The organism is Streptomyces sp. A01 (assembly GCF_059026195.1).
Map to the genome: position 1 here is coordinate 1 of NZ_JBWLKN010000004.1, position 56049 is coordinate 56049.

General features: G+C 71.7%; 51 protein-coding genes, 7 tRNA genes and 2 pseudogenes (1 of these 60 only partly in view). 39 read left to right on the forward strand and 21 right to left on the reverse strand.

Annotated features, from left to right (window positions below):
• The 4 genes from AC5P1B_RS06175 to AC5P1B_RS06190 form a co-directional block, all read right to left on the reverse strand.
• Positions 1-338 (reverse strand): DUF5933 domain-containing protein (locus AC5P1B_RS06175; protein ID WP_493885466.1); only part of this gene is annotated, 338 nt, incomplete at its 3' end.
• Positions 339-577: 239 nt separating this feature from the next.
• Positions 578-1267, reverse strand: coding sequence for a haloacid dehalogenase type II (locus tag AC5P1B_RS06180; protein WP_493885468.1), 690 nt, complete (start codon positions 1265-1267; stop codon positions 578-580).
• A 129-nt stretch (positions 1268-1396) separates the two neighbouring features.
• A complete protein-coding gene (locus tag AC5P1B_RS06185) occupies positions 1397-1561 on the reverse strand; it encodes a hypothetical protein (protein WP_493885470.1) in 165 nt (54 codons plus the stop codon).
• Between the two features lie 17 nt (positions 1562-1578).
• The gene (locus tag AC5P1B_RS06190; RefSeq protein WP_493885471.1) at positions 1579-2247 is read right to left on the reverse strand and encodes a lysophospholipid acyltransferase family protein; all 669 of its coding nucleotides are present in this window, start codon (positions 2245-2247) and stop codon (positions 1579-1581) included.
• 258 nt (positions 2248-2505) lie between these two features.
• On the opposite strand from AC5P1B_RS06190, the gene AC5P1B_RS06195 reads away from it, so the two are divergent.
• The 3 genes and pseudogenes from AC5P1B_RS06195 to AC5P1B_RS06205 form a co-directional block, all read left to right on the forward strand.
• Positions 2506-3651, forward strand: a complete 1146-nt coding sequence (locus tag AC5P1B_RS06195; protein ID WP_493885473.1) for a glycerophosphodiester phosphodiesterase — start codon at positions 2506-2508, stop codon at positions 3649-3651.
• A gap of 311 nt (positions 3652-3962) precedes the next feature.
• The gene (locus AC5P1B_RS06200) at positions 3963-4472 is read left to right on the forward strand and encodes an RNA polymerase sigma factor (protein ID WP_493885796.1); all 510 of its coding nucleotides are present in this window, start codon (positions 3963-3965) and stop codon (positions 4470-4472) included.
• Positions 4473-4578: 106 nt separating this feature from the next.
• A pseudogene (locus AC5P1B_RS06205) lies at positions 4579-5094 on the forward strand (GNAT family N-acetyltransferase); the annotation flags it as partial.
• A gap of 77 nt (positions 5095-5171) precedes the next feature.
• Here AC5P1B_RS06205 and AC5P1B_RS06210 read toward each other — a convergent pair.
• The gene (locus tag AC5P1B_RS06210) at positions 5172-5639 is read right to left on the reverse strand and encodes a hypothetical protein (protein WP_493885475.1); all 468 of its coding nucleotides are present in this window, start codon (positions 5637-5639) and stop codon (positions 5172-5174) included.
• Entirely contained in the window at positions 5632-6000 is a 369-nt protein-coding gene (locus tag AC5P1B_RS06215) for a hypothetical protein (protein ID WP_493885797.1), read from the reverse strand. Before AC5P1B_RS06215 ends, AC5P1B_RS06210 begins: the two co-directional genes overlap by 8 nt.
• 129 nt (positions 6001-6129) lie before the next feature.
• On the opposite strand from AC5P1B_RS06215, the gene AC5P1B_RS06220 reads away from it, so the two are divergent.
• The 9 genes from AC5P1B_RS06220 to AC5P1B_RS06260 all read left to right on the forward strand — a co-directional run bounded on the left by AC5P1B_RS06220 (position 6130) and on the right by AC5P1B_RS06260 (position 21420).
• Positions 6130-6777: an HAD-IA family hydrolase gene (locus AC5P1B_RS06220; RefSeq protein ID WP_493885477.1), complete on the forward strand. Its 648-nt coding sequence runs from the start codon at positions 6130-6132 to the stop codon at positions 6775-6777.
• A gap of 386 nt (positions 6778-7163) precedes the next feature.
• A complete protein-coding gene (locus AC5P1B_RS06225; protein WP_493885479.1) occupies positions 7164-8267 on the forward strand; it encodes a methionine ABC transporter ATP-binding protein in 1104 nt (367 codons plus the stop codon).
• Positions 8264-9109 (forward strand): methionine ABC transporter permease, encoded by an 846-nt coding sequence (locus AC5P1B_RS06230; protein ID WP_493885481.1) that lies wholly within the window; start codon positions 8264-8266, stop codon positions 9107-9109. The genes AC5P1B_RS06225 and AC5P1B_RS06230 overlap by 4 nt, the downstream gene beginning before the upstream one ends.
• A gap of 145 nt (positions 9110-9254) precedes the next feature.
• Positions 9255-10103, forward strand: a complete 849-nt coding sequence (locus AC5P1B_RS06235; protein ID WP_493885483.1) for a MetQ/NlpA family ABC transporter substrate-binding protein — start codon at positions 9255-9257, stop codon at positions 10101-10103.
• A 144-nt stretch (positions 10104-10247) separates the two neighbouring features.
• Positions 10248-10883: a GNAT family N-acetyltransferase gene (locus tag AC5P1B_RS06240; RefSeq protein ID WP_493885485.1), complete on the forward strand. Its 636-nt coding sequence runs from the start codon at positions 10248-10250 to the stop codon at positions 10881-10883.
• A 292-nt stretch (positions 10884-11175) separates the two neighbouring features.
• A complete protein-coding gene (gene cbiE / locus AC5P1B_RS06245) occupies positions 11176-12408 on the forward strand; it encodes a precorrin-6y C5,15-methyltransferase (decarboxylating) subunit CbiE (protein WP_493885487.1) in 1233 nt (410 codons plus the stop codon).
• Between the two features lie 221 nt (positions 12409-12629).
• The gene (gene cobT / locus AC5P1B_RS06250; RefSeq protein WP_493885489.1) at positions 12630-18689 is read left to right on the forward strand and encodes a nicotinate-nucleotide--dimethylbenzimidazole phosphoribosyltransferase; all 6060 of its coding nucleotides are present in this window, start codon (positions 12630-12632) and stop codon (positions 18687-18689) included.
• A 430-nt stretch (positions 18690-19119) separates the two neighbouring features.
• Positions 19120-20385: a uroporphyrinogen-III C-methyltransferase gene (cobA, locus tag AC5P1B_RS06255; RefSeq protein ID WP_493885491.1), complete on the forward strand. Its 1266-nt coding sequence runs from the start codon at positions 19120-19122 to the stop codon at positions 20383-20385.
• 216 nt (positions 20386-20601) lie between these two features.
• Positions 20602-21420, forward strand: a complete 819-nt coding sequence (locus tag AC5P1B_RS06260; protein WP_493885493.1) for a TrmH family RNA methyltransferase — start codon at positions 20602-20604, stop codon at positions 21418-21420.
• Between the two features lie 87 nt (positions 21421-21507).
• On the opposite strand, the gene AC5P1B_RS06265 is transcribed toward AC5P1B_RS06260, so the two are convergent.
• The gene (locus tag AC5P1B_RS06265; RefSeq protein WP_493885495.1) at positions 21508-23040 is read right to left on the reverse strand and encodes a serine/threonine-protein kinase; all 1533 of its coding nucleotides are present in this window, start codon (positions 23038-23040) and stop codon (positions 21508-21510) included.
• A 757-nt stretch (positions 23041-23797) separates the two neighbouring features.
• Here AC5P1B_RS06265 and AC5P1B_RS06270 point away from each other — a divergent pair.
• Positions 23798-24007 (forward strand): hypothetical protein, encoded by a 210-nt coding sequence (locus tag AC5P1B_RS06270; RefSeq protein WP_493885497.1) that lies wholly within the window; start codon positions 23798-23800, stop codon positions 24005-24007.
• 461 nt (positions 24008-24468) lie between these two features.
• Here AC5P1B_RS06270 and AC5P1B_RS06275 read toward each other — a convergent pair whose 3' ends face one another.
• The 3 genes from AC5P1B_RS06275 to AC5P1B_RS06285 form a co-directional block, all read right to left on the reverse strand.
• Positions 24469-25059 (reverse strand): hypothetical protein, encoded by a 591-nt coding sequence (locus AC5P1B_RS06275; protein WP_493885820.1) that lies wholly within the window; start codon positions 25057-25059, stop codon positions 24469-24471.
• A complete protein-coding gene (locus AC5P1B_RS06280) occupies positions 25056-25469 on the reverse strand; it encodes a hypothetical protein (RefSeq protein ID WP_493885499.1) in 414 nt (137 codons plus the stop codon). The genes AC5P1B_RS06275 and AC5P1B_RS06280 overlap by 4 nt, the downstream gene beginning before the upstream one ends.
• 134 nt (positions 25470-25603) lie before the next feature.
• Entirely contained in the window at positions 25604-26818 is a 1215-nt protein-coding gene (locus tag AC5P1B_RS06285; RefSeq protein ID WP_493885501.1) for a helix-turn-helix domain-containing protein, read from the reverse strand.
• Between the two features lie 294 nt (positions 26819-27112).
• Here AC5P1B_RS06285 and AC5P1B_RS06290 point away from each other — a divergent pair, with 294 nt between their 5' ends.
• Positions 27113-28309, forward strand: a complete 1197-nt coding sequence (locus AC5P1B_RS06290) for an aminoglycoside phosphotransferase/kinase family protein (protein WP_493885502.1) — start codon at positions 27113-27115, stop codon at positions 28307-28309.
• Positions 28310-28374: 65 nt separating this feature from the next.
• On the forward strand, positions 28375-28719 hold the full coding sequence (locus tag AC5P1B_RS06295; protein ID WP_493885504.1) for a TFIIB-type zinc ribbon-containing protein: 345 nt from the start codon (positions 28375-28377) through the stop codon (positions 28717-28719).
• A 123-nt stretch (positions 28720-28842) separates the two neighbouring features.
• On the opposite strand, the gene AC5P1B_RS06300 is transcribed toward AC5P1B_RS06295, so the two are convergent.
• From AC5P1B_RS06300 to AC5P1B_RS06320, 5 genes are all read right to left on the reverse strand, one after another.
• Positions 28843-28914, reverse strand: a tRNA-Val gene (locus AC5P1B_RS06300).
• A gap of 21 nt (positions 28915-28935) precedes the next feature.
• Positions 28936-29007: transfer RNA gene (locus AC5P1B_RS06305), tRNA-Val, on the reverse strand.
• Positions 29008-29069: 62 nt separating this feature from the next.
• A tRNA-Val gene (locus AC5P1B_RS06310) sits at positions 29070-29141 on the reverse strand.
• A gap of 1 nt (position 29142) precedes the next feature.
• A tRNA-Cys gene (locus tag AC5P1B_RS06315) sits at positions 29143-29213 on the reverse strand.
• Between the two features lie 29 nt (positions 29214-29242).
• Positions 29243-29315: transfer RNA gene (locus tag AC5P1B_RS06320), tRNA-Gly, on the reverse strand.
• A gap of 148 nt (positions 29316-29463) precedes the next feature.
• On the opposite strand from AC5P1B_RS06320, the gene AC5P1B_RS06325 reads away from it, so the two are divergent.
• From AC5P1B_RS06325 to AC5P1B_RS06335, 3 genes are all read left to right on the forward strand, one after another.
• Complete coding sequence (locus AC5P1B_RS06325) at positions 29464-30552, forward strand: chorismate-binding protein (RefSeq protein ID WP_493885506.1); 1089 nt, start codon at positions 29464-29466, stop codon at positions 30550-30552.
• Entirely contained in the window at positions 30549-31388 is an 840-nt protein-coding gene (locus tag AC5P1B_RS06330; RefSeq protein WP_493885508.1) for an aminotransferase class IV, read from the forward strand. Before AC5P1B_RS06325 ends, AC5P1B_RS06330 begins: the two co-directional genes overlap by 4 nt.
• 113 nt (positions 31389-31501) lie before the next feature.
• The gene (locus AC5P1B_RS06335; RefSeq protein WP_493885510.1) at positions 31502-32338 is read left to right on the forward strand and encodes a GNAT family N-acetyltransferase; all 837 of its coding nucleotides are present in this window, start codon (positions 31502-31504) and stop codon (positions 32336-32338) included.
• A 69-nt stretch (positions 32339-32407) separates the two neighbouring features.
• Here AC5P1B_RS06335 and AC5P1B_RS06340 read toward each other — a convergent pair whose 3' ends face one another.
• Positions 32408-32950, reverse strand: coding sequence for a DsbA family protein (locus tag AC5P1B_RS06340; RefSeq protein WP_493885512.1), 543 nt, complete (start codon positions 32948-32950; stop codon positions 32408-32410).
• Positions 32951-33167: 217 nt separating this feature from the next.
• Between AC5P1B_RS06340 and AC5P1B_RS06345 the strand changes: the two genes are divergently transcribed.
• Together AC5P1B_RS06345 and AC5P1B_RS06350 are read left to right on the forward strand one after the other, a co-directional pair.
• The gene (locus AC5P1B_RS06345; protein WP_493885514.1) at positions 33168-33614 is read left to right on the forward strand and encodes a hypothetical protein; all 447 of its coding nucleotides are present in this window, start codon (positions 33168-33170) and stop codon (positions 33612-33614) included.
• 68 nt (positions 33615-33682) lie between these two features.
• Positions 33683-33838 (forward strand): hypothetical protein, encoded by a 156-nt coding sequence (locus tag AC5P1B_RS06350; RefSeq protein ID WP_493885516.1) that lies wholly within the window; start codon positions 33683-33685, stop codon positions 33836-33838.
• A 38-nt stretch (positions 33839-33876) separates the two neighbouring features.
• Here the strand turns inward: AC5P1B_RS06350 and AC5P1B_RS06355 are convergent, their stop codons facing one another.
• A complete protein-coding gene (locus tag AC5P1B_RS06355; RefSeq protein ID WP_493885518.1) occupies positions 33877-34434 on the reverse strand; it encodes a CGNR zinc finger domain-containing protein in 558 nt (185 codons plus the stop codon).
• Positions 34435-34673: 239 nt separating this feature from the next.
• Entirely contained in the window at positions 34674-35087 is a 414-nt protein-coding gene (locus AC5P1B_RS06360) for an SsgA family sporulation/cell division regulator (RefSeq protein ID WP_003959770.1), read from the reverse strand.
• Positions 35088-35276: 189 nt separating this feature from the next.
• Here AC5P1B_RS06360 and AC5P1B_RS06365 point away from each other — a divergent pair, with 189 nt between their 5' ends.
• The 4 genes from AC5P1B_RS06365 to AC5P1B_RS06380 all read left to right on the forward strand — a co-directional run bounded on the left by AC5P1B_RS06365 (position 35277) and on the right by AC5P1B_RS06380 (position 36660).
• Positions 35277-35729 carry a TIGR02611 family protein gene (locus tag AC5P1B_RS06365; RefSeq protein WP_493885520.1) on the forward strand — a complete coding sequence of 151 codons (453 nt, stop codon included), beginning with the start codon at positions 35277-35279 and terminating at the stop codon, positions 35727-35729.
• Positions 35730-35782: 53 nt separating this feature from the next.
• Positions 35783-35854: transfer RNA gene (locus AC5P1B_RS06370), tRNA-Val, on the forward strand.
• A gap of 187 nt (positions 35855-36041) precedes the next feature.
• Positions 36042-36527: an SRPBCC family protein gene (locus AC5P1B_RS06375; RefSeq protein ID WP_493885522.1), complete on the forward strand. Its 486-nt coding sequence runs from the start codon at positions 36042-36044 to the stop codon at positions 36525-36527.
• A 61-nt stretch (positions 36528-36588) separates the two neighbouring features.
• Positions 36589-36660 (forward strand) — tRNA-Val (locus AC5P1B_RS06380).
• 340 nt (positions 36661-37000) lie between these two features.
• Here AC5P1B_RS06380 and AC5P1B_RS06385 read toward each other — a convergent pair.
• Positions 37001-37726, reverse strand: coding sequence for an exonuclease domain-containing protein (locus tag AC5P1B_RS06385; protein WP_493885524.1), 726 nt, complete (start codon positions 37724-37726; stop codon positions 37001-37003).
• A gap of 187 nt (positions 37727-37913) precedes the next feature.
• On the opposite strand from AC5P1B_RS06385, the pseudogene AC5P1B_RS06390 reads away from it, so the two are divergent.
• The 4 genes and pseudogenes from AC5P1B_RS06390 to AC5P1B_RS06405 form a co-directional block, all read left to right on the forward strand.
• Positions 37914-38075, forward strand: a pseudogene (locus AC5P1B_RS06390) (DUF4365 domain-containing protein); the annotation flags it as partial.
• Between the two features lie 29 nt (positions 38076-38104).
• Entirely contained in the window at positions 38105-39286 is a 1182-nt protein-coding gene (locus AC5P1B_RS06395) for a hypothetical protein (RefSeq protein ID WP_493885526.1), read from the forward strand.
• 148 nt (positions 39287-39434) lie between these two features.
• Entirely contained in the window at positions 39435-41417 is a 1983-nt protein-coding gene (gene thrS, locus AC5P1B_RS06400) for a threonine--tRNA ligase (RefSeq protein ID WP_493885528.1), read from the forward strand.
• A gap of 92 nt (positions 41418-41509) precedes the next feature.
• Positions 41510-42070, forward strand: coding sequence for an HIT family protein (locus tag AC5P1B_RS06405; RefSeq protein WP_493885530.1), 561 nt, complete (start codon positions 41510-41512; stop codon positions 42068-42070).
• Between the two features lie 110 nt (positions 42071-42180).
• Here the strand turns inward: AC5P1B_RS06405 and AC5P1B_RS06410 are convergent, their stop codons facing one another.
• Both AC5P1B_RS06410 and AC5P1B_RS06415 read right to left on the reverse strand, forming a co-directional pair.
• Complete coding sequence (locus AC5P1B_RS06410) at positions 42181-43836, reverse strand: AbeC-like domain-containing protein (protein WP_493885532.1); 1656 nt, start codon at positions 43834-43836, stop codon at positions 42181-42183.
• Between the two features lie 166 nt (positions 43837-44002).
• Positions 44003-46201, reverse strand: coding sequence for an elongation factor G-like protein EF-G2 (locus tag AC5P1B_RS06415; RefSeq protein WP_493885534.1), 2199 nt, complete (start codon positions 46199-46201; stop codon positions 44003-44005).
• A 311-nt stretch (positions 46202-46512) separates the two neighbouring features.
• Between AC5P1B_RS06415 and pgsA the strand changes: the two genes are divergently transcribed.
• From pgsA to yajC, 11 genes are all read left to right on the forward strand, one after another.
• Positions 46513-47202 (forward strand): phosphatidylinositol phosphate synthase, encoded by a 690-nt coding sequence (gene pgsA / locus AC5P1B_RS06420; protein ID WP_493885535.1) that lies wholly within the window; start codon positions 46513-46515, stop codon positions 47200-47202.
• Positions 47199-48128 carry a phosphatidylinositol mannoside acyltransferase gene (locus tag AC5P1B_RS06425; RefSeq protein ID WP_493885537.1) on the forward strand — a complete coding sequence of 310 codons (930 nt, stop codon included), beginning with the start codon at positions 47199-47201 and terminating at the stop codon, positions 48126-48128. The genes pgsA and AC5P1B_RS06425 overlap by 4 nt, the downstream gene beginning before the upstream one ends.
• Positions 48125-49312 carry a glycosyltransferase family 4 protein gene (locus tag AC5P1B_RS06430; RefSeq protein ID WP_493885539.1) on the forward strand — a complete coding sequence of 396 codons (1188 nt, stop codon included), beginning with the start codon at positions 48125-48127 and terminating at the stop codon, positions 49310-49312. The genes AC5P1B_RS06425 and AC5P1B_RS06430 overlap by 4 nt, the downstream gene beginning before the upstream one ends.
• Before the next feature lie 274 nt (positions 49313-49586).
• Positions 49587-50126 carry a hypothetical protein gene (locus AC5P1B_RS06435; RefSeq protein ID WP_493885541.1) on the forward strand — a complete coding sequence of 180 codons (540 nt, stop codon included), beginning with the start codon at positions 49587-49589 and terminating at the stop codon, positions 50124-50126.
• Between the two features lie 259 nt (positions 50127-50385).
• Positions 50386-51315, forward strand: coding sequence for a pyridoxal 5'-phosphate synthase lyase subunit PdxS (gene pdxS, locus AC5P1B_RS06440; RefSeq protein ID WP_493885543.1), 930 nt, complete (start codon positions 50386-50388; stop codon positions 51313-51315).
• A gap of 138 nt (positions 51316-51453) precedes the next feature.
• Positions 51454-52059 carry a pyridoxal 5'-phosphate synthase glutaminase subunit PdxT gene (pdxT, locus tag AC5P1B_RS06445; protein ID WP_493885545.1) on the forward strand — a complete coding sequence of 202 codons (606 nt, stop codon included), beginning with the start codon at positions 51454-51456 and terminating at the stop codon, positions 52057-52059.
• Positions 52060-52189: 130 nt separating this feature from the next.
• On the forward strand, positions 52190-52942 hold the full coding sequence (locus tag AC5P1B_RS06450; protein ID WP_493885547.1) for a YebC/PmpR family DNA-binding transcriptional regulator: 753 nt from the start codon (positions 52190-52192) through the stop codon (positions 52940-52942).
• Between the two features lie 228 nt (positions 52943-53170).
• The gene (ruvC, locus tag AC5P1B_RS06455; protein ID WP_493885549.1) at positions 53171-53743 is read left to right on the forward strand and encodes a crossover junction endodeoxyribonuclease RuvC; all 573 of its coding nucleotides are present in this window, start codon (positions 53171-53173) and stop codon (positions 53741-53743) included.
• On the forward strand, positions 53740-54366 hold the full coding sequence (gene ruvA / locus AC5P1B_RS06460) for a Holliday junction branch migration protein RuvA (RefSeq protein ID WP_493885551.1): 627 nt from the start codon (positions 53740-53742) through the stop codon (positions 54364-54366). The genes ruvC and ruvA overlap by 4 nt, the downstream gene beginning before the upstream one ends.
• 32 nt (positions 54367-54398) lie before the next feature.
• The gene (gene ruvB, locus AC5P1B_RS06465) at positions 54399-55499 is read left to right on the forward strand and encodes a Holliday junction branch migration DNA helicase RuvB (RefSeq protein ID WP_493885553.1); all 1101 of its coding nucleotides are present in this window, start codon (positions 54399-54401) and stop codon (positions 55497-55499) included.
• 163 nt (positions 55500-55662) lie between these two features.
• Positions 55663-56049: the 5' portion of a preprotein translocase subunit YajC gene (yajC, locus tag AC5P1B_RS06470; protein WP_493885555.1), read on the forward strand. The gene runs 153 nt beyond the window's last position; the window shows 387 of its 540 coding nt (coding positions 1-387); its start codon is at positions 55663-55665; the stop codon falls past the right edge of the window.

Sequence of the window (56049 nt, forward strand, 5' to 3'; positions counted from 1 at the left end):
GCGCCGTTGCCGAAGGTCAACCTGGCGTCGACCGCCCACCGCACCAGCAAGAAGACGACGTCGATGCCGACCGCGGCTCCCACCGCGATGAACCGTTGCCGCCAGGTGAGCACCACCATCATCAATGCCATACCGGCGTACAACAGCGGACCCGATTTGGGGGCGAATACCACCTCTCGCGCCTGATTGGTGATCGGCCCCGGCAGACCGTACCGGCGCGCGGCGATCTCCAGCACGATGAGGAATCCGAGGGCCACCACACCCACCGCGGTCCACAGCATCACCTGTGGTTGACGCCATGCGGCGAATACAGATCTGTAGTTTATTCGCGAAAGCATTCGCGATGCTCTAGATATCAATTGTTCGGCCGATTTGGTAGATTTTGGTTAAATAGCTCACTCTTCGCGCTAGATAGTTTCCCGATCAGGGCGATCGTCGTGAGTTAGATCATGCTATCCGACCGGTGCGGGTGGGTTTCGCTCGTTGCGGGTAGTGCGAAGATCAGCCGATCCTGCGCTTCATGGTCCAGTGTCTCGGGATGACCATGAGGGGCGGCTCTTTGCGTTGTCAGTCCTGGTCAGGCATTGCCGAGTTGACCGGCCAGATCGGCCAGGCCGTCGGCGTACAGGTCGAACCGGTCCGAGGGGGCGGGCGGGTCGCCGACGGGGCGGGCGACGTAGGCGGTGCGCAAGCCGAGGCGCTGAGCTCCGCGCAGGTCCCAGGCGTGGGCGGCGACCATCAGCAGCCGCTCCGGCGGTCGTCCGGAGACGGTGACGGCCAGTTGGTAGACCGCTGGGTCCGGCTTGTAGGTCCGGACGTCTTCAGTAGACAGGGCCTGGTGCCAGCGCAGTCCGGCGTGGGCGTTGATTTCCAGCAGCGCCGTCCGGCTCGCGTTGGAGAGTCCGATCAGCGGGAACCGTTCGGCGAGTCGGGCGAGTCCTGCCGCGGTGTCGGGCCATGGCGGGAGCCGGCGACCTGACAGGGCCAGCGCCGCTACGGCGGCCGGGTCGTCGACTCCGGCGGCCTCGGCGACGAGCCGGGCGGCTTCCCGGTCGAGGTCGTCACTGGTGAGGTAGGGCCGGACGCCGTCGAGAATGCGACGCTGCTCGCGGTCGATGTGCTGCTGCCACAGCGACAAGAGCTGCTCGGTCCTGGGAGCGTCGAGCGACGGGTCGAGTTCACCGATTCCGGCGCGGATACCGGCGGGTTCGTCGACAAGCGTGCCGAGTACGTCGAACACCATGGCATCGATCTCTGGCTCTGGCATGGGAGAGGTCTCCTGGGTGAAGCGGTGGCGTGAGAGCGGCTGTCAGCCGAACACGGCGGGAAGCCACTCTGATTCCCGACCCGCATACGAGAACCGCACGCTCTGGGCCGCTCCGTAGAGGGCGCCGGGTCACTGCGCGCCCCCACCGCCGGTGTCACCGCCGAAGACCCCGAAGCGCCGGTAGCCGAGAGTTTCGGTCATGAGCTCGTGCCAGCCCTCGGCGACACCCCGGCGCGTGAACGGACCTTGCGGCAGCTCCGAGTAGCGGAAACCGGGCAGCGAGGGGGTGACCACATCGGAAGATCCAGACGCTACGCGGCGCGGGCCTTCGTCGCGTAGATGTCCACGTACTCCTGGCCGGAGAGCCGCATCACGTCGCTCATGACCTCGTCGGTCACGGCGCGCAGCACATAGCGGTCGCGGTCCATGCCCTCGTAGCGGGAGAAGTCCAGCGGCTCGCCGAAGCGGACGGTCACCGGGCTGCGGTGCAGGCGGCCCTTGCCGTCGGGCTGCACCTTGTCCGTGCCGATCATCGCGAACGGGACGACGGTGGCACCGGTCATCAGCGTCAGCCGGGCGATGCCGGTGCGGCCCCGGTAGAGACGGCCGTCGGGGGAGCGGGTGCCCTCGGGGTAGATCGCGAAGACGTTGCCCTCATCGAGGACCCGGCGGCCGGTCATCAGCGCGGCGACACCGCCGTGCCCGCCGTCCCGGTCCACCGGGATCATGCCGCTGGTGGTGAAGAACCAGGCCATGAGCCGACCCTTGACGCCCTTGCCCTTGACGTACTCGTCCTTGCCGATGAAGTACACGCGGCGCCGGACGACGAGGCCGAGGAACAGGGAGTCGATGAACGTGACGTGGTTTCCGGCGAGGATCACCGGCCCGTCTCCCGGAATGTTCTCCGCTCCCTCCACCTTCGGGCGGAACAGGACGCGCATGAGCACTCCGAGAATCGCCTTCAGCACGATGCGGGACAACGGACCCTCCGGTCGGTGGTGGTCGGGTACAGCGCGTGGTGCGCCGTGCGGACTCCGAGGCCCGCCGCTGGCTCACCTGGCTCACCTCATAAGCCGCGCAGGTGAGGACGATACTCGCGGGTCCGCCTGGTGCGCACACCGGGCCACGCGCCGGTACGCAAGGTTGACGGCTGTTTGCGCCGCGTTCGAGCGGATGCCTCCCGTACGAAAGCTGTACGCGCTTACGATCAGCCCGACCTACGAGGATGAGGAGTGCGCATGGAGCAGGAGCAGCGACCGGGGCGACGGACCCTTCTGGGGGCCGCGGCGGCCCTTGGAGCGGGCGCGATGGTGCTGGGCGGGACGGGCGCGGCGACGGCCGCCGGGAGCGGCACCCGGCGGCAGGGCCGGGACGAACTGCCGGTGCCCACCGTCGTGGCCCACCGGGGCGCCAGTGGCTACCGCCCCGAGCACACCCTGGGCTCCTACCAGCTCGCCCTCGACATGGGCGCGCACGTCATCGAGCAGGACGTGGTCCCCACCAAGGACGGCCACCTCGTCTGCCGTCACGAGAACGACATCACGGGCACCACCGATGTCGCGGCGCACCCCGAGTTCGCCGACCGCAAGACGACCAAGTCGGTCGACGGCGCCAAGCTCACCGGCTGGTTCACCGAGGACTTCACGCTCGCCGAGCTGAAGACCCTGCGCGCCAAGGAGCGAATAGCCGGGACCCGGCAGCGCAACACGCTCTACGACGGCCGCTGGCAGGTGCCCACCCTCGAAGAGGTGCTGAAGTGGGCCGACCGCGAGGGCGAGCGGCGCGGCCGCCGGGTCTGGCTGCACATCGAGACCAAGCACCCCAGCTACTTCCGCGAGCTCGGCCTCCCGCTGGAGCAGCGGCTGGCGAAGCTGCTGCGCGCGTACGGGCGCCACAAGCAGAACTCGCCGAACTTCGTGCAGTCCTTCGAGCCGAGCAGCATCAAGCGCCTCGCCGAGCTGGTCAGCTGCCCCGGAGTGGTCTTGCTGTCCACCGCCTCCTCGCGCCCCTGGGACTTCGTCGAGGCGGGCGACCCGCGCACGGTCGCCGACCTCGTCACCCCCAAGGGTCTGGCGTGGCTGGCCGACTTCGCGCGCGGCATCGGCCCGGACCTCTCGCTCATCATTCCGCGCGGCGCCGGCGGCAAGCTCGGTACGCCCACCACGCTGGTGAAGGACGCGCACGCGGCCGACCTCATCGTGCACCCGTACACCCTGCGCAACGAGAACACCTTCCTGCCGCTGGACTTCCGCAAGGGCACGGACCCCAACGCGTACGGTGACGCCTTCGGCGCCTTCAAGGTCTACTTCGAGCAGGGCATCGACGGGATCTTCTCGGACAACCCCGACACGGCGCTGCTCGCCCGCGCCGACTTCGTCAGGTAACCGGCTTCGTCAGGTAGTCGAACCCGTAAGCCGCCACCGGCCGGGGCCCGCCCGTGTGGGCGGGCCCCGGCCGCGTCAAGGGCCCGCGCCGCCCGGCCCCGGTCGGGTGGCAGCCGTCCGCTTCGGCAACCGCACGCCGAAGCGGCGGGGTCCTGGCATGCATGAATCCCCCCAGTGCGGACCTCCCTCCGCCCAGCGCGGCCCCGCCCGGCGCCGCTTTCCCCGGCACCGGCCCGCCCGGCGTGCGCCGCTCCGGTACCGCCGTCTCCGGTGCCGCCCTCTCCCGTACCGCTCTCTCCGGTGAGCCGCTGATGGACGCGCTGCGCCCGCTGCTCGCCGCCGAGGCGGCGGCCGAGGCGCACGGCGCGGGCCTGGACCCCGCCGACCTCGAACAAGGGGTGTGGCTGCGGCTGCTGGAACGCGACCCCGCGGGCGGCCCGCCCGCCGAGCCCGCCGCCTGGCTGCTGACCGCTGTCCGGGCCGAGGCCAGGGGCGCCCGGCACAGGGCGCTGCGCGAAGTCCCGTACGACGAGGCTGACAGCGAACCCGCCGGCCCCACCGCCCTGGGCGCCGAGCGGATGCTCCTTGACGCGGAGGACGGGCGCAGGTTGCGCGCGGCGGTTCGGCGGCTGCCCGGCAACTGCCCCCGGCTGCTCAACGCGCTGATGTCCCGATCGGACCCGACGTACCGTGAAATCGCGGGTGAGTTGGGAATCTCACAGGGCAGTCTGGGGCCGGTACGTTCCCGTTGCCTTGGATGCCTGCGCAGAATGCTCACGGCGGAGGTTGCGGCTCCTGAACCCTGGGGAAGGGAGCGATAGACAACCGGCGCCACGGAGACGACGTTCATCCCACGGCGGCTCCTGTCAGGGCACCCCCGTCCCGCCGCGCCGTCACCCTCACCGCGGCTGGACGCACACTCAGAGGAGGCATGCGCACATGGGCATGAGCGTGACCATCTCTCCGGCGACCGAACAGGACGCCGAGCAGATCCTCAAGCTCCAGTACCTCTGCTACCAGAGCGAGGCCGAGCTGTACGGCGACTACTCCATCGAGCCGCTGACCCAGTCCCTCGACGACCTCCGTGCCGAGCTGGGCAAGGGCTGCGTGTTCGTGGCCCGGCTCGGCGAGGAGGTCGTCGGATCGGTGCGCGGCACCGTGGACGAGGACGGCACGGCTTCTCTCGCCAAGCTGATCGTCCATCCCCGCATGCAGCGTCACGGCCTCGGCGGGCGGCTGCTCGCCGCGATCGAGGAGCGGCTGGCGGCGGACCGGGCGGCGAAGCGGTACCGGTTGTTCACCGGTCACCGCAGCGAGGGCAACCTGCGGCTGTACCGCAAGTGCGGTTACGCCCCCGTCGGTACGGAGGAGATCAGCCGCAGGATGAGTGTGATCACGCTGGAGAAGACGGCGACAGCCGAGGCCTACGTGACCAGCGCCTGACGCGCCGGGCACCTCCCGGGCGGGCCGGAAGCGCCTGCCCGCCCGGGGCGCACCCCTGGCGGCCCGCCGGGCGGGCGCTACCTCTGGCGGGCCCGGCGCAGCCAGAGCAGACCGGCGACGGGGAGCACGACGGGGAGGAAGAGGTAGCCCTTCCCGTAGTCCGACCACACCGTCTGGTCGGGGAAGGCGGACGACTCCACCAGGGTCCAGGTGCCGACGATGAGGACTCCGGCGAGTTCGGCGGCGCAGCACACCATGGCGGCGCGGCGGGCCCCGGCGCCGCCGCGCACCAGCGAGACGGTGATGAACGCGTAGACGAGCGCGGCGACCGCCGAGAGCAGATAGGCCAGCGGGGCCTCGCCGTACTGGGCCGAGAGCTGATAGATGGAGCGGGAGGCCGCCGCCACGGTGAAGACGCCGTAGACGAGGACCAGCAGCCTGCCGGGGCCCTCGCCGATGTTCCAGGCGCGGCGCTCACCCGGCGCGGGTTCCGGTGTCCCGGCAGGTTCAGGCGTCCCGCGCTCGGGAACCGTGGGCTCAGACATGGCCGCCTCCCCAGATGTCCCACAGCCGTACCTCAAGAACCGCGAGGACCACGGCGCCCGCGGCGACGGTCACCGAGCCCCACCGGGTCCGTTCCGTCAGCGACATGAACCCGGCCACCGGCACGGCGCAGGCCGCGCCGATCAGATACGACACGAAGATCGTCGAGCTCTCGTCCGGCTTGTCGCCCTGCGCCAGCCGCACGATTCCCACCACGAGTTGGGCGAGCACGAGCAGGCTCACCACGGCCATGCCCAGGAAATGCCAGTCCTTGGTCGCCTGGTCACGGTAGGCGGCGTGGCCGCACCATCCGGCCAGGGCCAGGGCGGTCAGACTGACCGTCCACGTCAGCGCGTCGTACACCGGCACCTCCGCAGGGCATTCCGCGTGGCGTGACGGCGCACACAGGGATCGACAGGCATGAGACGACTCTAAACGGCGCCCAACCCCGCCTTACGCGGGGCCCCGGGCCGGAACGTACGCTGGCTGACCATGAAGATCTCCGCGGACGCCCTCCTCTTCGACAACGACGGGACCCTGGTCTCCTCCCTGGAGTCCGTCCACCGGTGCTGGACGCGCTGGGCCGGGGAGTACGGCGTGCCGCCGGAGGACTTCGCACGCGTCGAACTCCACGGCCGCCCGGCCGTGGACATCATCGGCGACCTGCTGCCCGCCGCCCGCATACCCGAGGCGCTGGCGCGCATCGAGCAGCTTGAGGTCGAGGACGTGGCGGGCGGAGTGACCCTGCTCCCCGGCACCGCCGAGCTGCTGGCCTCCCTGCCCGCCGACCGGTGGGCCGTCGTCACCTCGGCGGGCCGGCGGCTGGCCGAGGCCCGGCTCGCCGAGGTCGGCATCCACGCCAAGCAGCTGATCACCGCCGACGACATCACGCGCGGCAAGCCCGACCCGCAGCCCTTCCTGCTCGCCGCCGAACGGCTCGGCGCCGACCCCGCCCGCTGCGTCGTCTTCGAGGACGCGCCCGCCGGGCTCGCCGCGGGACGCGCGGCCGGGATGCGGACCGTGGCGTTGACCACAACGGCTCCGGCCGAAGGACTGGTGGCGGACATCGTGGTCGCCGACCTGTCGAAGGTGTCGGCGCAGGCCACAGACGACGGAGTGCGGATCACGGTGGGGGAGTGACCCCACGGGCCGTCTTGTCCACGGGTCGGTCGGAGGAGTCCGCTATGCGGACTGTCTTGATCGACCCGTACGCCTGTCTGGTTTACTTGCGCCCATGACCACGACGAGCAGCCGCACCCTTGCGACCGAGGCGATGATGACGCCCGGTGCTCGTTGTATGTGTCGAATGTGTGACCGCTGAGGGCCCCTGCCGGAGCCTCGCGCCCCGAAGCGAGACCACGCCGCTGTCCGTACACCGTTGTACGGGCTTCGCCGTGCGCGCCCCGCGTCACCGGAAGCCGAAGCCGGGCCACGCGCCCCCCGGATTCCTCCCTGCCGCGTTCCGCAATGTATGCCCCGTGCCGGCACCATCCCCGCCGCGCACTCGACAGTGACGGAAACCCCCTGTGATCACCACGACGGGCCTGACAAAGGTCTACCGCTCACGAGGCCGCGAGGTCACCGCCCTCGACGGCGTCGATCTGCATGTACGTGAGGGCGAGGTCTACGGCGTCATCGGCCAGAGCGGCGCCGGGAAGTCCACCCTCATCCGCTGCGTGAACCTCCTGGAGCGCCCCAGCTCGGGAACGGTCACGGTGGCCGGACAGGACCTCACGGCCCTCGCGGGCCGTGGCCAGCGCGCGAGCTCGGCGCTCCGCCAGGCCCGCAGCCGCATCGGCATGGTCTTCCAGCACTTCAACCTGCTCTCCTCACGCACCGTGCAGGCGAACGTCGAACTGCCGCTGGAAATCCTCGGCGTCTCCGGCAAGGAACGCGCCCGCAAGGCCCTGGAACTGCTCGACCTCGTCGGCCTCGCCGACAAGGCCCGGGCCTACCCGGCGCAGCTCTCCGGTGGCCAGAAGCAGCGCGTCGGCATCGCCCGCGCCCTCGCGGGCGACCCCAAGGTGCTGCTGTCGGACGAGGCGACCTCCGCCCTCGACCCCGAGACCACGCGTTCGATCCTCCAGCTGCTGCGCGACCTCAACCAGCAGCTCGGCCTGACCGTGCTGCTGATCACGCACGAGATGGACGTCGTCAAGACCGTCTGCGACTCGGCGGCGCTGATGAAGAACGGCCGGGTCATGGAGTCGGGCACCGTCGCCGAACTGCTCGCGACGCCCGGCTCCGAGCTGGCCCGCGAACTCTTCCCGGTCGGCGGCGAGCCCTCCGGCCCCGACCGCACCGTCGTGGACGTCACCTTCCACGGGGAGGCCGCCACCCAGCCGGTGATCTCCCAGCTGTCCCGTACGTACAACGTCGACATCTCCATCCTCGGTGCCGCGATGGACACCGTCGGCGGACGGCAGGTCGGCCGGATGCGGATCGAACTGCCCGGCCGGTTCGAGGAGAACGTGGTGCCGATCGGCTTCCTGCGCGAGCAGGGGCTTCAGGTCGAGGTGGCGGAACCCGCGGCCGGGCCGGGTGGTCCAGGCGGTACGGACGCTGCGGACGCTGCGGATGTCACGGGTTCCGCGCCCGTCGGCGCGCTGGTCGAGGAAGGTGCCAAGTGACCTGGTCCGAGATGGGGCCCGAGCTGTACAAGGCCGGTCTCGACACCCTTTACATGGTGTGGTGGTCCATGGTCTACGCCGTGCTGGGCGGGCTGCCACTGGGAGTGCTGCTGGTCCTCACCGACCGGGGCGGCCAGCTGCAGAACCTCGTGGTGAACAAGGTCGTCGGCGCGGTCGTCAACATCGGCCGCTCGCTGCCCTTCATCATCCTGATCGTCGCGCTGATCCCGTTCAGCCGCTTCGTCGTGGGCACCTCCATCGGCCCCACGGCGGCGGTCGTCGCCCTCGCCATCGGCGCCATCCCGTTCTTCGCCCGGCTGGTGGAGACGGCGGTACGCGAGGTGGACGGCGGCCTCGTCGAAGCCGTCCAGTCGATGGGCGGCGGCACGTGGACCATCGTCTTCAAGGTGCTGCTGCCGCAGGCGCTGCCCTCCCTCATCGCGGCCCTGACCACCACCGTCATCACCCTCATCAGCTACTCGGCGATGGCGGGCGCGGTCGGCGGCGGCGGCCTCGGCAACCTGGCCATCGTGAACGGCTACCAGCGGTCCGACGACCGGCTGATGCTCGTGACCGTCGTGCTGCTCATCGTCGTCGTCACCGTCGTCCAGCTCATCGGCGACCTGGTCGTACGGCAGCTGGCCCGCCGCTCTGGCTCCGGCTCGGCAGCCCGCGGGCGGCTGCGCCTGCCCAGGCAGCGCGAGGCCGGTGCCGCGACCGGGGCCCGGGACGCGGCCGGTCCGGCCGCCGCGGCCGCGAACGCGGAGCCCGCCGAGCGCGCCGAACTGGTCAAGACCGCGAGCCCGGCCAAGGCCACGAGTCCGGCCGAACCGGCCGACTAGCCGCCGGACCCGACGAGCGGACCGCCATCTCAGCCCCCTCCCCAGCGGGCCGACCCACCGGACCCTCCTCCAGTCCTCACGAGCCCGGACCCTTCGCCGGGCGCACCAGTCGTGAGATCGAGTACGTCAAGAAAGGGCACTCTTCGTGCGCAACTCCACCAAGTTCACCGTCACGGCCGCGACCGCCGCCGCGCTGGCCATCGCTCTCAGCGCGTGCAGCGCGCCCTCCGACTCCGACGGCGACAGCGGCGACAAGGACTCCGCCCTCATCGTCGCCGCCAGCCCCACCCCGCACGGGGACATCCTGAAGTTCGTCAAGGACAAGCTGGCGAAGAAGGCGGGCCTGAAGCTGGAGGTGAAGGAGTTCAACGACTACAACCTCCCCAACACCGCCACCGACAACGGTGAGGTCGGCGCCAACTTCTTCCAGCACAAGCCGTTCCTGGACGAGTTCAACAAGAAGAACGACACCCATATCGTTCCGGTCGTCAACGTCCAGATCGAGCCGCTCGGCCTCTACTCCAAGAAGGTCGACAAGCTCGCCGACCTGAAGTCCGGCGACTCCATCGCGATCCCCAACGACGCCACCAACGAGGGCCGCGCGCTCAAGCTGCTCGCCGACAACGGCCTGATCGAGCTGAAGCCCGGCGTCGGCAGCGAGGCCACCCTCAAGGACGTCAAGGACAAGAAGGGCCTGGACTTCAAGGAGCTTGAGGCCCCGCAGATCCCGGCCCGTCTCGCCGACGTGGACGCGGCGGTCATCAACGGCAACTTCGCCATCGGCGCCGGCCTCAAGCCGTCGAAGAACGCGATCGCGCTGGAGAAGGCGGAGGACAACCCGTACGCGAACTTCCTCGCCGTCAAGAAGGGCAAGGAGAGCGACCCGCGGGTGAAGAAGCTGGCGAAGCTGCTCAACTCGCCCGAGGTCAAGAAGTTCATCAACGACAAGTACGACGGCGCCGTCATCCCGGCGTTCGGCGCCGTGCGGGGCTGACCTTCCCCGCCCCGCGCCACCGCGGCCCCGCGTGCCCCCAGGGTGTACGCGGGGCCGTCGCGCATGGCACACGCACCGCTGCATGCTGCATGCTTGTGCACTCACGGCCCCGGGCACGACACCCTCCCCGCGTTGGAGCAGCGCATGACATCCACCTTTCCGGACATCTCCATCAGCACGGACCGGTTGGTGCTGCGACCCTTCGACGAGGCCGACGCCACCGCTCTCGCCGAGATGATGAACGACGAACTCGTCACCGCGTGGACCGCCCTGCCGCAGCCAAGGACCGCCGCCGAAGCCCGTGACTGGGTCATCCGCAGGGCCCCCGCCGCCCGGCTCTCCGGCCGCGGCATGATCCTCGCCGTCCACGAGTTCCTCACCCAGCGCCTGGTCGGGACCATCCACCTCGACCGCACCGACTGGCGAGCGCTGAGCACGGAGATCACCTACGTCACCGCCCCGTGGGCGCGCGGCGAGGGCTACGCCTGCGAATCCGTGGTCGCCGTCGCCCAATGGCTCTTCAGCGACCAGCGGTTCGAGCGCCTGGAACTGCGGACCGCCGCCGACAACACCGCCGCCCAGCAGGTGGCGCAGAAGATCGGCTGCATCAGCGAGGGCGTGCTGCGCAACGCGTGGATAGCCCGGAGCCGCACCGAGGACGGCGGGTGGACCGAGATGCGCACTGACCTGATCGTGTGGAGTCTGCTTCCCGAGGACCTTGAGGGCAACGGCGACCGGATGGCGGAGGCGGGCGGCTACGCGTATCCCGACTGGCGCTGAGCGAGGCAGCCGCACAGCGGTCCGGCCCGGCGCACGCGCGTGGCGCGCACACGGCGCGTACGCACGGGCACATGCGCGTGGCGCGGGCGCACGGCGCGTCCGCCCGGTGGGTGATGCCGCCGCCCGGTGGATGGTGGCCGCGCGTTCAGCGGGCTTCACGTGCCGAGATGGAACGTTTCGCCCTGGACGTGGCGGCGCGGCACACCCGCATCGCCCGCGCCGGTCCCGTCGCCCCGGCGAGGTAGTCTCGAAGCGTCCGTGACCTGTTGACGAGCCCAGGAGAGACCCTTAGATGGCCGACCGCGTCACGGTGATCGGATGGGACGGCTCCCCGCTGACGGACGCGGCCCGCTCCGCCGTCGGCGCCGCCACCCTGGTCGCCGGAGCGGCGCACCATCTGGCCCTCCCCGAGGTGCCGCCCGGCGCCGAGCGGATCAGGCTCGGCAGCGTCGGACTCGCCGCCCGCAGGATCGCGCAGCACCGGGGTTCCGCCGTGGTGTTCGCCGACGGCGACCCCGGCTTCTTCGGCGTCGTACGAGCCCTCCGCGCCCCCGAGCACGGCCTGGAGGTGGAGGTCGTGCCCGCGGTCTCCGCCGTCGCCGCCGCCTTCGCCCGGGCCGGAATGCCGTGGGACGACGCGCAGGTCGTCGTCGCCCACAGCCGCGACCTGCGCCGTGTGATCAATGTCTGCCGTGCCTACCCGAAGGTGGCCGTCCTCACCTCACCCGGCGCCGGTCCCGCGGAACTCGCCCTGCTCCTCGGTTCCGTGCACCGTACGTTCGTCATCTGCGAGGCGCTCGGCACCGAACAGGAGGAAACGACGGTCCTCACCTCGGACAAGGTCGCCGACCACACCTGGCGCGACCCCAACGTCGTCATCGTCATCGGCGGCTCAGGCCCCGCCACCGCCCCGTCGAACGGGCACGGCGGCAGCTGGATCGCCGGTCGCGAGCCCGGCTACCCGCCCGCCATCCGCGGCTGGGCGCTGCCCGGCTCCACCTACGGGGCCGCCACCGAACTCGGCGAGGGCGAGGCCACCTGGCTGCGCGCCGCCCAACTCGCACGCCTGGGCCCGCGCGTCGGCGACCTCGTCTGGGACATCGGGTCGGGGAGCGGCGGGGCGGCGGTCGAGGCGGCCCGGTTCGGGGCGGCCGTCATCGCCGTTGACCAGGATGCGGACGCCTGCGGGCGGGTCACCGCCGTGGCCCGGCGTTTCCATGTGCAACTCCAGGTGGTGCACGGCGTGGCGCCGCAGGTTCTTGAGGACCTGCCGGAGCCCGACGTGGTGCGCGTCGGCGGCGGCGGAGCCGCGGTCGTCACCGCCTGCGCCGCACGGCGACCGGAACGTATCGTCGCCCACGCCGCCACCCGTGACCAGGCGGAAGCCATCAGCAAGGCGCTGTCGGAGGCCGGTTACGGTGTCGAATGCGCGCTGGTGCAATCGATGGAAATGGACGCCCGAGCGTGGTCGGAACGTGACCGCGCGGTCGCCTTCCTGCTCTGCGGCCATCGACCCCACCCGTGACCCCCGCGAAGGCGACGGGAGGTAGGCTGGCGGACCGTTGTACCGTGCCCGGCCCCTGACGTTCTCCCGTCAATGGCCGGAGCGCACCCCCCTCTTGAGGGGGACCGCTGCGGGACCGCGGTACGCAAGGACGGGGGACGTGCCACGTGCCGCACAGCGCGGACGCTCGTTCTTGCTACAGGGCGGTTGGAAGGAGCATTACCGATGGGCGAGGGGTACGCATGACCGACACCGGCCAGATCCCGGGCGAGGGACTGCCGGGGAACGCAGGCGCACAGCCCGGACGGCCGCACCACGCGGACGCTCACGCCCCTGCCGACACCGGCCCCGCCAGCCAGCGGGCAGCCGTCACCTACCCCCTGCACGCCGAAGAACCGGGCGTACGTGAGGACCCCGCGGACCAAGGCGCGCACGGTGAGGACGATGATCTGCTCCTGATGCCCAGCGCGCAAGGGGCGTGGACGGAACAGCAGGCGCTGTATCACCAGCAGCAGCGGTCAGTGTCGCCCGGTGCCCAGCCGCCCTCCGGTCACACACCCGGTGGGTACGCGCCCGCTGGGCAGGTGCTCGCGGGCCAGGACAACCGCTCGCAGGGGAACCCCATGTATGAGAACGGCGCGCACGAGCACGGCGGCCGGGACACCGGCTCGGTGGAGTACGGAGAGGTACGCGTACCGCAGCCGCCCTCCCAGCCGCTGCCACAGGACCAGCGGCCCGGCGCGGGCCAGCCCGCCCCCGCGCGACGACCGCTGCACATGGGTCCGCCGGTGCCGGACCAGACCGGTGGCGTCGTACGGTCGCTCGCCGACCGCGGCCCGGCCTCGGGCACGCCCGGCGCCCCGCTGCCGCACGGGAGCATGCCGACGAACGCCCCCGAGTACTTCGACGAGCAGGCTGGTATCGACCCACCGCTGGCAGGCCCGCGACTCGCCGCCCCGTGGCAGCCCCAGCCGCAGTCCCAGCAGCCTCAGCCGGGGGCGCGGACCCCTGACGCCTCCGAAGCGCAGCCTTTCCTTGGTGCGCCCGCCCCGTCCGGTGCCATCGACGGCGTTACGGAAACGGCCGGTTCTCCGGCGCACGGCGCGGCCGGTGTCAGCGCTCAGGGACAGCCAGGCGGCCTGCCCGCCCTTGACGCCCAGCAGCCGCAGCAGAGCGCGGGAGCCGGCCAGGCGAGTCGTGCACAACCGCAAACGCAGGTGCAGGCGCAGGCGGAGCCCGGTGGCCAGCAGGCGCAACCACTCCCCGCCGCGGCGGCACCCAGGCCCAGAGCGGTCCGGTACGCCGCGCCCAGAGTTGTGGGCCGTCCGCCGGTCCCCAACGAGGCGAGCCGGCCCGCGGCCGTCGCGACCAGACCCCCCCAGCCCGCACGGGGCTCCGCCCCGGCGAACGGGTCCGGGCCGATGCCTGGCGCCGCGCCGATGCCCGGGGCAGCGCCGACCGATGGCGCGGGAAGCCCGGACGGCGCCGGAGGCGTGGGTGGCGACGGCGCGGCGGACAACGCGCCCGGACCGAACGGTGTGACCCAGGAGCCGGAAGCGGCGGGCACCGCCGAGCCGACCCCATCGTCCGCGTCGGCCGCTGCCCCAGAACTGAACGGCCAGCCGACCGCCGCCCCTGGCGGAGTACCGGTGACCGCGTTCGTACCGGCCCAGGCCGTGGGCGAGCAGTCGCCGCGGCCCGTCGCACCGGCCGCGCCGCAGCCCGGCGCGCAGCCGGTGCCCCCTGCCGAGCCCGTGCGGAGAGGCGAGGGCGTCGCGTGGCCCCAGCCCGGTGACCAGCAGCAACCGCAGCAGGTCCAGGCTGTGGCGCCGGGGAACCACGTCCCCGACACGGAGGGCACATCGGCGCCCGCCCCCGGGACGTCGATAGTCGCCGATGCTTCCACGGCCACGACCAGTGCCCAGGAAGACACGTCCGCCGAACTGCTGACCGAGACACCGCAAGCGGCGGCGGCCCCGCTCGCGCCGGAGACGAGCGAGGCGGCTCCGGACGCGTCGGCCACGCCTGCCCCGGCGACTCCCACAGCCCCCACCACGTCGGTAACCGGGCCCGCGCAGGCCGGTTCCGCCGTTCCTCCGGGCACGCCTGGCGCCGCTGCGGCTGGTCCGGACGGTGCGGCTGGTGTGGATGCTTCAGCTGGTTCAGACGTTTCGGTGCGCGTGCCGCAGGCTGAGGTGGCCGGTTCGTCCGCGACGCCCGCTGCGGACGGCGCCGCGGCCGACGCCACTGAGGAGACCGCCGGTTCGCAGGAGACTGCCGCTGCCGCGCAGCCCGTGGCGCAGCCGGCTGGGACTGCTGAGAAGCCGACGGCGGAAGGCGAGCCGTCGCAGGACGCGGCAGTCGGCGCCGAGGCCGCGGAAGCTCCCGCCGCGCGGGACGAGTCCCCGGCCAACCAGTCGGCGGGGACCCGGCGACGGCAGCGGAGCACGGACGCGGCTGAGCCCAGCCCCAGCCCGGCCGACGCCGCAGCGGTGGCGTCCGGTACGGGGCGACGGCGCCGTACCACCGCCGGTACGGCGGGCGCGGACCACGCGCCCGCCGGTCAGCCGCAGCCTGGGACGGACGCGTTGCCGACCGCGAACGCCCCCGCAGCCGATCAGCACGCCGCCGCTGGAGCCGCCGTTGCCGTAGCCGACGCTGCCGCGAACGAGGGTGCTGAGCCTGGCGGCTCGGTCCGTACGGCTATGGACAGCGCCGGGACGCCCGGTCACGCCGAGGGCGCTGACGCGGAAGCGACCGCTGACGGGCGGCCTTCCGTCGCCGGTTCGCCGTCCGCCCCTGCCGGTGCTGACAGCCAGCCTCAGGGCCCAGCCGCTCCAGGCGAGGCCGCCACTGGCAACGAAGCCGTCGGTGGCGAGGCGGTCGCCAACAAGCCCGATGCCGACAAGCCCGATGCCGACAAGCCCGTTGCCAACGAGCTCGTTGGCAACGGATCTGACGATGACGCGGCCGAAGGCGAGGGACCGGACGCCGGTACGGCTTCGGACGTCGCCGCAGAGGTCGAGGGTGCCCCGGCTGACCCGGCCCCCGCTGACCCGGACGTGGAGACGGCGGGGGAGACGGCAGGAGACACGACGGGTACGGGTCGGCGTCGGCGTTCCGGTGGCGACGCGGCCAAGGCGGGCCGGACGCCCGCTGGCCAGTCCCAGACCGAGGCGACCGGGCAGTCCGACGCGGAAGGCGCGCAGGCGGCTTCGCAGGCCGCAGCGGCAGCTCAGCCCGAGGTGAGCGCCGAAGCGACCGCTGGCCAGGAGGCCGTAGCCGGTACCGAGTCGCCGCAGGCCGCCGCCCAGCCGAGCACGGAGACGGCCGCAGCGGCAGTCGCCGCCGACACGCAGCCACCGGCCGCGCCGCCACAGGCCCCGCAAGACGAGAGCCCCCAGGGCGCGACGTCCGAGGGCACCGCCCCGGAGGGCGAGACCGCCGAGGAAGCCGGGGCCGCGGCGAACGCGACCACCGCACCGACGCAGCCGGCCCCGGCGGTCGGCCAGCCCGCGCCCGACGCCGACAGCGCGACCCAGCCGGGAGCCGAGCCGACGGCTGCCGGTGCCGCCCAGCCGGAAGAGGCGGAGCAGGCAGCGGAAGCCGGGGACGCGGCCGAGTCGGCTGAGCCGTCCCAGGGCGCCGACGCGCCCGCGTCGCCGCAGCCGGAGACCACCGCCTCGGCCACGGAGGCTCAGGCGCCGGGTCAGCCGAAGCCCGCAGCGGCGCAGGTAGCGGCGCCCGCTACCGGTACCGGAGCCGAGCAGAAGAACCAGGGCACCGGGATCGCCGCGAGCGCCAGGCCCGCACAGGAGCGGAAGGCGGCGGCCGGGGCGCCGGATGACCAGGCGTCCGCTCCCGTAGCAGAGGCTCCCGTATCCGAGGCTGCCGTAACGGAGGCTTCCGCCACGGAAGCACCGGCCGCCGCGTCCCAGGAAGAGGGCGCGCAGGCGGAGGGCGCACCGGGCCCAGCCGGTACGGACGTGGCTCAGCCCGCCGGCGGGGCACCGGCCGCCGCCGTGGACGGGCAGCCGGCCACGGACGCGCCGGAAGCCGACAGCACATCATCTGACCAGGTCGTATCCCAGGCCGCCAACGAGTCACCGGCCACGGACGGATCACCTGCCATGCATGAAGCCCACGCCACGGACGTCCCGCAAGAAGACGGCGCGGCATCCGGAGGCCAAGCTGTGGCTGCCCAGAGCTCCACAGCCGACGCCGTAGCGGCCCCCAGCGCCGACGCGGTCACCCCCACGCACCCGGAACCGACGCCGGAACCAGCCTCCGAAACGCCCGTGGCCTCGGCCCCGTCCATCACGGTCCCAGCCCCCAAGCCGAGCCCCGAAGCGACGAGCACCGTGGCCACGCCGCAGGACACTGACGCGCCGCAGGACACGGCAGTGCCGCAGGACACGGACGGCACGCAGAGTGCGGACGCCACTGCCACCACTGCCGCCACCGACACCACGGACGGCACGGGCGACACAGCCGGCGCGGACGGTTCGTACGACCCCGACGCCGCCGAGTTGCTGACCGAGGCCGACATCATCGTCGGCCCCGAGCGGCCCGCCGCCGAGGGGTACGCCGAGGCCGAACGCGCCGCCGTCCACCGGGTGATGCGTGAGCGGCGGGACATCCGCAACGGTTTCCGCACCGATCCCATTCCGCACGAGGTGCTGCTCCGCGTGCTGGAGGCGGCGCACACCGCGCCGAGCGTCGGTCACTCCCAGCCGTGGGACTTCGTCGTCATCCGGTCCGCCGAGACCCGGCGGACGATGCACGAACTGGCCGTCCGGCAGCGCGAGGCGTACGCGAAGTCGCTTCCGAAGGCGCGCGCCAAGCAGTTCAAGGAACTCAAGATCGAGGCGATCCTCGACACCCCCGTCAACATCGTGGTCACCGCCGACCCCACCCGGGGCGGCCGCCACACGCTCGGTCGCCACACTCAGCCGCAGATGGCGCCGTACTCCTCCGCGCTCGCCGTGGAGAACCTGTGGCTCGCCGCCCGCGCCGAGGGCCTGGGCGTCGGCTGGGTGAGCTTCTTCGACGAGCGTGAGATGGTGCGCGCCCTCGGCCTTCCGGAGCACCTGGAGATCGTCGCGTACCTGTGCGTCGGTTTCGTGGACGAGTTCCCGGCCGAGCCCGAGCTGATGCAGGCGGGCTGGGCCAAGCGCCGCCCGCTGTCGTGGGTCGTCCACGAGGAGACGTACGGCCGCCGCGCGCTGCCCGGCGAGGAGCCGCACGACCTGCTCCAGGAGACACTGCGCGGCATCCGTCCGCTGGACGCGAAGGCGCTCGGCGAGGCGTGGGAGCGGCAGAAGCGGATGACCAAGCCGTCGGGCGCGCTCGGCATGCTGGAGATCATCTCCGCGCAGCTGTGCGGCCTGTCCCGGAAGTGCCCGCCGCCGATCCCCGAGCCCGCGGCCGTGGCGGTCTTCGCGGGTGACCACGGGGTGCACGCCCAGGGCGTCACGTCGTGGCCGCAGGAGGTCACGGCGCAGATGGTGGCCAACTTCCTGGGCGGGGGCGCGGTGTGCAACGCGTTCGCCAACCAGGTGGGCGCCGAGGTCTGCGTGGTCGACGTCGGCGTCGCCGCCGAACTGCCGAGCACCCCGGGTCTGTTGCCCCGCAAGGTGCTCCCGGGCACCGCCGACTTCACCCAGGGGCCGGCCATGTCCCGTGAGGATGTGCTGCGCGCCATCGATGTGGGCATCGAGACGGCACGCGATCTCGTCGCCGCGGGCAACAAGGCGCTGCTGACCGGTGAGATGGGCATCGCCAACACCACCGTGTCGGCCGCCCTGATCTGCGTGTACACAGGAGCCGACCCGGCCGAGGTCACAGGCCGTGGCACCGGCGTCAACGACGAGACGCTGGCCCGCAAGGTGGACGTCGTACGCCGGGGCATCGAACTGCACCAGCCGGACGCGGCGGACCCGATCGGGGTGCTCGCCGCGGTCGGCGGTCTTGAGCACGCCGCGCTGGTCGGCTTCCTGCTCGGCGGCGCCTCGCTCCGTACGCCCGTGATCCTGGACGGCGTGAGCGCGGGCGCGGCGGCCCTGGTCGCCAGGGCCATCGCACCGGAGGCGCTGGCCGCGTGCATCGCGGGACACCGCAGCGCGGAGCCCGGCCACGTCGCCGCGCTCACGAAGCTGGGCCTGCGTGCCCTGATCGACCTCGATCTGCGGCTCGGGGAGGGCACCGGGGCGCTGCTCGCGCTGCCGGTGGTGCAGAGCGCGGCTCGCGCGATGCACGAGGTCGCCACGTTCGACTCGGCGGGCGTCACCCAGAAGAGCTGACGCCAGGTGCGGAGGCCCGGGCTCCGGGCCTCCGCACCCCCGCGTGGCCGTACCCGCTGTCCGCGCGGCCCGCGCGCGACGCGCACCGGCCCGGGGGAGGGGGAGCCAGTCCCCTCCGAGGCCCCGAGGCCACAGCTCGCCGCGCGCGACCGCTTCACATGTCTTCACATGTCGCCCCCCAGCTTGATCCGGCACGGTGCCGCTTTGCCCCGTTCCGCCCCTCTCCACCCGTTCCACCCGGCCCGCCCGCTCCAGTAGCACCCCAGTCCGCCCCCGGCCCCGTATCCGATCCGTGTCCGATCCGCCGGGCTCCGCCCACGCGCGGGGACGCGCCTCCCCGTAAGGTGTCCGCAGGGGCTGTCCGCCCCACTCTGATCAGCCGCTCCAGCGCCGAAGCGGCGTCCCCCGCCGTACGAGGAGCCGCACCGCCATGTCCGAGAACTCCGCCTACCCCGTCGGGCTGCGTCTGACCGGCCGGCGCGTCGTCGTCCTCGGCGGCGGCCAGGTCGCACAGCGCCGACTCCCGGCGCTCATCGCGGCGGGCGCGGACATCACTCTCGTATCGACGTCGGCGACCCCCTCCGTCGAGGCCATGGCCGACACCGGCGAGATCCGCTGGGAGCGCCGCCGCTACCAGGACGGCGACCTCGCCGACGCCTGGTACGCGCTCATCGCCACCGACGACCCTGCCGCGAACACCGCCGCCTCCGCCGAGGCCGAGGCCCGCCGCGTGTGGTGCGTACGCAGCGACGACGCCGAGGCGGCCACCGCCTGGACCCCGGCGACGGGGCGCAGCGAGGGAGTGACCGTCGCCGTCCTCACCGGCCGTGACCCGCGCCGCTCCGCCGCCGTGCGCGACGCGATCGTCGAGGGCCTGCGCGATGGCACCCTGGCCGCCCCGCACCACCGCACGCGTCCGCATCACTCGGTGCCCGGGGGGACCCCGATGCCCGGCGTCGCGCTCGTCGGCGGCGGCCCCGGAGACCCGGACCTGATCACGGTGCGTGGCCGTCGGCTGCTGGCCGAGGCGGATGTGGTGATCGCCGACCGGCTCGGCCCGCGCGACCTGCTGGACGAACTCCCGCCGCACGTCGAGGTCATCGATGCCGCGAAGATCCCGTACGGCAGGTTCATGGCCCAGGAGGCCATCAACCAGGCACTGATCGAGCACGCCAAGGCGGGCAAGGCGGTCGTACGTCTCAAGGGCGGCGACCCGTTCGTGTTCGGGCGTGGCATGGAGGAGGCGGAGGCACTGGCGGAGGCGGGCATTCCGTGCACGGTGGTGCCCGGCATCTCCAGCTCCATCAGCGTCCCCGGCGCGGCGGGCATACCGGTCACGCACCGCGGTGTGGCGCATGAGTTCACGGTCGTCAGCGGGCACGTGGCCCCCGAGGACCCCCGCTCACTCGTCGACTGGGCGGCGCTCGCCCGCCTGCGCGGCACCCTGGTGCTGATGATGGCGGTCGAGCGGATCGGCGACATCGCCGCCGCTCTGGTCGCCCACGGCCGCTCCGCCGACACGCCCGTGGCCATCGTCCAGGAGGGCACCACCGCCGCGCAGCGCCGTGTCGACGCCACGCTCGGCACCGTGGCGGAACGGGCGGCGGCCGAGGGCGTACGGCCTCCGGCGGTCATCGTCATCGGCGAGGTCGTCACCGTAGGACCGGCGCGACCCGAGACGTCCGGCGAGCAGTGACCGGGTCCCGTAACCGCGCCCCCGTGCCGCCGGCGTAGCCCCGAAGACAGGGGTTACGGGCCACAGGGCAGGCGCCCCCCCGCACAGCGACCAGCACGCGCCAGGGCGCCCAGAACATACGAGAACGTACGGGAACGTACGCGCTAGTACGTAGGCAGCAGAACGCTCAGGACCCAGCACGCACCCGGTCCAGGACAAGAAGGCAGCTATCACCTCGTGGCCGAACTCATCACCATCGACGATCCTGACGACCCCCGGCTCGGCGACTACACCGGGCTGACCGACGTCGAGCTGCGCCGCAGGCGCGAACCGGCCGAGGGCCTGTTCATCGCCGAAGGCGAGAAGGTCATCCGGCGGGCCAGGCAGGCGGGCTACGCGATGCGCTCGATGCTGCTCTCGGCGAAATGGGTCGACGTGATGCGCGACGTGATCGACGAGGTCCCGGCGCCCGTGTACGCCGTCGATCCGGCGCTGGCCGAGCGGGTCACCGGCTACCACGTGCACCGCGGCGCCCTGGCCTCCATGGCGCGCAAGCCGCTGCCGTCGGCCGGTGACGTGCTCCGCACGGCCCACCGCATCGTCGTCCTCGAAGCCGTCAACGACCACACCAACATCGGGGCCGTGTTCCGCAGCGCGGCGGCTCTCGGCATGGACGCGGTCCTGCTCTCCCCGGACTGCGCCGACCCGCTGTACCGACGCTCCGTCAAGGTGTCGATGGGCGCGGTGTTCGCCGTGCCGTACGCCCGGCTGGCGAGCTGGCCGCGCGACCTGGCCGAGGTGCGCGAGGCGGGGTTCACCCTGCTCGCGCTCACCCCGGACGAGCAGGCGACGTCGATCGATGAGGCGGCACCGCACCGCCTGGACCGGGCGGCGCTGATGCTGGGCGCCGAGGGCGACGGCCTGACCCGGCACGCGCTGGCCGCCGCCGACACCTGGGTGCGCATCCCGATGGCGCACGGTGTGGACTCGCTGAACGTCGGCGCGGCGGCCGCTGTCGCCTTCTACGCCGTGGCCACGGGCCGTCCCGGCGCCTGACCCGCCCCTCCGCTCACCCGCGCTACGGGGCGCGCGCCGGGGAGGCGAGCGGAAGCCGTCACGGTCCGACGGCACCCGACGGTACCGCTACCGGGCCGGAGCGCCACCGTCCGCGCCAGGCCCCGCCGTAACGGCTCCGCTGCCGTCACCGCCGGCAGCGCCGGTACCGCTGTGGGCGCTGTCGCCGCCGTCGTACGGTGACGACGGAGCGGGGCTGACGGCGCCGAGCCCGTTCGCCGGGCCTTGACAGCCCTGGGCTGCGGCGATGCCGAGAGCGACCAGCAGCGTCACCACAACAAAAACGATAAGTCGCTGCCGCATCATGCGGCGGTTCGCCCCGGCGGACCGCCGTCCTGTGGGGGTGTTACGCCCGGAAGGCCGCGAGTCGCCGCGCGAGCGGGGGCGCATGGGAGTGCGGCCGCCCGGCCCCCGGCCCGTAGCACGCTGTCCGCTGCCGCCGTTCCCCGTACGCGCCGCGCCGCCGCTTCCCGTGCGCGCCGCGGAACCACCCCCTGTACGGGCCGCGGGGCCGCCTCCAGGGCGAGCCGGGGAGCCGGTGCGCGCGCCGCCCGCGCCCTGTCCGGTGCGTGCGCCCTGCCCGGTGCGCGCGCCGGAGCCGCGTGAGGCGGGGCCGCGCGGCGCGTCACCGCGCGCCGAAGGCCCACGGGGCGCCGGGGCGGCGCCGAAGCGCTGTTCCGTGTGCTGCTGCGCGTACTCCTCGGCGGCCCGGCCGCTGGGCCGCTCGCCGCGCTGACGCGCGCCCTCTGTCGGCTGGGCCGCTCGGGCACCGGGCAGACCGTGTGCCTCGCGGGCGGCGATCTCCTTGAGCCGCAGCGACAGTTGCAGGGTACTCGGCCGGTCCTCGGGGTCCTTCGCGAGGCAGGCGTGCAGCAGGGGCGCGAGCGCGTCGGGCACACCGAGCAGTTGCGGCTCCTCGTGCACCACGCGGTACAGCATCACCTCCGAACTTCCCTGCCCGAAGGGGGAGTCAGCGGTGGAGGAGTAGGCCAGCGTCGCGCCCAGTGCGAAGACATCCGTCGCCGGGGTCACCGCGGCGCCCCGCACCTGCTCGGGGGCGAGGAATCCGGGGGAGCCGACCGCCGTGCCGACGTGGGTGAGCGTGCTCGCTCCGGTCGCCCAGGCGATGCCGAAGTCGATGATGCGCGGGCCCTTGGGAGAGAGCAGGATGTTCGACGGCTTCAGGTCCCGGTGCACGACGCCCGCGTCATGCACGGCCAGCAGGCCCTCGGACAGGGCCGCACCGATCGAGGCCACCTGGGCGGCGGGCAACGGCCCGTCCTCGCCGACCTTGTCGTGCAGTGAGGGCCCCGGCACGTACTGCGTGGCGAACCACGGCCGCTCGGCTTCCAGGTCGGCGGCCACCAGCCGCGCCGTACAGCCCCCGCGAATGCGCCGGGCGGCCGACACCTCACGCGCGAACCGGGACCGGAACTCCTGGTCCTCGGCCAGGTCAGGGCGGATCACCTTCAGCGCGACCCGCTGCCCGCGCCGGTCGGAACCCAGGTAGACCACGCCCATGCCGCCCGCGCCCAGCCGCCGGTGGAGCCGGAACGAGCCGACGACACGCGGGTCCTCGCGCCGGAGCCGCATCATCGCCATGTCCGTCCCCTACCTCCGGTGGGGAGGCCCCACTCCGCTGCCCGTCTGACGAGCCACAGCTTACGGATTGACGGGCGGGTGTGCTGATAGGCCGCGCATGCGTCGGCAGACGGATTGTCAGCACCGGTCGTCGCGCCGCGAAACGAAGTCGCGCGCGGCGGGCCGCACCGCACCGCCGAAGCGCGGTTTCCCAAGGTGGCGCCTTCACAGGGTGATTGGGCGCATCGGGGGAGATCACGCGGGCACCGGGGCCGACTCGGCGGACGGTGTACGCGCGCACGGCGGGGCGGCGGGCGGGGCGGGGTGCCGGGCGCGCGGGGCGGTGTGCGGGGAAGGGGGCGAAGTGAGCGATGTCACCCGGGGGTGTCGCCGGCGCCCCTGGGCTGGTCACCTTCCCGTGGCACCAGGCGAAGCCCGTGGGGCCGGTGCCACCGGGGGGCAGCGACGGGCCCGCGCCGTGCGCCGCACGGCCGGTGCCGCAGCCCTGGACTGGTCGGCCGCGCCCTCCCGGCACCGGCGCCCCGGAGCCCCGTCTCAGGGAAGACCCCCAGTCCCGGGGCCAGGTCTCCAACCAGGGGAGTACTGCGTACCCCCCTGGGTCATCCTCCGGGAGGCCCGGAAGTCGGTACGAGGGCATGACGTCCGGCACCCCCGACGAACCTAAAGTTGAAGTCAAGCGGCGAGCGCAGCACTCGTCCCCCGAGGTCAGACGCTCGCCGCTGCATACATACAGATCAGACACGACAGAGGAGGGACGATGGCGGTCATCGCAGGACGCACGGTCATCCGAGCGCAGGGGCACCGTGTCGCCGAAGCGTTCGGCGCCCCGCGCTCCGGCACCCGCCGCCATCCCCTGGTGGCCGCAGCCATGGTGCTGCCGATCGCCGCCCTCCTCGCCGTCGTGTTCGGCGGCTGGGAAGCCGTCGTCACACAAGCGTCGTCCGTGGCCGGAATGCTGGAGCGCTAGTCGCTCCGGGCCCGGGAGAGCGGCCCGGGCCGGGGACTTCCGGCCATAAAACCCCGTGGGGACGGGGGTGCGGCGGACGGCACGAATGCCCGGACAGCCGGGGAGCTGTGGCGGTAAACACTCGCCACAGGATCACCCGCCTGACCTGCGAAAGCAGGTTCGGCGGTGGCTGTCCAGGCAGATTGGGGCCTTGTGCTCTCCATGGGGATGGAGAGCACAGGGCCCCTTGTGCTTTCAGTCGCCGGGTGTTGAAACGTTCATAGGTGAATCCGCCTTGCGATACGCAGCGCGCCCCCGGCGGTGTCCTTGAGTTCTAGTGGTCGTTGCAACACCCCAGTTCAGGGGATGCGATGGACTTCGAGATCCGGGAGGACCGGACTGGGAGAGGGCGCCGGCTGACGCGTGAGCGGGAGGCATACTTCCAGCTCATGCGCCAGGGCTACAGCAGCGGGGGCGACGCTTCACCGGCCGGGTTCCTGAGTGATCAGGCCCGCTGTACGCGCGCACGCCGGGTGAGCGTTGAGGCGGCGGGGCGGTGGCTCGCCGGGGTGGCATGGGCGGATCGCGGTTACCGCTTCGTCGTGTTCCACGGCCCGGTCACAGACCTTGCACTGAAGCGCTAAGGCGTCGAGCCCGTGTACGGACATGACGGCGGGAGCCAGCACGCTGGAGAGCAGGTAGGGGCTGATGAGGTAGCGGCCCGACCAGGTGTCGGGCATGCGCCAGTGCGGGCCCCACCCCGTGCGTCGGTGGGCAGGGGGAACGCCCACGTAATGGACGCTGGTCCCCTCAGTCAGCAGCGTGACGTGTCGATGAAGGCGGTCCCATTCCACGAACGGTGCCAGGGGAGCGACGCGAGGAGGCATCAGCCAGTAGACCGATTCGGTGTTCGGATCGATGATCGACGCGGCGTTGCCCTCACCGTCGAGGATCTGTAACGCCCACTCGGCAACGGCCGTACAGGTGCGTGCGGCGTCCCACTGGTGGCCTGCGGGGATCATCATCACGTCGTCACACGGCGGCGGGAACCAGTCGAGAAGCATGGTCGTCATGAGGCCGACTTGTTCCGGTTCTTCTGCCGCACCGCGCTGACGGCGTCGAGCAACCGGTCGATGTCGGTCAACAGCCTCTCCGGGCTGGGCTTCACGCGCCAAAACGTCGTGTGCTCGCGCCCCATACCGGGGACGAACATCATGGTGCCGTCATCGCCGGACAGCTCGACCTCTGGCGGTAGTTGGCGCCCATCGGCGGAGCGACGTTCGATCAGCCAGCACAGATGCCGGGCCAACTCGTCATCGATGACCGCGCCGGACTCTTCCCCCAGTTCCGCCAAGACGCGCTTGCCGCGCCACGTGGCCATGGTGATGGCGTGCCAGCCGTGTTTGCCGATGGATGTCCAGTTCACGCCCCTGCCGTCGGGAATCCAGTCGTACGGGGCGGCGGGGGTGGCTTCGGTGGGCATGGCACGGCCTCCAGCGTCATCGGCGATCGCTCGGTGATGGTGACGCTAGGTGCCCACGTGGCTACGTGACAGGTCTTGCGCTGACCACCTCGGTGATCCCCTGCGTAGCGGGTGGGACGTGGTGTCCTACCTCGCTACAGAGTGGGATCGACCCCGAGACGAGCCGCCAATGCGCGCAGGTGCCCGTTGCGCCGCCGCTCACGTTTCAACATCTCCCGCACCGTCGCCGCTGCGTGCATCTGGTACGTGATCCATTCAGGTTGCGCCTCCTCGACAGAGAGAAGTGTTTCGAGGGCACTCTCTGAGTCCCCCACCTGGTATTGAGCTTGGGCCACATCCAGGTGGTGAGACGCGGCATGCACCGGGCGAGAAATGGAGTCCGGTGCCACACGTGTCGCTATGGCGAGGGCTTCATCGGGTCGGCTTTCCTCGCCAGCCAGCGCGACATTGACCATTTGCGTACGCACGTCATGCAAGCCGAAAGCGGTCCCGTAGGCGCGCACGGGCCCAGAACGAGTGGCCGCAGATTCGGCCAGGTTCAGAAGGTCATCTGCTCGGTCGCGTCTATTCAGGCGGGCCGCCGGAGTCGCCGCCGCTAGGAGTAGATTTCCGTATACGGCGAATTGGTTCTTCGTGCCTTTGCTGAACGAGGGCTCAAGTGTGTTCGCTTTGCGCTCGGCGATCCTTTGAGCCTCATCCCATCGCCCCTGCCGCAGCAGGACCCATGACAGAGTTGAAATCCCCATGCCTTCCATGAGGGGATCACTCGCCCGTTGAGCCGCGTTCAACTGGTGTGTCACCGCGTCGAAAGCCCAATCTGTATGGCCAGCCTGAGTGGCCAGCGACGCGGCGAGTTGGTAGGCCAGGGCGAGTTGCCGCCATACGTCCTCGGCGGGTCCGCTTGCTGCCCGAGCGACAGCCTTGCCTTCGAGTAGCAACAGGGGCAAGCTGCCCGCGAGTTCGCTGTACTGGCCCTCCCAATACTTCGTTGTCGCCTCTCGAACGGACTGTAGCCATTCACTGGCCGCAGGCGGCTCGGCCTCGATCTCTTCGGGCAGTACCCCCGGCAGATCGCTGATGTCGTGAATCGCGTCGTGCAAGGCCAGCAAGCCGCCATCTTCTGGTTGGCGTTGTGTCACGGTGGGCTGTCCCACTAGTCGTTCAAGTTCTGCGTCGAGAGCGCGCGCGAGTGACCGTAACGTGGCGAGCTGGGCCGACTGCCGTTGACCTTGTTCGAGTTTGCGAATAGTCGCAACGCTTACCCCCGCTTTAGCGGCTAGCTCCTCCTGGGTCAGATCGCGAAATTCGCGCAGTCGTTGGATCTTCCGGCCGATGCTGTGGTTCGACATGTGGCGCACTCCTGAAAGAAGGGCTCAAGGGCACGGTACCCCCGTCACCGTGTGGCGAGGGTCCACGCGGACAGCACCAAGCCGAGCACGCTTATCACGGCGGCGAGGCTCGGCAGAGCAACCCGTCCCCCGCGTACGATCCGCCCGCATACGATCCGGGCATCGGTTCCGCGCGGGCGGAACCCGGCGCGGATGTCGCCTCGCGGGCCACGGCCCGGGGGACGGCGCTGCCGGCACCGGTCAGCAGGGTCGCCGCAGGACCGCGCGCAGCTTACAGACGGACACGGGGGACCCATGAACACCGAACGCCCGGCGAACTCCGCGCTCGCCGACGGCGACGAGTCCGCCGTGCCACGCGGTGAGCTCGTCGACGAGCTCGGGTCGTATGCCCGGTCATCCGTGAGCCGCCTGAACCTCACATGGCGCGGCGCCCGGCGGCCGTGTCCGCATCCCGTCGCGTGCGGGTGCGCTGGGGGCACCGGCGAGGCGGTCGTTCTGGCGGACCGGCCGGACGGCACGGTCGTACGGGTCGGGGCGGTGGTCTCCAAGGCGCACGCCGCCGACACCGATCCATCTGAACTGGCCGTCCGGCTTCGGGTCGCGGCGCATCCCCGGCTCAGCTCTGTGCTCCTGCCTCCACTGCCGTCGGCCGCGCCGCCGGGCCCCAGGTCTTCGGGGGATTCCCCAGCCCAGCGGCCCGGGCACGGGTTGCTGGCGCCGTTGCGTGATGGGCGGCTTGTCAGCCTCTGGCCGTACGGGGAGCCTCTTTCTCCCGATGAGCGGGGCGCCGTGCCGTGGGAGGCCGTTGGCGGGTTGCTCGCGCGGCTGCATGGCGTGGCGCTCGCCGGGCTTCCGGGGCCGCTTCCGGCCATGCGGGGGCCCGCCAAGGTGGGCGGGGCTCTCGCCCGGCTGTCGGCGGCGCCGGGCTCCGTGGTGCGTACCGCCGCCGCGCGCTCCGTGCTACGGGCGGCGCGTGCGCTCCCCGCTTGGGCGCGCGGTGAGACTGAGGCGCCCCATGCGACCGCCCTGTGCCACGGGGATCTGCATCTGGGGCAGTTGGTCAGGCGCTCCGCGCCTGTGGGCGGTCAGGAGCATGCGGCCGACCGTCCGGCGGCCTCCGGCGGTGGCGACTGGTTGCTGATAGACGTCGACGACCTCGGGCTTGGCAATCCGGCGTGGGACTTGGCACGTCCCGCCGCCTGGTACGCCGCCGGGCTGCTCGACCCCGAGGAGTGGGCCCGCTTCCTGGGGGCTTACCGGGCGGCGGGCGGCCGGGGCGCCGGCCCCGGTGCCGGAGCCGCCAGTGACCCGTGGCCCTGGCTTGATGTGCCCGCTCGCGCGCTGACCGTGCAGAGCGCGGCGCTCGCCGTCGTCAAGGCCGCCGCCGCGGGGCGGGAGCTGGACGAGGCGGAAGCGGCCATGGCCGATGCCTGTGCCCGGATCGGAGCGCTTCCGGCGGCAGCGGGGGGCGAAGCGCACGCCGTAGGGTGAACTCCTCGCCGCCGGATGCCGTTCCGGTGGTGCTGATGCCCCCTGGCTGAGGAGTTGAGCGGATCATGCAGTGTCCCAAGTGTCATGCGCCGATGCATACGTACAACCGCAACGGTGTGCAGATCGAGCAGTGCAGTGGCTGCCGGGGGATCTTTCTGGACTACGGGGAGCTTGAGTCGCTGACCCAGCTGGAGACGCAGTGGTCCCAGCAGGCCCCGCCGCCCCCGCAGGCCTACCCGGCGGCCCCGGCTGCGCCGCACGCCTACCCAGCGGCACCGGCTCCGCCGCAGGCGTACCCGGCGGCACCCGCCTGGGGAGCGCCTCACCAGGGACACCACGGGCACCAGGGGCATCACGGCCACCACAAGCACAAGGACCGCGGCTTGGGGCACATGCTCTTCTCGTCCTGACCTTTCTGATCTTCCTGAGCGGCGTGCCGGGCGCGCTCCCGAGTGTGCTCGCCGCCCGCCGCGGGGACGACGAAACGGCCGAGGGCCGGAGCATGAAGCTCCGGCCCTCGGCCGTTTTCCGTGTGGACGATACTGGGATTGAACCAGTGACCTCTTCCGTGTCAGGGAAGCGCTCTCCCGCTGAGCTAATCGTCCGGGATGTCGCGTGAAACCGCGTGCGCGATACTGGGATTGAACCAGTGACCTCTTCCGTGTCAGGGAAGCGCTCTCCCGCTGAGCTAATCGCGCGGGCCGCCGCCCTCGGAGGGGCGGTGGGTCGTACAGGTGGTGCGTGGGTCCGAAAGACCCGGTGGACGATACTGGGATTGAACCAGTGACCTCTTCCGTGTCAGGGAAGCGCTCTCCCGCTGAGCTAATCGTCCGAGGTGGAGACGGGATTTGAACCCGTGTAGACGGCTTTGCAGGCCGTTGCCTCGCCTCTCGGCCACTCCACCAGGAGCGAAGGATCAGATCCTTCACATCGAGCGGACGACGAGATTCGAACTCGCGACCCTCACCTTGGCAAGGTGATGCTCTACCAACTGAGCCACGTCCGCAGTTGTCGTTGTCCAGAACGCTTACGTGTCCCGGCGACGTGTTGAACTCTAGCGGATTCCTCGGCCAGCTCAAATTCCGTTTGCGCAGCGTGCTGCGCTGCTCACCGCCCCAGGGCGGCCGGATCGAGGCCGCCATAGACTCGCAACCGTGTACGACCTGTCGCCCATGGCCCGCTTTGGCGGGCTCGTCGCCGCTGACCTGCGCGACGTCACCAGTGATCCGGCCGCCCTCGACTCGACGGGGTTCTGGGCGGTGGTCGCTGACTTCGAGGGGCGGCTGACCTGCGCTCGCTTCGGCGACGTACGGCCGGCCCCGGTGCCGCCCCCGGTGCCGGGCGCCTGGCAGGGCCCGGCGGCGAGCGAGTGGACCTCCTCGCTCGGCCATGACGCCTACGTCGCCGGGGTCCGGCGGATCAAGGAGCACATCGCCGCGGGCGAGGTCTACCAGGCCAACCTGTGCCGGGTGCTGTCCGCGCCGCTCGCGGAGCCGGCGGGCGGCGCGCCCGCTGACGTTGACGCGCTGACCGCGCTGCTGGCGCGGGGCAACCCCGCCCCGTACGCCGGTACGGTCCGGCTGCCCGCCCATGGGGTCGAGGTGGCCACCGCCTCGCCCGAACTGTTCCTGCGCCGCTCCGGGCGGGTCATCGAGTCCGGGCCGATCAAGGGAACCGGACGGGTCGCCGCCGACCTGCTGGACAAGGACCACGCCGAGAACGTGATGATCGTGGACCTGGTCCGCAACGACCTCGGCCGGGTGTGCGCCACCGGCTCGGTGACGGTCCCCGCGCTCTGCGAGGTCGAGCCGCACCCCGGACTCGTCCACCTCGTCTCCACGGTGCGCGGAGAACTGGCCGACGGCGCGGGCTGGCCCGAACTGTTCGCGGCCGCCTTCCCGCCCGGCTCGGTCACCGGGGCCCCGAAGTCCAGCGCGCTGCGGATCATCGACGCGCTGGAGACGGCGCGGCGCGGCCCGTACTGCGGGGGAGTGGGCTGGGTGGACGCCGACCGCAGGACCGGCGAACTGGCCGTCGGCATCCGCACCTTCTGGGTCGACCGGGCCCCCGCCGACCCGCCGCCGCGACTGGCCGGCGCGCCACTGCTGCGCTTCGGGACCGGCGCCGGGATCACCTGGGGCTCCGACCCCGAACGAGAATGGCGCGAGACCGAGCTGAAGGCCGCCCGGCTGCTCGGGGTAGCGTCGGGAACACAGCAGGCGACTGGAGGGACGACACGGTGACGATCTGGCTCGATGGAACACTGCGGGACGAGGCCGAAGCGCGCGTCTCCGTCTTCGATCACGGGCTGACGGTCGGCGACGGCGTCTTCGAAACGCTCAAGGCGGTCGAGGGCAGGCCCTTCGCCCTGACCCGCCACCTGATCAGGCTCGCCGACTCCGCGCGCGGCCTGGGACTGCCCGAGCCCGACCTCGACGAGGTGCGCCTGGCGTGCGCCGCCGTCCTGGAGGCCAACCCGATGCCGCTCGGACGGCTGCGGATCACCTATACCGGCGGGCTCTCACCGCTCGGCTCCGACCGGGGCGAGGCGGGCCAGACGCTGGTCGTCGCTGTCGGCCCGGTCACCCGCAGGCCCGACACCACCGCCGTCGTCACCGTGCCCTGGACGCGTAACGAGCGCGGCGCGCTGACCGGCCTGAAGACCACGTCGTACGCGGAGAACGTCGTCGCCCTCAGCCGCGCCCGGCAGCGCGGCGCCTCGGAGGCGCTGTTCGCCAACACGGTCGGCCAGCTGTGCGAGGGCACGGGCTCCAACGTGTTCGTCGTGCTGGACGGGGAACTGCACACCCCGCCCGTCGCCTCCGGCTGCCTGGCGGGCATCACGCGGGCCCTCGTCGCCGAGTGGGCGGGCGCCAAGGAGACCGACCTGCCGATCGAGGCCCTCGACGAGGCCGAGGAGATCTTCCTGACCTCCACGCTCCGCGACGTCCAGGGCGTGCACCACGTCGGCGGCTGCGAGGGTGCGGGCAGGGCGCTGCCGACGGCGCCTGGGCCGGTCACCGCGGAGGCGCTGCGGATCTTCGCGCGGCGCTCGGCCGCCGACCCCGACCCGCGTTAGGACCGACCGGCGGACCGGGGCGCGTACGCCGCGCGGCGCGTCGGAAGCGGGCAGGGCGGTCCGTACCGGGAAAACCCCGTGACGGGCGGGCGTGTGACCGGTACAACACCATCGTGACCACCACCCTGCGGCCGACCGCACCCCTTGAGCACAGCGAGGACGGCGGGCGTTCGCGCTCGTACGACATCTGCGTCAACAGCCGCCCTGTCGGGGCGGTCCAGCTCGGTACGAGCGCGAAGTTCGGCAGGTCCGTCGGAGAGATCCGGAACCTGGACATCGACGAGCGTGACCGGCATCGCGGCCGGGGCACGGTCGCCGCGCTCGCCGCTGAGGAGGTGCTGCGCGGATGGGGCTGTGCCCGCGTGCAGGTCTCCGTCCCGGCGGGGGCCGACGCCGCGCGGGGGCTGGCGGCCGCGCTCGGCTACACCGAGCGCGGCCGCATCATGGTCAAGCCGCTGACCGAGGCGCCGGAGCTGCCACCGGGCAGCGTCGACCGGCCGCTGAGCGAGGCGGAGTACCCGGCGTGGCTGGAGCAGGAGCGAGCGGACTACATCCAGAGCTGGCGGGAGCGCGGGACAAGCGAGGAGCAGGCCATCGCCAAGGCCGACGCCGACTACCGCGACCACCTGCCCCAGGGGTGCGCGTCGCCTGACGCCCGGCTGCGGGTCCTCACCCACGACGGCACGGACCGGGGCATGCTGTGGCTGGCCGTCAACGGTGACTTCGGCGACGGCGCCGAGGCCTACGTCTTCAACGTCGGGGTCGCGCCGGAACACCGGGGGCAGGGCCACGGCCGCACCCTGATGCTGATCGCCGAGCGGCACAGCGTGGCGGCCGGGGCACGCGCGCTGGGGCTGCACGTCTTCGCGGGCAACACCCGGGCGCAGCGGCTGTACGAGTCCCTCGGCTACCGGGCCACGCGGCTGCACCTGGGCAAGGACCTACTGTAACGGGACGTCCTGTGACGTTCTGTAATGACCTTCCGTAACGGGCCGCGCCACCGGAGCGGTGCCGGGGGGCTACTGGCGGCCGGGCTCGGCCAGCAACCGGTCGGCGATGCTCTCGACGCGCTCCCGCAGACCCTCCTGGCTCTTGCCGCCGTCGAGCCGTTCGCCGCCGATCTCGTACGTCGGGGTGCCGGTGACGCCGATCGCCTTGCCCTCGGCCTGGTCGGCGTCGACGGCCAGCAGATGCCTGCCGTCGATCAGCGCGGTGTCGATCTCCTCGGCGTCCAGGCCGAGCCCGGTCGCCACCTCAAGGAGCAGCGGCACTCCGCGCCCGGCCAGTTCGCCCACCCGCTCCAGGACGGCCTCGACGTAGGGCCAGCCCTGCCCTTGCTCGGCGGCCTCCTCGGCGGCCTGCGCCGCCGCGTACGCGTGCTTGTGCTTCTCCAGCGGGAAGTGCCGCAGCCGGATGTCCAGCGAATCCCCGTAGCGGGCGCGCAGCGCCCGCACGTCGGCGAGCGCCGTGTGGCAGTCGGGGCACTGGAGCTCGCACCACACGTCCAGTACGGCGCGGGCGGGCGCGGCGGTGTCGCCGGGAAGAGGGTCAGTTGCGCTCATAGGAGCAGTCTTCCAGCTCCGGCGGCCGACCTCGTACGGGGACCTGGTGGGAAACGGGCGCGGCACCTGCGCGCGGATGACCCCCACTGGGACCTGCGGAGGACGCGTTCCCCCGACTTCTCCCGGATATATCGCCGACAGGGCGCCCGATCGTGGCTCTCCGGCGTCGCGGCGGTGCACGATGGAGGGAACAACACCCCATCGGCAGGAGGACCGGATGCTGACCTCGACGCTGTGCGCGGCACTGTCGGCGGCGGGGCTGGGCATCGCCGCCATGACGGCGTACCGCAAGCGATTCCTGGCGGCGACCAGGATCGCCGCCTACTCGCTCCTGCCGCTGGGTCTGGCCATGACGGGCATAGCCGACTGGGTCACCGACCTGGTCCTCAAGCCCACCGTGTGGCTCGGCTTCGGCGTACTCGCCGTCTCCGCCCTGCTCTTCATGGTGGCCCGGGCGGTCGAGGGCCGCTCGGAGGGCGGCACCCGCAAGGAGCGCCGCGCGGCCGCCGCCGCGCAGCGGGCCGCACTGGCCCCGGACGCCTCGGCGCCGTCCCTGGGTCCCGCCCGCGCTCCGCAGCGGCAGCCCAAGCGGAAGACCACGGCTGCCGGAGCCACGGAAGACTTCAGCGATATCGAAGCGATCTTGAAAAAGCACGGAATCTGACGAACTGGCCGCTGCGGCGGGCATGTTGGTCGGCGTATGGGGTGCGGCTACGGGATCATCGGGCATCGATGCCGCACTCACCCGGGGAACGCACCCCCGCACCAGCACATGAAGAGCCGCGCGGATGCCTGTTCGCGCTGTCCCAGCCGCCGTTGATGCTCTTCCTCAGCGTGATCGCCGCACTTCTGCTGCTCGCAGCCCTGCACGACCTGTACCCGTGGTGAGCCACCGGGCCCCCGGCCGCGTGCGGAGGCGGGGGTGGTCAGACCTCGGCCTCCTTGCGCCTGGCGCGATAGGCGGCCACGTGGAGCCGGTTCCCGCAGGTGCGGCTGTCGCAGTAGCGGCGCGAGCGGTTACGGGAGAGATCGATGAACGCGCGTCGGCAGTCCGGCGCCTCACAGCGCCGCAGCCGCTCCCGCTCGCCCGCGACCAGCAAGAACGCCAGGGCCATGCCGCCGTCAGCGGCGAGGTGGTCGGCGATGGAGGCGCCGGGGGCGAAGTAGTGCACGTGCCAGTCGTAGCCGTCGTGGTCGGTGAGGCGCGGCGTGGTGCCCGCCGCGGCGACCATCGCGTTCAGCAGTTCGGCGGCGCCCAGGGTGTCGGTGGCGGCGAAGACCTCGACGAAGCGCGCACGGGTGGCCCGCACGGCCGTCAGGTCGCGCTCACCCAGCTTCCCGACGTCACTGATGGCGTTACGGCTGACGAAGTCGGCGAGCGCGGCGACGTCCGCGAGGCCGTCGGGGTCCGCGCCGTCCGGCATGGTGTTCACCAGATCGACGACGGCGTCGAGCGCGCACCGGGTGTCGTGGTTGATCAGCACGATTCGCTCCTGGCCGGCTGGGTCGGCGGCTGCCCTTGGATCTGGCCGACTCTAGCGGCTGGGAGCGACGGCGGTGCCGTCGCCGCGGGCTCAGCCGTGGCGACGGCACCGCCGTCTGCCCTATGCGGTTGTCGTTCGCCGCTGTTTTGCCGGCAGTCCTCCCCGAGTCGGACGGCCGTGCGCGGGCGTGAGCCAGCGGTCGCGGTGGATGGCCGCGAGCGCCTAGCTCGTCAGGGGCCTCAGCTCTCGGCCAGGATGTGTGAGAGCTCCGTGTCGAGATCGAAATGCCGGTGTTCGGTTCCTGGTGGCACGGCGGCGTCCGTCCGCTTCAGGAAGGACTCCAGAGCCCGCGCCGGGGCTTCGAGCAGTGCCTCACCTTCCGGGGAGCTCAGCGCGATACAGACGACGCCCTGACCGTGGCTGCGGGACGGCCAGACACGGACGTCGCCGGTGCCGGTGGGCCTGTGCAGGCCCTCGGCGAGCAGGTCGCGGGCGAACACCCATTCGACCGTCTCTTCGGCTCCAGTGTGGAAGGTGGCGTGCACGGCGTAGGGATCGGCCGTGTCATACCGCAGGCCCGCGGGTACAGGCAGTGAGGACTCGCTCGACACAACGAGGCGCAGGTGCAGCTCGCAGCTGACCGTGGTGTTCATAAGCGCCAGGGCCTTTCGCTCAGTGTGCGCTCGGGGATTCGCACGTCGGCGAAATCGACATGCCACCTACGGTGCCGTTGTAAACCCCTCTGCCCGTTTTGTGGGTCTTCGGGTCGCCCGCCCGGCCGAGTAGGCGTTCGCCTTAAACCGCCATTCCAGTGAAGGTGTGCGATCCGGTAGGTTGGGAGAATGAGCGCGGAGAGTAACGGACAGCAGGGCGTCGCCGCAGGGCCCGCCGTGCTGCCCGAGACGGGGGAAACCACAGTCGAGGCGGTGCTCGGTTCGCGGGCGCCGCAGTTCATCAAGAAGTCGCGGGCGCTGCACTTGAGCTGGCAGGTCGGCGTCTTCATCATCGGGCTCGCGGTCGTCGTCGCCGGCATCATCATGCTGCCGCTGCCCGGCCCCGGCTGGCTGGTGATCTTCGGTGGTATCGGCATCTGGGCGACCGAGTTCGTCTGGGCCCAGCTGGTGCTGCGCTGGACCAAGCGCAAGGTGACCGAGGCGACCCAGCGCGCCCTGGACCCGAAGGTCCGGCGACGCAACATCATCCTGACGACGATCGGCCTGGTGATCGTCGCGGCGGCCGTCGCGGTCTACCTCTGGAAGTTCGGGATCGTCATGCCGTGGAAGATCGAAGAGTGACCTGCGGCTGGTCAAAAGCACGGTCTGACATGCGCTAATGTTGGCTGTGCCGCGGGCGATTAGCTCAGTGGGAGAGCGCTTCGTTCACACCGAAGAGGTCACTGGTTCGAACCCAGTATCGCCCACGTGGTCGAGGGTGGAGTGTGTCCGCAACATACGCGGACCGCTTCGCCCTCGTTGCTTTTACGCGGCTGCGCCGCGTGAGGCGGAGGCTTCGCCACCCGCGCCCCCGTAGGTCGGCCACCGCGCGGTATACCGCCGGTCCGCCGCCGGTATATCGCGTGGCGCATACCATCGGCCACACTGGCCCCCATGGCTCACGGACTGCACCACTACCGGTTTCGCAGCGCCTGGCTGCTCGCCGCGCCGCCCGACACCGTCTACGCGGTACTTGAGCGCGCCGAGGACTACCCGTCGTGGTGGCCGCAGGTCCGCGAGATGAACCCGAGGGACGAGCGGAGCGGCACCGCGCGCTTCCGCTCACTCCTCCCGTACGACCTGACCGTGACCGCCCGCGAGACGCGTCACGACCCCGCGGCCCGGGTGCTGGAGATCGCGATGTCGGGAGACCTGCACGGCTGGGCGCGGTGGACGGTGCAGCCGCTGACGGGCGGGCCGGGCCAGGGCACGCGCGCGCTCTTCGAGCAGGAGGTCGAGCTGCGCAAGCCGCTGCTGCGGCTGCTCGCGCTGCCGTTCCGCCCCCTTCTGGTGCTCAACCACGCGCTGATGATGCGCGCGGGTCGCCGAGGGCTGCGGGCCCTGCTGGCCACCGGGCCGGCGCAGGAGAACGCGGTTTGAACAACGGTCCCCGCGACCTGTATTGTTCAGGTCGTTCGCGAGGGAAACCCACCGGACACCGGGGCGATTAGCTCAGTGGGAGAGCGCTTCGTTCACACCGAAGAGGTCACTGGTTCGAACCCAGTATCGCCCACAAGGTCGAGGGTGAAGTGTGTCCGCAACAAACGCGGACCGCTTCACCCTCGTCGTTGTTTGCGCGGCTACGCCGCGCGTGGCGGGGGCTTCGCCACCCGCGCCCCCATAGGGCCCGCCGGGGGTGAGCGCGTCAGTTCGCACAGCGCTCCGTGGAGTCGCCCGAATCCACACCACGCCGTACTCCTCAGGGAGTGCGGCGTCTCGTGTTGTGCGCGCCACGCCCGTCGTACGGGTGCCGTACGGGCCGTAGGCGCAGCGCCTGGCGCGGAGGCAACGCCTGCCGTGCGCGTCGTACGCGCGCCCGGACAAGTCGGGACCGGGAGCGGGACCGGCGCCGCTCAGGCGGCCTCCGTCAGCCGCAGGCGCAGCGGCCATGCCGGATCGCAGGTCTCCGGCGTGCCGTTGCGCGCGAACCACGCCTGGAGGCCCCGGGCCTGCGCCGCGTACCAGACGGCCTGCCTGGCATGCAGCTGCGCGAGGTTCAGCGGCTCAAGCCGGGGTGCGAACCGGCGGCCGACAGCCCGGACGACCTCCAGGGCGGCGGTCGCGTTGGCCGCCGCGTCGTGAGTGCCCGTCAGCTCCACCGCGTAGTGCGCGCACAGGTCCGCGAGGGTGCGGCGGCCCTCGCGGTACCGGTCGAGGTGCTTGTCGAGCACCCGGGGGTCAAGCACGCACAGTGACCGGTCGCTCAGGTAGTCCGCCAGCGAGTCCCCGCGGTGGCGGCGTAACTCCCGGTCGAGGAGCGTGAGATCGAACGGCGCGTTCATCACGACCAGCGGCACCCCGCGCCCCGCCTGCTCGGCGAGCGCGTGGGCCACCTCCGCCACGACGGGGCCCGGCGGCCTGCCGTGGTCGCGCAGGTACTCCCCGGTGAGCCCGTGGATGGCCGCCGCCTCGGCGGGCACCGGCACTCCCGGGTCCACCAGCCAGCCGGCCGTCCGCGGCGCGGCCCCGGCCGACGGCTGGACGACCAGCGCCGCGGAGACCACGCGATCGCTTGCGACGTCGACGCCGGTGGTCTCGGTGTCAAAGGCGGCGAGCGGCCCTTCGAACCAGCACGACATGACCCCAACTCCTCGCGCTCGCTTGCGTGATGCCTTACGGCCCCGCCCGACCTGGTGATACCCGAGCAGGCGGGATGTCGAACCGCCGCCGTTTACCGGGGAGTTGGGGCGGAGACAACACAGATGTACGGGCCGGGCCCAGGGAGGGGCCGGCCTCGCTCAGAAGAGCCCGGAAGGCGCCTCGGCGATGACCCTCGCGCAGCCCGACCCGGCCACGCCGACGCGAAGTCCGCTGCCCGATCGGTTCGCCCCGTCGCGTGGCTCTCTCGCCACCACCGCCCGCAGGGAGACCCCGCGGGTGGGACATTCGCACGCCGTGGCGGCAACCGCGGGCTGCTCACTCGCCCAGGCCGGGGCCGGCGCGGGAGGGGGTCCCCGATGCACCGGTCGGCCGACGAGCCCGTGAGCCCCCCTGACCCCGAGGAGGTCGATCCGGCCGTCCTCACGGCCCTGCTCGCCCGGCACGGCTGGCGGCGGCGCAGCGGAGCGGCGAGCCACTACGCGCGCTGGACCCCGCCCGGCGAGACCGGTGGGACCAGCCTGCTCGTGCCCGACAGCCGTGCCTTCCCCGACAGCGGCGACCTGCTCGGCGAGGCCCTGCTGGCGCTGTCCCGCAGCGCGGCCCCTTCCGCCCGTGAGGTGCTGGTCGGCCTCGCCGTGCCCAGCGACGAGATCCGCTGGTGGCGCGACGTACCGCAGGCGGCGGCTGAAACACGGGGCGCCGCGGCGTGGAGCGCCCAGGAGAAGCTGCGCTCCGCCGCGCGCTCCATGCTCCTCGCGGGAGCGCTGGCCACGCGCGGGCGGGCCGGTTACTACGGCGCCCGGCACCGCAAGGAGGCCGAGGCGTGCCTGGAGCGGGTGCTGGTCGGCGCGGTGCCGGGGGGCCGGGAGTTGACCGTCTTCGTTCCCGTGGAAGAGGGCCGGGCGACGGTCGCCGCCCTGCTGCGCGCCCTGCACGCCGCACGGGACGCCGCCGACTACCAGCGGGCCGCCGGTGGCATGGAGGCGTTCGACGCGGCCATTGAGGCGGGGGTGAGCCAGGAGCTCACGGAATCGATCGTCAACCTCGTCGCGGGCTCGGAGGGCACCCGGATCGCGCTGGAATGGTCACCGGCCGCCGGACCGCCGCCGGGCTTCGCCGCCCGGCCCGAGCCCGTCGAGTTCACCCCGGGCGACCTGGTCGCCCTGCGCCAGGCGGGCGCCCGCTACATACGCGACGAGCCCTCGGTGCCCGTCCGGATCACCGCCGCGGTGGTACGGCTGCGGCGTGCGGCGCCCACCGGGCCCGGGACGGTGCGGCTGCGGGTCATCGCCGGGGCCGAGGTCGGGCAGGTGCGGGCCGCCCTCGGTGAGGACGACTACCGCGTCGCCGGGCACGCCCACCTGCTCGGGCTGCCGGTGCGGGTCAGCGGCAGGCTGGAGAGCCGGGGCGGTTTCCGTCGTATCACCGGGGCCGCCGGGGTGACCCCGGTGCCGGTGGACGACGCGGAACGGGACCGGCTGCTGAAGTCACTGCGGGACAGCGCCGACTTCTTCGAGGAGACGTACGGAGGCGGCTGAGCCGGACGGCGGCCGCCCCGGGGCGTCGCGCGGGTGCCCCCGGGGCGGTGACCGCGCGGGAACCGTTTAGCGAGGTGGGCACCCGGCTCGGTACGATTCGTGCTGCGCAGCGTTCGCTGTCGCACGATTCATACGTCAGGAGAGACCGGTGTCAGACGTCCGTGTGTCCATCCATCGCGATTCCGAGCGGGAAGAACGCGTGGTGACCACGGGCACTACGGCCGCTTCCCTCTTCGAAGGCGACCGCTCCATCGTGGCCGTCCGTATCGCGGGAGAGCTGAAGGACCTGGCGTACGAGGTCGGCGACGGCGACGAGGTCGAGCCCGTCGCGATCACCGAGGAGGACGGCCTGAACATCCTGCGCCACTCCACCGCGCATGTGATGGCCCAGGCCGTGCAGGAGCTGTTCCCGCACGCCAAGCTGGGCATCGGCCCGCCCATCAAGGACGGCTTCTACTACGACTTCGACGTGGAGACCCCCTTCCACCCGGACGATCTCAAGCGCGTCGAGAAGAAGATGCAGGAGATCCAGAAGCGGGGGCAGCGCTTCTCGCGCCGCGTCACGACCGACGAGGACGCCCGCGTCGAGCTGGCCGACGAGCCGTACAAGCTGGAACTGATCGGTCTCAAGGGCTCCGCGGCCGAAGCCGCCGAGGGCGCCTCCGCCGAGGTCGGCGCGGGCGAGCTGACCATCTACGACAACCTCGACGCCAAGACGGGCGAGCTGTGCTGGAAGGACCTGTGCCGCGGCCCGCACCTGCCGTCCACCAGGGCCATCCCGGCCTTCAAGCTGATGCGCAGCGCGGCCGCCTACTGGCGGGGCAGTGAGAAGAACAAGCAGCTCCAGCGGATCTACGGCACCGCCTGGCCGACCAAGGACGAGCTGAAGGCGCACCTGGAATTCCTCGCCGAGGCCGAGAAGCGCGACCACCGCAAGCTCGGCGCCGAGCTTGACCTGTTCTCCTTCCCTGAGGAGCTGGGCTCGGGGCTGTCCGTCTTCCACCCCAAGGGCGGGGTGGTGCGCAAGGTGATGGAGGACTACTCCCGCAGGCGCCACGAAGAGAGCGGCTACGAGTTCGTCAACACCCCGCACATCTCGAAGGAGAAGCTCTTCGAGACCTCGGGCCACCTGCCGAACTACGCCGAGGGCATGTTCCCGCCCGTGGAGTTCGACGGGCAGAACTACCGCCTCAAGGCCATGAACTGCCCGATGCACAACCTGATCTTCAAGGCGCGCGGGCGTTCCTACCGTGAGCTGCCGATGCGCCTGTTCGAGTTCGGCACGGTCTACCGGTACGAGAAGTCCGGCGTGGTGCACGGCCTGACCCGCAGCCGCGGCTTCACGCAGGACGACTCGCACATCTACTGCGCCAAGGAGCAGATGCCGCAGGAGCTGGACAGCCTGCTCACCTTCGTCCTCGACCTGCTGCGCGACTACGGCCTGAGCGACTTCGAGCTGGAGCTGTCCACCCGCGACCCGGAGTCCGACAAGTTCATCGGCGAGGACGCGGAGTGGGAAGAGGCCACCGAGGCACTGCGAGAGGCGGCCGAGAAGCAGGGGCTGCCGCTGGTCCCCGACCCGGGCGGGGCGGCCTACTACGGTCCCAAGATCTCGGTTCAGGTCAAGGACGCCATCGGGCGCTCCTGGCAGATGAGCACGATCCAGGTGGACTTCCAGCAGCCGAAGCGGTTCGGCCTGGAGTACACGGCCGGCGACGGTTCGCGGCAGCAGCCGGTGATGATCCACCGGGCGCTGTTCGGCAGCATCGAGCGGTTCTTCGCCGTCCTGCTCGAGCACTACGCGGGCGCCTTCCCCGCGTGGCTCGCGCCGGTGCAGGCGACCGGCATCCCGATCGGTGACGCGCACATCCCGTATCTGGAGGAGTTCGCCGCCGAGGCGCGCGGAAAGGGCCTGCGCATCGAGGTCGACTCGTCGTCGGAGCGGATGCAGAAGAAGATCAGGAACGCCCAGAAGTCGAAGGTGCCGTTCATGGTCATCGCCGGTGACGAGGACGTCGCGAACGGCGCGGTCAGCTTCCGCTACCGGGACGGTACGCAGAAGAACGGCATCCCCCGCGACCAGGCCATCGCCGAGCTCGTGGACGTGGTGGAGCGCCGGGTCCAGGTGTGACCGCGCGCGGGTGACGCGCACCCCGTAGCACGCTGAGGGTCGGCCCCGCCCGGGGCCGACCCTCGCTGCGTACCGCCCCGCCACGGGCGAATATGCTGGCACGCATGACGAGTGAGCCGGAGCAGCAGATCGGAGTCGGGACACAGGACGCCTTTCAGCGACTGTGGACGCCTCACCGGATGGCATACATCCAAGGTGAGAACAAGCCGACCGGTCCGGGCGCTGGCGACGGCTGCCCGTTCTGCACCATCCCGGGCAAGAGCGACGTGGACGGCCTGATCATCGCCCGGGGGGAGCATGTCTACGCGGTGCTGAACCTGTATCCGTACACCTCCGGTCACCTCATGTCGGTCCCGTTCCGGCATGTCGCGGACTACACCGAGCTGACGGCGGCGGAGACGACGGAACTCGCCGAGTTCACCAAGGCGGCCATGGCCGCGCTGCGCACCGCCTCAGGCGCGCACGGCTTCAACATCGGCATGAACCAGGGCGCGGTGGCCGGGGCCGGGATCGCCGCGCACCTCCACCAGCACGTGGTGCCGCGCTGGGGCGGCGACACCAACTTCATGCCGGTCGTCGGCCAGACGAGGGTGCTGCCGCAGCTCCTGGCCGACACCCGGCAGATGCTCGCCGACGTGTGGCGCCTGCCGTAGCCGCAGCGCACGGCTGAGACGCGGGTACGCGCATGGCCCGCCTCCGGACGGAGGCGGGCCACTGTGCGGTGAGCGGGATGGTGCGGTGAGCGGGATGGCGGGCCCCGCTGTTACGCGTCGTACCAGTCGGCCTTCCGCGGCATCGGGTCCTGGACCGCGCCGCTGAGCACCAGCGAGCGGTTGCCGAACCGCTCGGTGTTCACGCCGTTGTCGTCGAGCACGCGCAGCGCGGCGTCGTGGACGACGCGCAGCACCGGAGTCGCCGCCCGCAGCGCGTCGTCCGCCATGAAGCGGTGCCGCCACGGCATCCCGGCCCACGCGTGGCGCAGACCGAACGGCTCCGGCAGCGTCAGCTTGCCGCCCAGGTAGTCGAGCAGCGGCGGATACCAGGTGAAGGGGGCGCGGGCGGCGAGCCTCACGACCTCCTTGGCTTCCACGAGCGGCTGTGCGATGTCCTTGGTCTCCCAGAACTTGATCGTCTTGTTGACCGTCTTCGTCTTCGGCTTGGGCTTGGTCATGAACAGCGGGTGCACCGGGCCGAGCGCGTGACCGGTGACCTCGATCCGCAGGGTCTTGTGCAGCACGGTGACCGTGATGAGCATCGTGATGACCAACTGGCCGTCCCAGAGCACGAACTGGACGCCCAGGTAGTGCCGGTCACCGCTGTCGAACTGCTGGTCGTTGCAGATCCGCTGCAGCTCCACGCCCTTTATCTGGTAGCCCTCCGCTTCGGTGGTCCCGCCTCGGGCGACCTCCTTCGCGCCCTCGCCGACGGGGGAGACCACCCAGTGGCGCACGGAGGGGACCGGGAAGCCACCGGTGTGCAGCGGGCCGCGCTCCAGCAGTCTGAGCTGGTCGTGGATCGCCTTTATGACATCCCAGCTGCGGAACGGGTTGATCTCCTTGTCCGCCTCGACGGGCACCAGGTCCTCGGCGAGCTGCCAGCTGCCCCAGCGGGTGCCCATCCCGAGTATGCCCTTGGGCCCGGCGTAGAAGACGACGTTGCTGTGCTGCTCGGCGGTCAGCTTCTCCAGGCCCTTGCGGAGCTGTTCCGCCGCCGTCTCGCCGGGGTTGCGCGGCACCGCCTCCGGCACCTTGGCGCCGAGGCCGCCGCCGGTGAGCAGGGCACCCCAGCGTTCGCGCAGGTCCTTCGCCGTCTTCTCGCTGATGTGTTTCGCCCACACCCAGCCGATGATCGGAGCGACGAGCACCACGCGCGCGTACAGCGCCCAGAAGCCTTCGAGCGGCATCTTGACCAGGAAGTACACGATGAGCCCGCCGAGCAGCGCGAACACCACGATCCCCAGCGCCCCGGCCCGCTTGTCCTGCGATCCGGCGAGCGTGCGGCGCAGCTGGAAGGCGGCGAGCCACAGCAGGACACCGGGCAGGAACAGCAGGCCGAAGATGACCATGACCACGGTGAGCTGGGCGTCGCGGGTCTTGCGGATGCGGTTCGCGGCGAGGCAGTGCTCGACGACGGTCTGCGGCTCGGTCCCGAAGGACTGGATCAGCTGCTTGCGCGCGCCGCCGAGCATGCGGACCTGCACCGCGCGGGCGAACGCCTCCCCGAGGTTCGGCTCGAAGAGCGAGAAGCGGGGTGCTTTGACCTCCGAGACGGTCCACTCGGAGTTGGCGTCGAGCAGCTTCTCGACCCGGTCGTCGCGATACGCCGCCGAGGCCAGTGCCTGGGTCGCCGCGGTCTGCCCGGCCGCACCCGAAAGCGGCACCTGCGCCCCGGGACTGAAGTCGAATCCGTCCGCCGTCACTACCCGCCCCCAATGCCACACGCATGTGTTGCTGCGGCCTGTTCCCGACTACCGTCGTCGGCACACCTCTTGGACCGCCCTTCAGCGTATCCGCGCAGGGTGCCGCCTGTCGCCACGGCCTGGAAAGCCGTCCGCGTCAGGGGCGTTGAAGCGGACGGCTCGCGCGCTATGCGGTGCTCTCCACCGGTTCGCGTACGCGCTCGGCCAGTTGCTGGGGCATCGGTTCGTGACGCGCGTACGAGCGGCTGAACCGGCCCGTGCCGTGGGACAGGGACCGCAGGTCCACGGCGTAGCGGCCGATCTCGATCTCGGGGACCTCAGCGCGGATCAAGGTGATCCCCGAACCGGTCTGCTCAGTGCCGACGACGCGGCCCCGGCGCCCCGACAGGTCGCTCATGACGGCCCCGACGTACTCGTCGAGGATCAGCACGCGCAGCTCGGCGACCGGCTCCAGCAGGTCTATGCGGCTGCTCGCGGCGGCTTCCCGCAGGGCGAGCGCCCCGGCGGTCTGGAAGGCGGCGTCGGAGGAGTCCACCGAGTGCGCCTTGCCGTCGACCAGCGTCACCCGCACATCGACCAGTGGGTAACCGGCGGCGACCCCGCGCGCGGCCTGGGCGCGCACACCCTTTTCCACCGACGGGATGAACTGGCGGGGCACCGCGCCGCCGACGACCTTGTCGACGAACTCGATGCCGGACCCGGCGGGCAGCGGCTCCACCTCGATCTCGCAGATCGCGTACTGGCCGTGGCCGCCGGACTGCTTGACGTGGCGGCCGCGCCCGGCGGCCCTGGCGCCGAAGGTCTCCCGCAGCGACACCTTGTGCGGCACCGTGTCCACCCGCACCCCGTAACGGGAGTGCAGCCGTTCCAGCGCGACGTCCATATGCGCCTCGCCCAGGCACCACAGCACCACCTGGTGGGTCGCCTGGTTCTGCTCAAGGCGCATCGTCGGGTCCTCGGCGACCAGCCGCGACAGCCCCTGGGACAGTTTGTCCTCATCCGCCTTGCTGTGGGCCTCGATCGCGATCGGCAGCAGCGGGTCGGGCATCACCCACGGCTCCATCAGCAGCGGGTTGTCCTTGCTGGAGAGGGTGTCGCCGGTCTCGGCGCGGTTGAGCTTGGCGACACACGCCAGGTCACCGGCGATGGCCTGGGACACGGTCCGCTGCTGCTTTCCGAACGGGGCGGACAGCGCGCCGATCCGCTCGTCCACGTCGTGGTCCTCGTGCCCGCGGTCCTCAAGACCGTGCCCCGACACGTGCACCGTCTCGTCCGGGCGGAGTGTGCCGGAGAAGACCCGCACCAGCGAGATACGGCCGACATACGGGTCGGACGAGGTCTTGACGACCTCGGCGGCCAGCGGGCCCGAGGGGTCGCACTCCAGCCGCGGCCTGGGCTTGCCCTGCGGGGTCGTCACCGCGGGCGCCTCGCGCTCCAGCGGGGTGGGAAAACCGCCGGTGATCAGTTCGAGGAGTTCCACGGTGCCAAGACCCTGCCGGGACTCACCGACGGCGGGGGCCGCGGCCAGCACCGGATGGAACGTGCCGCGCGCGACGCCCTTCTCCAGATCCTCGATAAGTGTCTTGATGTCGATGTCCTCGCCGCCCAGATAGCGGTCCATGAGGGTCTCGTCCTCGCTCTCGGCGATGATCCCCTCGATGAGCCGGTTACGGGCCTCCGCGATCAGCGGCAGCTGCTCCTCGTCCGGCGGCCGCTGGACCCGCTCGCCCGAGGAGTACTCGTAGACCCGCTGCGACAGCAGGCCGATCAGGCCCGTGACGGGGGCGTGCCCGTCCGGCCCCGCGGGGCCGTGCAGCGGCAGGTACAGGGGCAGCACGGCGTCGGGGTCGTCACCGCCGAAGGCACGTCGGCAGACGTCGGTCATCTGGTCGAAGTCGGCGCGCGCCGCCTCCAGATGTGTCACCACGATGGCGCGCGGCATGCCGACAGCGGCGCACTCCTCCCAGACCATGCGGGTCGCGCCGTCCACCCCGTCGGCCGCCGAGACAACGAAAAGGGCCGCGTCCGCCGCTCGCAGACCGGCCCTCAGCTCCCCGACGAAGTCGGCGTACCCTGGAGTGTCCAACAGATTGATCTTGATGCCACCCCAGCCGACGGGGACCAGCGACAGCTGCACCGAGCGGTGCTGGCGGTGTTCGATCTCGTCGTAGTCGGACAGACAGCCGCCGTCCTCGACCCGGCCCGCCCGGTTCACCGCCCCTGACGCCAGCGCAAGCGCTTCCACCAGCGTCGTCTTGCCCGCCCCGCTGTGGCCGACCAGCACCACATTCCGGATCGAACTGGGGCGGTCGGCCGTCGCTGCCCTGCCGGCGGCCCCTGGATGTGTACCCGACTTTTCGCCCATGTGTCTCGCCTCCCGGTTGACACCCCGCGTCCTTCGAGCTTTCCACCCAGGTCATGGTGCGTCCATACGTCGCACACGGCGCCGTAATACCGCACGCTGGGCAAGATCGTACTTTTGGCCAGGCCGGGGCCGGCGCTGACATGCCGGAAACCGTGGGGAGCGGGTCCGCGGACGAGTGCCGCGCACCAGCTGAGGGCTGCCGCGAGCACCCTCCGCCGCCACACGTGCGCGGCGCACCGTAACGCGTGGCTACGATGGGCCAGCCGGTGGCCCGTTGACCACGCGGCCCGTATCGACCCTCCGGGAAGGCCATGCTGAACAAGTACGCGCGTGCTTTCTTCACGCGTGTTCTCACGCCGTTCGCCGCCCTGCTCATCCGCCTCGGGGTCAGCCCTGACGCGGTGACTCTCATCGGAACCGGTGGAGTGATGGCGGGCGCGCTGGTCTTCTACCCTCAGGGAGAGTTCTTCTGGGGGACGGTGGTCATCACCCTCTTCGTCTTCTCCGACCTGGTCGACGGCAACATGGCGCGCCAGCTGGGCCGCTCCAGCCGCTGGGGCGCGTTCCTCGACTCGACGCTCGACCGGGTCGCCGACAGCGCGGTCTTCGGTGGCCTCGTCCTCTGGTACGCCGGGGGAGGCGACAGCATCACGCTCTGCGCGGTGGCCATCTTCTGCCTCGCCAGCGGCCAGGTCGTCTCGTACACCAAGGCGCGTGGCGAGAGCATCGGCCTGCCGGTGAACGTCAACGGGCTGGTCGAACGCGCCGAGCGACTGGTCATCTCGCTGGTGGCGTGCGGCCTCGCCGGGCTGCACAAGTTCGGGGTGCCGCACATCGAGATCCTGCTGCCGATCGCGCTCTGGGCCGTCGCCGTGGGCAGCCTCGTCACGCTCATCCAGCGCGTGGTGACCGTGCGTCGCGAGGCGAACGAGGCGGACGCCGAGTCCCCCGGTGAGCCGCCCGCCGACGCTCCGGCAGGTCAGGGGGGCGAGCGGGCGTGAGGGAGCGGCTGACCGACGCGTTGTACGGACTGGGCTGGAGCACGGTGAAGAAGCTCCCCGAGCCCGTCGTCATACGCCTCGGGCAGCAGATCGCCGACACCGTCTGGCGCCGCCGCGGCACGAACGTGCTGCGGCTTGAGGCCAACCTGGCGCGCGTCGTCCCCGACGCCTCGCCGCGCCGTCTCGCCGAGCTCTCCCGGCTGGGCATGCGCTCGTACCTGCGCTACTGGATGGAGTCCTTCCGGCTCCCGGCCTGGAGCAAGGACCGCATAAGGGACGGCTTCGCCCCCGCGGACGTCCACTACCTGAAGGACGCGCTGGCCAGCGGCCGTGGCGTCATCCTCGCGCTGCCGCACATGGGCAACTACGACCTCGCCGGCGCCTGGGTCACGACCAAGCTCGGCGTGCCGTTCACCACCGTCGCGGAACGGCTGAAACCCGAGACGCTCTACGACCGGTTCGTCGCCTACCGCGAGGGCCTCGGCATGGAGGTGCTGCCCCACATCGGCGGCAGCGCCTTCGGCACACTCGCCAGGCGGCTGCGGGCCGGGGGCCTGGTGTGCCTGGTCGCCGACCGTGACCTGTCCGCCGCGGGGGTCGAGGTCAAGTTCTTCGGGGAGGCGGCGAAGATGCCCGGTGGCCCCGCCGCACTCGCCGTACGCACCGGGGCTCCGCTGCTGCCGGTCACCCTCTGGTACAACGAGTCACCGGTTCTCCAGGGCCGGGTGCATCCGCCGGTGGAGGTGCCCGAGACCGGGACCCGCGCGGAGAAGGCCGCCATCATGACCCAGCAGCTCGCCGACGCCTTCGCCTCCGGGATCGCCGAGCACCCGCAGGACTGGCACATGCTGCAGCGCCTCTGGCTCAGCGACCTCTCCCCACGCCCCGATGACAGCTCCGGAAGCCCCGGAACGGAGAAAACTTGAGAATCGGGATCGTCTGCCCGTATGCCTGGGACGTCCCCGGGGGTGTCCAGTTCCACATCCGTGATCTCGCGGAACACCTCATCCGCCGCGGGCACGAGGTCTCCGTACTCGCCCCGGCCGACGACGAGACCCCCCTTCCGCCGTACGCCGTCTCCGCCGGACGTGCCGTGCCCGTCCCGTACAACGGTTCGGTAGCCCGGCTCAACTTCGGCTTCCTGTCCGCCGCCCGGGTGCGCCGCTGGCTGCACGACGGCGACTTCGACGTCATCCACATCCACGAGCCGACCTCCCCCTCGCTCGGCCTGCTGGCGTGCTGGGCGGCGCAGGGCCCGATCGTGGCGACGTTCCACACCTCCAACCCGCGCTCACGGGCGATGATCGCCGCGTATCCGATCCTCCAGCCGGCGCTGGAGAAGATCAGCGCGCGGATCGCGGTCAGCGAGTACGCGCGGCGGACCCTGGTCGAGCACCTGGGCGGGGACGCCGTGGTCATCCCCAACGGCGTCGACGTCGACTTCTTCGAGCGGGCCGAGCCCAAGGCCGAGTGGTGCGGTGGCGCCACCGGGGAGGGGCCGGGCGGTCACACCATCGGGTTCATCGGGCGCATCGACGAACCGCGCAAGGGACTGCCGGTGCTGATGCGGGCGCTGCCGCTCATCCTCGCCGGGCGTCCCGACACCCGGCTGCTGGTCGTCGGGCGCGGAGACGAGGAGGAAGCCGTCGCGAGCCTGCCCGAGGGCATGCGCGACCGGGTCGAGTTCCTCGGCATGGTCAGCGACGAGGACAAGGCCCGGCTGCTGCGCAGCGTCGACCTGTACGTGGCGCCCAACACCGGGGGCGAGAGCTTCGGCATCATCCTGGTGGAGGCGATGTCGGCGGGCGCGCCCGTCCTCGCCAGCGACCTCGACGCCTTCGCGCAGGTCCTCGACCAGGGCGAAGCGGGGGAGCTGTTCCGCAACGAGGACGCCGACGCGCTGGCCGCCGCCGCGCTGCGGCTGCTCGCCGACCCGCAGCGCCGCGCCGCGCTGCGGGAGCGGGGAGCCAAGCACGTACGCCGCTTCGACTGGTCCACCGTCGGCGCCGACATCCTCGCCGTGTACGAGACGGTCACCGACGGTGCCGCCTCCGTGGACACCGACGAACGCTCCACCTTGCGGTCCCGCTTCGGCCTGACGCGCGACTAGGCCGTGCCCCGTCAGGGGCGCGGGCAACCGCGACCGCGGTCCGCGACGCACAGAAAGGGGCACTCCCTTCCCGGCACGCGCCGCCGGGCACGGCCCTGGCCCAGCGATGGGGCGTGCCCTCTCAGGGGCGCGGGGAGCGGCGCGACCAGCCACGACGCGCCCGCACTCCGCGACGCACGGACAGGGACTCCCCTCCCCGTCACGACCTCACCTCCGCCGCGCCCCGCGCCAGATCGCACCGCGGCGCCGCGCCCAGCCGGTACCGTGACCCGCCGTGACCACACTCATCTGGATCGCGGTCGTCCTTGTCGCCATCACCGGTTACCTGATCTGGACCGCCGGGCGCCTCGACCGGCTGCACAGCCGGCTCGACGCCGCCCGCGCGGCGCTCGACGCCCAGCTGCTGCGCCGGGCCTCCGTCGCCCAGGAACTGGCCACCTCAGGGCTGCTCGACCCGGCCGCCTCCATCGTGCTCTACCAGGCCGCGCAGGCCGCGCGGCAGGCCGAAGAGGAGAGCCGGGAGGTCGCCGAGAGCGAGCTGAGCCAGGCGCTGCAAGCCGTGTTCGCCGAATCCGCGCAGGTCGAGGCGGTGCAGCAGGCGCCGGGCGGCGAGGCGAGCATGGGCGAACTGGTCGAGGCCGTACGCCGGGTGCCGATGGCCAGGCGCTTCCACAACGACGCGGTACGGGCGGTGCGCGCGCTGCGCAGGCACCGCAAGGTCCGGTGGTTCCGGCTCGCGGGCCACGCGCCGTTCCCCATGGCCTTCGAGATGGACGACGAGCTTCCGGCGGCGCTCGCCGAACGCATGGCCTGACAGCGCGGGGGCGGCGGCCGCGGGGGCGGCGGCGCGAGGGCGGCGGCGCGAGGGCCCTGCCACTGGCCGTGGGGGCCACCGCCACCGTACGGGGGCCACTGGACCTCAATTGGCCCTTGTCGCCCGGGGCCACCAGCGGGTTTTGTCAGAGGTGCAGCAGTATCGCCCCGCACCTGGCCCGGATGGCAGGTCAGGCCGGCACACCGAACGGGCCTACGATGGGCTCATCGCACTATTCGTTATCGAGTGAGGTCAAACCGTGTCCAGCACGCTCCCCAGCACGTCTGCAACCGCCTCCAACGGAAGCCCCGAGATCGGCACCGCCCGCGTCAAGCGCGGCATGGCCGAGCAGCTCAAGGGCGGCGTGATCATGGATGTCGTCACGCCCGAGGAAGCGAAGATCGCTGAGGACGCGGGCGCCGTCGCCGTCATGGCCCTGGAGCGGGTCCCGGCCGACATCCGCAAGGACGGCGGCGTGGCCCGGATGTCCGACCCGGACATGATCGACGGCATCATCAGCGCGGTCTCCATCCCCGTCATGGCCAAGTCCCGCATCGGCCACTTCGTCGAGGCCCAGATCCTCCAGTCGCTCGGTGTCGACTACATCGACGAGTCCGAGGTCCTCACCCCGGCCGACGAGGCCAACCACAGCGACAAGTGGGCCTTCACCACCCCCTTCGTCTGCGGCGCCACCAACCTCGGAGAGGCCCTGCGCCGTATCTCCGAGGGCGCGGCCATGATCCGCTCCAAGGGCGAGGCGGGCACGGGTAACGTCGTCGAGGCCGTCCGCCACCTGCGTCAGATCAAGGGTGAGATCGGCCGCCTGCGGTCGCTCGACCACAACGAGCTGTTCGCCGCCGCCAAGGAGCTGCGCGCCCCGTACGAGCTGGTCAAGGAGGTCGCCGAGCTGGGCAAGCTGCCCGTCGTGCTGTTCTCCGCGGGCGGTGTGGCCACCCCGGCCGACGCCGCGCTGATGCGCCAGCTCGGCGCCGAGGGCGTCTTCGTCGGCTCCGGCATCTTCAAGTCCGGCGACCCCGCCAAGCGCGCCGCCGCGATCGTGAAGGCCACCACCTTCTACGACGACCCCAAGGTCATCGCGGACGCCTCCCGCGACCTGGGCGAGGCCATGGTCGGCATCAACTGCGACACCCTCCCCGAGTCCGAGCGCTACGCCAACCGAGGCTGGTAGTCCCGGCCCGGCCGGACACGTGTGGTGGACCGGCCTCGCGGCCTCTCGCGAGGCCGGTCCACCGGCGGCGGCCCCGCCAGCAGCCCCCGGGCGGCGCCCCGCGCGCCGTCCCGCCCCCGCCATGAGAGGTTCCACCCCGTGTCCCGCACCTCCGTCACCCCCACCGTCGGCGTCCTCGCCCTCCAGGGCGACGTCCGCGAGCACCTCATCGCTCTCGCCGCCGCCGACGCCGTGGCCCGTCCCGTCCGCCGCCCCGAGGAACTGGCCGAGATCGACGGCCTGGTGATCCCCGGTGGCGAGTCGACCACGATGTCCAAACTCGCGGTCGTCTTCGGCATGCTGGAGCCGCTGCGCGAGCGGGTGCGCGGCGGGCTGCCGGTGTACGGCACCTGCGCGGGCATGATCATGGTGGCCGACAAGATCCTCGACGGCCGCGAGGACCAGGAGACCATCGGCGGCATCGACATGATCGTGCGCCGCAACGCCTTCGGGCGGCAGAACGAGTCCTTCGAGGCAGCCGTGGACGTCAAGGGCGTCAACGACGGTCCGGTCGAAGGTGTCTTCATCCGCGCGCCGTGGGTGGAGTCCGTCGGCGCCGCCGCCGATGTGCTCGCCGTCCACGAGGGCCACACCGTAGCCGTCCGGCAGGGCAACGTCCTCGCGACGTCCTTCCACCCGGAACTGACCGGCGACCACCGGATGCACGCGTTGTTCGTCGACATGGTGCGCGCCCGCCAGCCGTAGTGAGCGGAGCGCCCGCGGCGGTCGGCCATGGCTGGAAATACGCCCGGAGTGCGGGGGCGGGCAGGCCACGCGATCCCGGTAGGATCTCAGGCGTTCGTACGGAATTTGGTTACGCGAAGGAGACAGGCAGATGTCCGGCCACTCTAAATGGGCTACGACGAAGCACAAGAAGGCCGTGATCGATGCCAAGCGTGGCAAGCTCTTCGCGAAGCTGATCAAGAACGTCGAGGTCGCCGCGCGTACCGGTGGCGCCGACCCCGACGGCAACCCGACGCTCTTCGACGCCATTCAGAAGGCCAAGAAGAGCTCGGTCCCGAACAAGAACATCGACAGCGCCGTCAAGCGTGGCGCCGGTCTTGAGGCGGGCGGCGCCGACTACCAGACCATCATGTACGAGGGCTACGGCCCCAACGGCGTGGCGGTCCTCATCGAGTGCCTCACCGACAACCGCAACCGCGCCGCCTCCGACGTGCGCGTCGCCATGACCCGCAACGGCGGCTCGATGGCCGACCCCGGCTCGGTCTCCTACCTGTTCAACCGCAAGGGCGTCGTTCTCGTCCCCAAGGGCGAGCTGTCGGAGGACGACGTGCTCGGCGCGGTCCTGGACGCGGGCGCCGAGGAGGTCAACGACCTCGGTGAGTCCTACGAGGTGATCAGCGAGGCGACCGACATGGTCGCCGTGCGCACCGCGCTCGTCGAGGCCGGGATCGACTACGACTCGGCCGACGCCAACTTCCTGCCCACCATGCAGGTCGAGCTCGACGAAGAGGGCGCGCGCAAGATCTTCAAGCTGATCGACGCGCTGGAGGACAGCGACGACGTGCAGAACGTCTTCGCCAACTTCGACATCTCCGACGAGGTCATGGAGAAGGTCGACGCCTGACGGGCGCGCCCTTCACCGGCTTCTGTCGCGTTCCCTCGCGGGCGCGCGTACGCGAGGGGCCGACGGGGTGCTGTCCCCGTCGGCCCGACCACCGCCCCTGTGCGCGTGCTTCGCGTCCCCGCGCGCCGTGGCCCCGGCCCCATTGTCAGAGTCGGCCGATACTGTGCCTGATCAGGGGGCTCCACCCCCGATGTGACATCACATGACCGAACGGTTGAGGGGGCGCGGATGCGGGTGCTCGGTGTGGACCCTGGGCTGACCCGCTGCGGTATCGGCGTCGTCGACGGCGCCGCGGGACGCCCCCTGCGCATGGTGGACGTAGGCGTCATCCGCACGGCGGCGGACGCCGGCACGGGAGAACGGCTGGTGCTCATCGAGCAGGGCATAGAGCGCTGGCTGGACGCGCACCGGCCCGAACTGGTCGCCGTGGAGCGGGTGTTCAGCCAGCACAACGTCCAGACCGTGATGGGCACAGCCCAGGCCAGCGCCGTCGCGATGCTCTGCGCCGCCCGCCGCGGCCTGCCCGTGGCACTGCACACCCCCAGCGAGGTCAAGGCGGCCGTCACCGGCTCGGGCCGCGCCGACAAGGCCCAGGTCACCGCCATGGTGACCCGGCTGTTGCGGCTCGACGCACCACCCAAGCCCGCCGACGCCGCCGACGCGCTGGCGCTCGCCATCTGCCATATCTGGCGGGCCCCGGCGACCAACCGCCTCCAGCAGGCCGTCGCCGCCCACCGCCGCGCCGCCCCGGCCCCGCCGCGCTCCTCAGCCTCCGTACGAACCCGGAAGGGCCCCGCATGATCGCCTTCGTCTCCGGCCCGGTCGCCGCCCTCGCCCCTGACCTCGCCGTCGTCGAGGTCGGGGGCGTCGGAATGGCCGTCCAGTGCACCCCCGCCACCCTCGCCGGGCTGCGCGTCGGCCAGCCGGCGAGACTCGCCACCTCCCTCGTCGTCCGCGAGGACTCCCTGACGCTCTACGGCTTCGCTGACGACGACGAGCGGCAGGTCTTCGAGCTGCTGCAGACGGCGAGCGGCGTCGGCCCCCGGCTCGCCCAGGCCATGCTCGCCGTGCACGCCCCCGACACACTGCGGCGCGCGGTCTCCACCGGCGACGAGAAGGCGCTCACCGCCGTGCCCGGCATCGGCAAGAAGGGCGCGCAGCGGCTCATGCTCGAACTGAAGGACCGGCTGGGCGAGCCGGTCGGCACGCCGCGGGGCGCCGCCGGTATCGGCAGCGCCGTCTCAGCGACTTGGCGGGACCAGCTGCACGGCGCCCTGATCGGCCTCGGCTACGCCACCCGCGAGGCGGATGAGGCGGTGGCGGCCGTCGCCCCGCAGGCCGAGGCCGCGCAAGCGGACGGCGCCGAGCCGCAGGTCGCCCCGCTGCTGCGGGCCGCCCTGCAGACCTTGGGCCGGGGTCGCTGAGTGGCCGGTCGCGTACGAGAAAGGCAGACGGCATGAACTGGGACGACACCCCCGGCGACAGCGCGGCGGAGCCGACCGGCCTGTCGGGGCTGCCCGCAGAGCGGCTGATGGGCGCGGAGGCCGACGGCGAGGAGCAGGCCATCGAGGCCGCCCTGCGGCCCAAGGACCTGGGCGAGTTCATCGGGCAGCAGCGCGTCAGGGAACAGCTCGACCTGGTGCTGCGCGCCGCCCGGCAGCGCGGCGGCACCGCCGACCATGTCCTCCTGTCGGGCGCCCCCGGCCTCGGCAAGACCACTCTTTCGATGATTATCGCGGCCGAGATGGGCGCCCCCATCCGCATCACCTCGGGCCCCGCCATCCAGCACGCCGGAGACCTCGCCGCGATCCTCTCCTCGCTGACCGAGGGCGAAGTGCTCTTCCTCGACGAGATCCACCGGATGTCCCGGCCCGCCGAGGAAATGCTCTACATGGCGATGGAGGACTTCCGCGTCGACGTCATCGTCGGCAAGGGTCCAGGGGCGACCGCGATCCCGCTGGAGCTTCCCCCCTTCACCCTGGTCGGGGCGACCACCAGGGCCGGGCTGCTGCCACCGCCGCTGCGCGACCGGTTCGGCTTCACCGGGCATATGGAGTTCTACGAGGCGGCCGAGCTGGAGCGGGTCATCCACCGCTCCGCCCGTCTGCTCGACGTCGAGATCGACGTTCCCGGCGCCGCCGAGATCGCGGGGCGGTCCCGGGGCACGCCGCGTATCGCCAACCGCCTGCTGCGCAGAGTCCGCGACTACGCGCAGGTCAAGGAGGACGGCGTCATCACCAGGGACATCGCGGCGCGGGCGCTCGCGGTGTACGACGTGGACGGCCGTGGCCTTGACCGGCTCGACCGCGCCGTGCTGACGGCCCTGCTCAAGCTGTTCGGCGGCGGCCCCGTGGGGCTGTCCACCCTGGCGGTGGCCGTGGGGGAGGAGCGGGAGACCGTCGAGGAGGTCGCCGAGCCGTTCCTCGTACGCGAAGGGCTGCTCGCCCGCACGCCCAGAGGCCGGGTCGGCACGCCCGCCGCGTGGGCCCACCTCGGGCTCGTACCGCCGCAGAAGCAAGGGGGCGGCGGTGCGCAGCCGGGCCTGTTCGGTGGGTGACGGCGCGGGGGCTGGTCCCCCCAGGAACCCCGGTGCCATGCTGAGCGTTGTTCCTTAGGCGCGGGCTCGCTTAGACTCCGCCGACGCCGTCCGTTCAGTACGGCGTACCCACTCCCGTATACCAGGCCGTGCACTCGCGGTCGTGCGAAGGAAATTCCGTCCCGTGGATATCGTGACTCTCCTGCCGTTCGTCGTGCTCATCGGGGCCATGTTCCTGATGACCCGGTCGGCCAAGAACAAGCAGCGCCAAGCGGCGAACATGCGTGACCAGGTGCAGCCGGGCACCGGCGTGCGGACGATCGGCGGGATGTACGCCACCGTCAAGGAGGTCCACGACGACACGATCCTGCTTGAGGTCGCGCCTGGCGTCCACGCCATCTACGCGAAGAACTCGGTGGGCGCCGTCCTGGACGACAGCGAGTACAACCGCATCGTGCACGGCATCGACCCGGAGCACGCCGACGACGCGCCCGTCGTCCCGGACGACGCCTCCTCCCTGACCGAGGCCGAGGCCGGCGACGACGCCCGGCCGGTCGACATCACCAAGTCG

Coding starts and splice junctions, on each gene's coding strand:
- AC5P1B_RS06450 (WP_493885547.1), top strand. CDS start 52,190: ATGTCCGGCCACTCTAAATGGGCTACGACGAAGCACAAGAAGGCCGTG.
- AC5P1B_RS06220 (WP_493885477.1), top strand. CDS start 6,130: ATGAAGATCTCCGCGGACGCCCTCCTCTTCGACAACGACGGGACCCTG.
- cbiE (WP_493885487.1), top strand. CDS start 11,176: ATGGCCGACCGCGTCACGGTGATCGGATGGGACGGCTCCCCGCTGACG.
- AC5P1B_RS06200 (WP_493885796.1), top strand. CDS start 3,963: ATGGACGCGCTGCGCCCGCTGCTCGCCGCCGAGGCGGCGGCCGAGGCG.
- AC5P1B_RS06290 (WP_493885502.1), top strand. CDS start 27,113: ATGAACACCGAACGCCCGGCGAACTCCGCGCTCGCCGACGGCGACGAG.
- ruvA (WP_493885551.1), top strand. CDS start 53,740: ATGATCGCCTTCGTCTCCGGCCCGGTCGCCGCCCTCGCCCCTGACCTC.
- AC5P1B_RS06385 (WP_493885524.1), bottom strand. CDS start 37,726: ATGTCGTGCTGGTTCGAAGGGCCGCTCGCCGCCTTTGACACCGAGACC.
- AC5P1B_RS06285 (WP_493885501.1), bottom strand. CDS start 26,818: ATGTCGAACCACAGCATCGGCCGGAAGATCCAACGACTGCGCGAATTT.
- AC5P1B_RS06365 (WP_493885520.1), top strand. CDS start 35,277: ATGAGCGCGGAGAGTAACGGACAGCAGGGCGTCGCCGCAGGGCCCGCC.
- ruvB (WP_493885553.1), top strand. CDS start 54,399: ATGAACTGGGACGACACCCCCGGCGACAGCGCGGCGGAGCCGACCGGC.
- AC5P1B_RS06195 (WP_493885473.1), top strand. CDS start 2,506: ATGGAGCAGGAGCAGCGACCGGGGCGACGGACCCTTCTGGGGGCCGCG.
- AC5P1B_RS06295 (WP_493885504.1), top strand. CDS start 28,375: ATGCAGTGTCCCAAGTGTCATGCGCCGATGCATACGTACAACCGCAAC.
- AC5P1B_RS06350 (WP_493885516.1), top strand. CDS start 33,683: ATGCCGCACTCACCCGGGGAACGCACCCCCGCACCAGCACATGAAGAG.
- AC5P1B_RS06280 (WP_493885499.1), bottom strand. CDS start 25,469: ATGCCCACCGAAGCCACCCCCGCCGCCCCGTACGACTGGATTCCCGAC.
- AC5P1B_RS06395 (WP_493885526.1), top strand. CDS start 38,105: ATGCACCGGTCGGCCGACGAGCCCGTGAGCCCCCCTGACCCCGAGGAG.
- AC5P1B_RS06265 (WP_493885495.1), bottom strand. CDS start 23,040: ATGGCGATGATGCGGCTCCGGCGCGAGGACCCGCGTGTCGTCGGCTCG.
- ruvC (WP_493885549.1), top strand. CDS start 53,171: ATGCGGGTGCTCGGTGTGGACCCTGGGCTGACCCGCTGCGGTATCGGC.
- AC5P1B_RS06405 (WP_493885530.1), top strand. CDS start 41,510: ATGCTGGCACGCATGACGAGTGAGCCGGAGCAGCAGATCGGAGTCGGG.
- AC5P1B_RS06180 (WP_493885468.1), bottom strand. CDS start 1,267: ATGCCAGAGCCAGAGATCGATGCCATGGTGTTCGACGTACTCGGCACG.
- AC5P1B_RS06375 (WP_493885522.1), top strand. CDS start 36,042: ATGGCTCACGGACTGCACCACTACCGGTTTCGCAGCGCCTGGCTGCTC.
- pgsA (WP_493885535.1), top strand. CDS start 46,513: ATGCTGAACAAGTACGCGCGTGCTTTCTTCACGCGTGTTCTCACGCCG.
- AC5P1B_RS06240 (WP_493885485.1), top strand. CDS start 10,248: ATGACATCCACCTTTCCGGACATCTCCATCAGCACGGACCGGTTGGTG.
- cobA (WP_493885491.1), top strand. CDS start 19,120: ATGTCCGAGAACTCCGCCTACCCCGTCGGGCTGCGTCTGACCGGCCGG.
- AC5P1B_RS06270 (WP_493885497.1), top strand. CDS start 23,798: ATGGCGGTCATCGCAGGACGCACGGTCATCCGAGCGCAGGGGCACCGT.
- AC5P1B_RS06345 (WP_493885514.1), top strand. CDS start 33,168: ATGCTGACCTCGACGCTGTGCGCGGCACTGTCGGCGGCGGGGCTGGGC.
- AC5P1B_RS06340 (WP_493885512.1), bottom strand. CDS start 32,950: ATGAGCGCAACTGACCCTCTTCCCGGCGACACCGCCGCGCCCGCCCGC.
- AC5P1B_RS06415 (WP_493885534.1), bottom strand. CDS start 46,201: ATGGGCGAAAAGTCGGGTACACATCCAGGGGCCGCCGGCAGGGCAGCG.
- cobT (WP_493885489.1), top strand. CDS start 12,630: ATGACCGACACCGGCCAGATCCCGGGCGAGGGACTGCCGGGGAACGCA.
- AC5P1B_RS06210 (WP_493885475.1), bottom strand. CDS start 5,639: ATGTCTGAGCCCACGGTTCCCGAGCGCGGGACGCCTGAACCTGCCGGG.
- AC5P1B_RS06275 (WP_493885820.1), bottom strand. CDS start 25,059: ATGACGACCATGCTTCTCGACTGGTTCCCGCCGCCGTGTGACGACGTG.
- AC5P1B_RS06360 (WP_003959770.1), bottom strand. CDS start 35,087: ATGAACACCACGGTCAGCTGCGAGCTGCACCTGCGCCTCGTTGTGTCG.